Here is a 57,671-nt window from a genome sequence, read left to right on the forward strand (position 1 = left end):
TTATCTTTCCTGTGAGGATTTTCGATGAAAGCACTCATGCCTCCTTGAAAGCGTCGGGCATCTTCTTTTGAAAAAACATGAGAGCCAAAATTGTTGTAATCTCCAATATAATTAGCACTAAAATCAGGTGAATAAGAAAATAACGCAGCATGAAGCAACCCGTAGTCAGCATTTCCATACCCCGCCTGTAGGTCTCCAAAAATAAATTCTTTCTTATTTTTTCGCAATTTTATATTGATCGCAATTTCCTTATTATCAGTCACATCCTTTAAAAAACTGACTTGGTTGTAATTCTCTATAAATTGAATTTTATCTACCGCATCGGCAGGAATGTTTTTCACTCCCAAAGTGGTACTTCCGCTAAAAAAAGGCTTGTCTTCAATCAATAAAGTACTGACATTCTTCCCTTTGAACGTAATATTTCCTTGCGAATTAACCTCTACATTAGGAAGTTTTTGCAATTGCTCCTCTAATTTTCGTTCCTTGCCTGTGGTAAACGCTTCGACCAAGTAAGTGGTCGTATCTTTTTGAAAAGTTATGGGACGTTGGTAGGTAACCTCAACATCATCCAAGGTTTCGGTGGAAGGAACTAATCGGAAGTTATGAATAGTCACTCCCTTAGTAGATTCATACACAAATGTTTGTAAAGCAAATCCTAAATAAGAAACATTCACTTCGTATGTGACTTTTGGTTTTAATAACAGTCGATATCTCCCTTTTTCATCCGAAATGGAGAAAACGGGAGTGTTGTCATCATGCTGTTTCGGAAAAGCAATGACGTTGGCATTCTGCAATGGATTGTTCAAAGTATCTGTTACATACCCATTTAGCTCCTGTCCAAACACTGAAACACTAACAAAACAGAAAATAAAAAAAAAACAGTATTATTCCTTAGATTCTTCAATTAAATTTTGGTAGTTTAATTTTAGGTTTTTGTAATATTCGATGTAGTATTTGTTCATTTCTTCGGAGCTAACAACTCTCAAATTTGGTGCTTTTTTTACTTGATTTTTTTTGCTGAATCGTAGTTTTTTGAAGCGGTAAGCATAAAGAAGTTCTTCTTTAACGCCTATCTCCAAAATAAGACCAGGCAAACCAAAAAAACCTACAGGGCCATAGGAATAGGGAAATTCAGGAGCATACCAAGCTATGAGTTCTTTGTTGTAATATTTTGCGGTGGCTTTATGTACAAGATATTTACCAATTTTTTTCGTTTCGGAGTGTATTTTCCAGTCATAATTTCCCTTTCTTCTAAGGACTTTTTCTCCATTATAGTCAGTTGGAAGAAAGGACGCCTTTTCTCTATTGGAAACAAAAATATCCTTTTTCAAACCAAAAGCTGCCATGGCATTGTTATCATCGTATCCCATAATAGCTGGAAAATACGAATTTTCCTCATCAAAAAAAACCTCTATCTCCATTTTATTCAGAAGTAACGCATTTTCTTCTGTATTTAACTGAAATTGTTCGGAGTTTTTTTTCTTTTTCCCATCAGGATTTTTGGTAACCACTAATTCGTAAGTGATTTTCCCTTTTTGTTGAGCTTTTAGTCCGAATATAGGTAGAAGTATTAGTACAAAAAGAATATTTCTCATATGTTTATACATTAATTTCAACTTTAAAATAGGCTGTCCTTAAAAGTCAATTCTAAAGAAAAGTTTATATTCAACATCCTGAATATAAACACTTTATTTTCTTCAATTATCAAAACTTTACTTTTCGGACAGCCTCTTTTTGTATTACTGGTCAGCAGGGTTTGTTTCAGAATTGGGTACAAATTCAATGCTTTTATTGAGCTTTTCCAATTTGGTCTCTACCTTACTAATGTTTCGTTGTATTTTTTGCATTTTTCTTTCGCTTTTTGCCAAATTTCTATTAGCTTTTTGTGCCTTCTTCAAAGCTGTTCGTGCTCTTCGTGCTTTTTGAGCTGCATCCGAAGCGTCATCAGAATTTGAAAAAGAAGAAGTTTTCTCGTCGGCATTAGCATTTATTTTTGCTACTTCATCACGAAATCCCGCTGTTGCGATACGTTCTTTTTCTAATTCAATTTTTAAGTTATTAAGTTTGGTATTCAAAGATAAAATTTCCTCTTTGGCTTCCAAACGCTTCAATTCTGGTGATTTTGTGCTTCCACAAGCTGTTAGCATAACTAATGCTAAACCTAAAAACAAGTTTCTTTTCATAAAATGATTTTTAAATTTGTTTTACAATGATACGAAAATAATTTTATAAATTATATTTTTTACACTTATTTAACTTTTTAATTGCTCTATTTTGTATTTTATTACTAAAAATATTTGTTTTGTAGATAAGTGTTAGTATTAATGACCAATTCACCTTTTACTGATCACTGAAGGTCTGGTCTACCGTCATATGTTTGAATACAATGTGAAATCCAAGCAAAACGAAAGTAATAAAAACAAAAAATAAAATCATCAATATTTTTATTTTTCGAATTTTATTCGTATCTTTATACACGAAAAAGGAAGGATAAAAAACTAACGAGATTTATCATTCCGAATGAACTGATTATTAATGTGTAAAAACTGATGAAATGAAAAATATTCTTGTTACTACCGATTTTTCTGAGAAATCAATCGCCTCTTTGAAAGTGGCAATTGGTTTAGCGAAACGCCAAAAAGCACAAATTTTTTTGTTGCATGCTCTTGAATTACCCTTTAGATTGGTAACTCAAAGTGAGGTTTCTATTCCCGAAGCGATGTATTTTCTAAACTTATCAAAACAACGTTTCTCTGACATTAAAAAAGAAATTGGTGAGGATGTTGAAATTAAGGATATTATAGAAACACAGCCATTAACGGATGCTGTTCAAGAGGCTATTGAGAAATATAATATAGATTTGGTGTTTATGGGTTCCAACGGGGCATCTGGCTCTAAGGAGCTTTTCATTGGATCAAATGCCGAAAAGGTGATTCGTTCGGCGAGTGTTCCTGTGTTGGTAATCAAAAATCCAGAAGAAAAATTACAAATTAAGCACGTTATGTTCGCATGTGATTTTTCAAAAAAATTCTTAAAACCTTTTGAGAAAGCAGTGAAGTTTGCAAAATTATTCAATGCTAAGGTTGATTTAGTGTATGTGAACACTCCATACCAATTTTTGACTACTACGGAAATTAACGAACGTATGAAAGAATTCCTCTCATCCACGGATAAGGTGTCAGCTAAGAAATTTGAAACACATGTTTACAACGACATTCGTGTAGAAACAGGAATTTTGAACTATGTTGCAGAAAATAACGTTGATTTGGTTTGTATGTTCCCAAGTGGACGCCGTGGTATTGCTCACTTCTTCAATGGAAGCATCAGCAGTGATTTGGTAAATCATGCAACAAAACCTGTATTAACCATTAAACTATAATACAAAAAATGTAAAAATGGCGCTTTTTTTTCGAAAAAAGCGCCATTTTTTATTTAATCATCTCATTTTACTAAAAATCAATCCTTTTAAAACAGTTCTTCCGCATCAATTGGGATTATTTCTGTGGAGTGTTTTTCAAAATCTCTAACAAATATTTCCAGAATTTCTGTACAGAAGAGATGCTTACCTTTTCATCGGGTGAATGAGCTCCTCGGATAGTAGGCCCAAAGCTAATCATCTCCATTTCAGGATAGTTTTGCCCTAAAATTCCACATTCCAACCCAGCATGACAAGCTACTACGTTAGGTTTTTCACCAAAAAGGATTTCGTATTGCTCTTTGAGAACCTTTAATATCGAAGCATTGACATTTGGTTCCCAACCTGGATAACTCCCTGTAAAGGTTACTTCACATCCTGAAAGTTCGAAAGCTGAACGCAACGCATTTGCTAAATCGAATTTTGCTGACTCTACAGACGAACGTGTTAAGCATAACACCTTGATTTCTCCGTCCTTGATAATTACTCTTGCGATGTTATTGCTCGTTTCTACCAAATCCTCTATGGTTCGGCTCATGGCATATACTCCGTTATGGGCAGTGTAGATTGATCGCAAAATTCCTTCTTGTACTCCTAACTCCATTACCCTTTCAGGCGTAGCTATGTTTTCCAACGTGATAACAAGTTGCGGTTCAGTTACAGCAAGTTCGTGTTGAATAGTTTTAACAAGTTGTTGAAATTCAAACTGAAAAGCCTCATTTTGCACCTTATCTACTACTATGGTCGCAACACTCTCTCGCGGGATAGCGTTACGCAAACCTCCTCCATTAAGCTCGGCTATTCGAAGTCCAAAATTTTCAAATCCGTCGAAAAGTAAGCGATTCATAATCTTGTTAGCATTCCCGAATCCTTTATGAATATCCATTCCGCTATGCCCTCCTTGTAATCCTTTTACAGTTATCTTATAGGAGGTTACGTTATCAGGCGTTTGCTCTTCGTCATATTCGCGATAGGCAGTAACATCCACTCCTCCAGCACATCCTATGTCGATTTCATCATCTTCTTCAGTGTCTAAATTCAGAAGTATATCACCTTTGAGCAACCCTCCCTTGAGTCCAATCGCCCCAGTCATACCCGTTTCTTCATCAATAGTAAAGAGAGCTTCAATGGCAGGATGAGCAATATCAGTACTTTGCAGAATTGCCATAATGGCAGCCACACCAATTCCGTTATCAGCACCAAGTGTAGTTCCTTCTGCTTTAACCCAATCACCATCAATTCTCATTTTGATACCTTCCGTGTCAAAATCAAAAATAGTGTCGTTATTTTTTTGATGCACCATGTCCAGATGAGATTGCAACACTACAGTTTTGCGATTTTCCATCCCTTTGGTGGCTGGTTTTTTGATAATTACGTTACCAACTTCGTCTTTTAATGTTTCGAGGTTCAGTTTTTTTCCAAAATCCATCATAAAAGCAATAACTTTCTCCTCCTTTTTTGATGGACGTGGCACTGCATTAAGATCTGCAAAATTCTCCCACAAAGCCTTTGGATCTAAATTTCGTATTTCTGTACTCATATAATGTTGTTTAATAAATTATTTTTCGTATATGCGTACAAAGTTAATCATAAAAATCTGTACTTTTGCAAAAAACAAAAGAAAAGTCACTTTTTAATACACGCAAATAAACCAGTTTATAGCGTATCGTTTCTTTGGAAATTGAGGAGTAAATTTTAGTGCTTTAGAAGTTAATTTGCTACTTGGCTGCTCTCTTAATTTGCAAAAATATTTCAAATCTATATACTAAACCTTAAAATCATCAATGAAACTCAAGTATGTTTTTTACATTTTTTTTGTGAGTATCTGGATTGTTTTTCGCAACAATTCTGAATTGACCGAATCCATTTACAGTACAGGAATATATCCATACATCGCCATCATTCAACATTATACATGGGGGTGGTTACCGTTTTCATTCGGTGACATTTTTTACACAATTTCAATAGGTTACATCCTTTATTTTATCCTGAGAAAGGGCAAGAATCTGTGGAAACGCCCACTTTGGTTTTTCGATAAATTACTTTTTTTTGTAGCGTTGGTGATGTTTGCTTTTTTCTTCCTTTGGGGGTTCAATTATTTTCGAAAACCTCTGTCCGAAACTTTACAGATAGACACAAAGTACACCGAAGAAGAGCTTTATAAAGCTACACAACTATTTGTTAATGAAGCAAATAACCTGCATAAAATCTTAGCAAAAGAGGATTCTGTTAAGGTAGATTTTACGCTTTCTCACAAAGAAATATATAAACTTGCATACCAAAGTTATCCATTAGGTTACGAAAAAATCACCGATTTTGTCAGTATAAAAAGCGTTAAACCTTCCCTGTACAGCGCCTTTTTGACCTACATGGGCTACAGCGGTTACTTGAATCCATTCACAAACGAGGCTCAAGTTAATGGAAAACTCATAGGCTACTCACTTCCAGTTACAGCCTGTCACGAAATTGCTCACCAAATGGGGTATGCCGCTGAGGATGAAGCTAATTATTTGGGATATTTATCTGCACAAAAAAGTGAAAATCAATATTTTAAATACAGTGCTTCGCTGTTTGGCTTACGTTATCTGCTGAACGAAGTCTACAAAGTAAATCCTGAAAAATACGACGAATTTACATCGAAAGTTAACAAGGGAATTTTCAAAAATTATAAAGAAGTTCGGGAATTTTGGATGCAGTACGAAAACAAAGCTGAGCCAATTTTCAAAGCCAGTTACGACGCTTTTCTAAAAGCAAACAAACAACAACACGGCGTACAAAGCTATAACTTAGTGGTCGGATTACTTATAAAAAATAAAATAAATAATTGACAAACAGAGTGTTGCATAATTCAATTACCACCACATCACACGTTAACAACGTCTATTACTATCATTAAAAATATTCTGTCTGTTAATTTCGCTTACAATTTTATTTAATATGGTTATACATTGAGACAAATCACTTTTAAACACTTAAAATGTTAAAAATCAGCGGTTAATTTCATAATAAATGACAGAAAACAAAAAAATATGTGATTTTGAATAAAAAAACATGTGATTTTTCTGTGTAATTTGAATTTAAGTAGTATATTTGCTTACAAAATTCCATTTAAAATAGATGACAACAGAAGTAAAACAAGAAGGAAAATTTTCATACATTGAAAAAGGGGAAGGAACCCCAATAATCCTCTTACATGGGCTGATGGGCGGATTAAGTAATTTTGAAGGTGTAATTTCTTTTTTTTCGAAAGCTAACTATAAAGTAGTGATTCCTCAGTTACCCTTGTTTTCAATGTCTTTACTTACCACATCTGTTAAAACTTTATCGAAATTTTTACACAAATTCATAAAGCACAAAAATTTTGAGGAAGTAATCCTGTTGGGGAACTCCTTAGGCGGACACGTTGGTTTACTTTATACTAAATTACACCCAAATCGTGTGAAAGCCCTTATATTGACAGGAAGTTCAGGTCTTTATGAAAGTGCTATGGGCGATGGCTACCCTCGCCGAGGTGATTATGAGTTTATCAAAAAGAAGTGTGAAGAGGTGTTTTACGACCCTGCTATCGCTACCAAAGAGATTGTAGATGAAGCATTTAGAGACGTCAACGATCGAGGAAAACTCATCAAAACATTGGCTCTTGCTAAAAGTGCTATTCGCCATAATATGGCAAAAGATTTACCAAAGATGACAACTCCCGTTTGCCTAATTTGGGGCAGAAACGATATTGTAACGCCACCGCGTGTGGCTGAGGAGTTTCACGAATTATTACCCAATTCAGAGTTATTCTGGATTGACAAGTGTGGACATGCCCCTATGATGGAACATCCAGATAAGTTTAACGAACTGCTAAACAGTTGGCTTATTAAACAGAATATACATTAAATTAAGAAGGAAAATCACTAAATACAGTGATTTTTCGCTTTTAATCCAATAAACTTTTAGAAAAAAATGATTATTACCAAAGCAGAATTTGTTGTCAGTAATTCCGATGTAAGTAAATGCCCTAACGAACCACTTCCAGAGTATGCCTTCATTGGAAGATCAAACGTAGGGAAATCTTCGTTGATTAATATGCTCACAAACAACAAGAATCTGGCAAAAACTTCTGGCAGACCTGGAAAAACACAACTTATCAATCATTTCAAAATCAATAATAATTGGTTTTTGGTAGACTTGCCTGGATATGGATATGCACGTGTTTCAAAAAGCACCAAAAAAGTATTTCAAAAGTTTATTACACAGTACTTTGAAAAACGCCATCAGTTGGTTTGTGCTTTTGTTTTGGTAGATGTGCGTCACGAACCTCAGAAAATCGATTTAGAATTCATGCACTGGTTAGGGGAAAATAGCATTCCGTTCGCAATTATCTTTACCAAAGCCGACAAACTAAAACCCAATGCTATTGAGCGAAATGTAGAAGCATACAGACAAACTCTACTCGAAACTTGGGAGGAATTTCCACCATATTTTGTCACTTCATCGGAGAGTAGATTGGGAAAAGAAGAGCTATTACAGTATATTGAAGATATCAATAAAAGTCTGCGATAGTACTTATGAAGAGAAGAAAACGAATTAGTCAATGTCCAAATTGCAAAACGATGCTCTCGGCACAGGATAATTTTTGCCATAATTGTGGACAAGAGAACCATTATAATGATTTCTCTATCAAAGAATTAACAAGTGATTTTTTTGGGTCGTTCATCAACTTTGACAATAAAATTTGGAACACACTCAAAACAATCTTACGCCCAGGACAAATTACCAAACAATACGTAGAAGGAAAACGCATTCGTTTTGTACCTCCTTTCAAATTGTATTTATTTTTTTCCTTCATTTTCTTTGTGATTTTGAGTTTTTCTTTTCAAAAAGCTTCACATTCGGGTTTCATGCAACGTCTGTTCACAAGTATTAATAAGTCGGTAACGTCCACGCAATTGAAAATTACGGAGGCTGAATATATGCAACTAAAAGATGCAAATTCTGACCAAATTAAATCATTTATTGACAGTATTTTCAAACATAAAAACAAATGGAATAATCTAAACAGGAAAACTTTCAACAATTGGGCGGATAAAAATATATTCTCAGATTTTCGAGTAGGAGTTTTGGATAATCAATTTAGTATAGGAAGTCAAAAAATTGCTTCCAGCTATGTAGTATTTCTCAATAAAAAACCTGAGTTTGATACTATTGGGGTGGGAAGATATCAACTTACTCTCAAAGAATTAAAAACCGTTTACGAAAATAGTTCCCAAACAGATTCCTTAATTACAACAAAATGGAAAGAGCTTGACCGTTTTGAACATATCAAGCTCCGCAATTTGATCAAGCAAGTGGGCATTTTTACCTTCGGAACTGTAACCCAGATGACGGAGTTTACGGATACACAAATAGCGAAATACTTATCTATCACATCCTACACTATGCTTTTAATGATGCCTTTTGTGTCCCTATTGTTGCTTATTTTCTTTCGAAAAAAATACAAAAAAATGTACATACACCTAATTCATTCCTTGCATTTGCATACGGTAATCTATTTATTTACAAGCATTTTGATGGGAATATTTTTATGGAGTGGACTAAATACTTTTTTTTGGATATTGTATGTAATTTGCATGGCTGGACTGGTCACTTATTTTACAATTTCTAACAAAATTTTATATGAGGAACCCATTTCGAAAACTATATTTAAATCATTGATACTCACATTCTTGTACTTTGCAACATCTTTCTTTATTGGAATGTTAATCGGATACGTTTCAGTTGCGTATATGTAATAGCTCAATACGGCATTTTTTTTGTCGTACTGAGCTATATTACAAAAGTTAAAACAACTTGATACACAGAAAATTACATGTATCAAACGTGTTTTTTGTAACTAAAACATTCCATTAACTTTATAGAGCATTTTTGATAATATCTTCGATGATTTCAGGGTTCACCAAAGTAGTTGTATCGCCCAAGTTCGATACATCATTAGATGCTATTTTTCGCAAAATACGACGCATGATTTTTCCACTACGGGTACGAGGTAAACCAGTAACAAACTGTATTTTATCTAATTTAGCAATGGCTCCAATTTTATCAGCTATGAGTTGATTGATTTCACGACGCACATTGTCATGCACACGTGTTTCATCTTTAAGAATCACAAAACCGTAAAGAGCATTTCCTTTGATGTCGTGAGGAAAACCTACAATGGCCGACTCTGCAACAGCAGGATGTTCATTGATAGCATCTTCGATAGGAGCTGTTCCTAAATTATGACCAGAAACAATGATTACATCATCCACACGTCCCGTAATTCGGTAGTAACCAACCTCATCACGAAAAGCTCCGTCACCCGTAAAATATTTTCCTTCATATGCCGAAAAATAAGTGTCAATATATCGCTGATGATCTCCATAAACGGTTCGAGCCATTCCCGGCCAAGGAAATGCAATACACAAATGTCCTTCTCGAGAATTTTCAGTAACTTCTTCTTTATTTTCTTGCATCAGAACAGGGAAAATCCCAGGTAAAGGAAAAGTGGCGTAGGTTGGTTTGGTTGGTGTTGCAAACGGAATAGGAGCAATCATGATACCGCCTGTTTCGGTTTGCCACCACGTATCGGTAATTGGACAACGTTTTTTACCAATGTGATCGTTGTACCAGTGCCATGCCTCTTCATTGATAGGCTCTCCAACCGATCCTAAAATTTTTAATGATGACAAATCGTATTTCTGAGGAAACTCCAACGACTGCTTAGCTAAGGAACGGATTGCAGTTGGAGCTGTGTAGAATTGACTAACTTTATGTTTATCAACAACTTCCCAAAAACGTCCAAAATCAGGGTAAGAAGGTATACCTTCAAAAATTACAGTTGTAGCTCCATTCAAAAGTGGCCCATAAACGATGTAGCTATGTCCCGTTATCCAGCCAATGTCGGCCGTACACCAATACACGTCGCCATCCGAATATTGAAAAATATTCTTAAAGGTAAAAGCTGAATAGACCATATATCCTGCGGTTGTATGTACGATTCCTTTAGGCTTGCCCGTTGACCCTGAAGTATATAGGATAAAAAGCATATCTTCCGCCTCCATTGTTTCAGCGGGACAAAATTCAGAAGCCTCTTGAAATAAAGGTGCTAACCACATATCACGATTAGAGTGCATTGTAACTTGTTGGTGCGTATGTTCCACCACTAACACTTTTTCAACACATTGACATTCTTTAAGAGCTTCATCAACAATATTTTTTAAAGGTATTGTTTTCTCTCCTCTCAATCCACCGTCTGCCGTGATAACCATTTTACAGTCAGCATCATTGATACGTGATGCTAATGAAGACGATGAAAACCCTGCAAAGACTACCGAATGTACAGCTCCAATTCTCGCACATGCTAACACAGCAATTGCTAGTTCTGGAATCATTGGAAGATAAATGCACACGCGGTCTCCTTTTTTTATACCTTGGGATTTCAGTACGTTTGCCATTCGGTAAACATTTCTGGCTAAGTCATTGTATGTTAACTTCCTAACAGGAGCTTTAGGATCGTTTGGTTCCCAGATAATCGCAGTTTGTTCGCCTCGATGTGCTAAATGTCGATCAATACAATTCTCGGTGATGTTGAGCGTTGCTCCTGAAAACCATTTTACCTCGCTTTTCTCTTTATCCCATTCTAACACAGAGTCCCATTTCTTACGCCATTGGAAATTGTTATTGGCAATAGTTTCCCAAAATTCAATGGGGTCATTTTGAGAAAGCCGATAAATATCGATATATCTTGCCAAGGAATTAATGTTGTAGTAACGTTCGTTCAAGGCTTTGAGCGACTCGTGGATTTTCTGTGAAGAGTTCTCTAAATTTTGAAGATTTCCGGTAGATTTTTTTTCGTATTTCATAATCAGAATCAATTTGTTTGCGATAAAAGTAAGGATATTTTTTGAAAAACCAAAAAAAACGAAGCGAATCGAACAAAATCGAATAGATATATTCTTCTCTCAGCAACCCTACTATCACAAAAAACTTATAATTCAAATTAATTTCATATCTTTGCTCCCTAACTAAAAAAAAGTAAAATTATGTATCCACCAGAGTTGGTAAAACCAATGATAGAAGAGCTAACAAATGTTGGTTTTCAAGAATTAAAAACGGTTGATGCCGTTAAGGAAGCATTGAAACAATCGGGAACAACCTTAGTTGTAGTGAATTCGGTGTGTGGTTGTGCGGCACGTAACGCACGTCCAGCAGTGATTGAGAGTCTTCAAAACGCAAGAAAACCTGATCATTTAACAACCGTTTTTGCAGGAGTTGACCGTGAGGCAACGGAAGAAGCTCGTAATTTCATGTTCCCTTTCCCTCCATCATCGCCTAGCATAGCTTTATTTAAAGATGGAGAATTAGTGCATATGTTAGAGCGTCATCACATCGAAGGACGTTATGCTGAAACTATTTCGGATAATTTGAAACAGGCTTACGACGAGTTCTGTTAATCAGAAATCCACACAGGTGTTAGAAAAATCAAATTTGTATAGCACTATCATTCCGAAAGAGCGAGGAATTTTTGTAAGTCAATAATGCAAATTATTCCTCGCAAGTTTGGAATGAAACCAACCCTTTTGGGATAAACTGTTTTATTTTATATCCTATGAAAATAATATCCTACCCGCTTAGTGCTTTGCATTATCTCATTTTTGGGAGTTTACTTCTTATTTTCCATCCAATACAATGGATTGCGATTCACGCTTTTGGTAGAAAAACGCATAAAGCAGTAGTCGATTTTTTGAATTTCTTGTTAGTACACGTAATGTGGATGACAGGCAATCGTTCTTATTTAACATTTGAATCTCCTTTACCTGAAAACACACCGCTGATTTTTGTTGCCAACCACCAGAGTGTGTATGACATTCCTCCCTTGATTTGGTTTTTACGAAAATATGCGATTCGCTTCGTAGGTAAAAAAGAATTAGGCAATGGAACTCCAAGTATAACAATAAACCTACGCCATAATGGCTCAGTATTAATTGACCGAAGTAAGCCACAAAATGCTATACCTCAGCTAATAGAATTTGGTAAATCATTACAAGCAAACAATGATGCTGGGTTTATTTTTCCTGAAGGAACACGAAGGCGTGACGGAAAACCAAAACCTTTCAAAACCAAAGGATTAGAAGCCATTATGTCACAAATGCCTGATGGATATGTAGTGCCTTTGACAATTAACAACTCATGGAAAGTACTCAAATACGGTGCTTTTCCAATGGGATTGGGAAATAAAATAACCTTTTACGTGCATACACCCATAAAAATAGATCTAAACAATATCAATCAACAAATCGTGGAGGTTGAAAAATTAGTCGTTTCGAAAATAATTTAAGTGTAAAAGCAAGTTCTAAGTTGCTTATTAAAAACAACGGTATGGAATGTAGTTGCTAATAATCTTTACTTATTCCATACTCTTTAACAATAAACAGTAGTTTTCGCATAAGAAAATATGAAAAAAGTTGTAGTTGGTTTAAGTGGTGGAGTTGACAGCAGTGTAGCTGCCTATTTGCTACAACAGCAAGGATACGAGGTTATTGGACTTTTCATGAAAAATTGGCATGATGATTCAGTAACAATCTCAGATGAATGTCCATGGTTAGAGGATAGTAATGATGCACTATTAGTGGCCGAAAAGTTAGGAATTCCGTTTCAAACGGTTGATATGAGTGAACCTTACAAGCAACGTATCGTCGATTACATGTTCAGTGAGTATGAAAATGGACGTACTCCAAACCCTGATGTGCTGTGCAATCGAGAGATAAAATTCGATGTTTTCATGAATTTAGCCCTCAGTTTAGGTGCTGATTATGTGGCAACAGGGCATTATTGTCGTAAGGAGGAGGCGGATGTTGAAGGAAAAAAAATATACCGACTTTTAGCAGGAAAGGACAGTAACAAAGACCAATCCTATTTCTTGTGCCAATTATCTCAAAATCAATTAAGTAAAGCTCTTTTCCCAATTGGTGAGTTACAAAAATCTGAAGTTCGTGCCATCGCGTCCGCACAAGGGCTGATAACTGCTGAAAAGAAAGACTCGCAAGGCTTATGTTTTGTTGGAAAAATACGTCTTCCTGAGTTTTTACAACAACAATTACTCCCGAAAGAAGGAAAAATTATTGAAATTCCAAATGATTGGGAAGGATATACAAAACGGCATCAACAGTTAAATTTTGAATCGTACGAAAGTGAGTTAGAATTTCGTTCAAAGCGTTTTACGTATCAGCCTACTGATGGAAAAATAAAAGGAAAGCACCAAGGAGCTCATTTCTTTACAAAAGGGCAACGGAAAGGACTGAATGTTGGAGGTACACCTGAGCCACTTTTCGTTATAGAAACTGATGTAAATCAGAATATTATCTACGTAGGTCAAGGCAACACTCACCAAGGTCTATTCCGTTCAGCACTGTTCATAAGAGAAGAAGATGTGCATTGGGTACGACCTGATTTGGCTCTAAAAACAGGAGATAGTAAGGACTTCATGGTACGCATTCGTTATCGACAACCGCTTCAAAAAGCCACTCTCCACAAGGTAGCTAACGGGCTGTACATTGATTTCAAAGAGCCACAAAGTGCTATTACTGAAGGACAATTCGCAGCGTGGTATGAAGATGACGAGCTTATTGGAAGCGGAGTAATTAATTAAAAACCAAAAAGATACGCTTATGAAATTACTTAAAAGAAATCCTTTTGGACATATTTTATGGATAAAACGTTGGGTAATTCGGGTTTTTGGATTCATCACACACCGACGCTACAACGGAATCAATCAACTAAACATACAAGGCTCGGATATCATCCGTCAATTGCCAGAAAACAATGTCTTGTTCATCTCTAATCATCAGACTTATTTTGCCGATGTGGCTGCTATGTTGCATGTTTTCAACGCAAGTTTAAAGGGACGAAAAGACTCACTCAAAGGCTTTGGTTATCTGTGGAATCCAAAACTGAACATATATTACGTAGCGGCCTCTGAAACGATGAAATCAGGCATATTACCTAAAATTTTAGCATATGCAGGAGCCATCACCGTTGACCGAACTTGGCGAGAAAAAGGTAAAGATATCCAAAGAGAAGTGAAACAAAGCGATGTTGAAAACATAGGGATGGCACTTGATGATGGATGGGTCATTACCTTCCCTCAGGGAACAACATCTCCTTGGAAACCAATACGCAAAGGAACGGCACATATCATCAGGCAGTATAAACCCATCGTTGTGCCTATTGTCATTGATGGATTTCGCAGATCGTTTGACAAAAAAGGAATAAACTTCAAGAAAAAAGGCATTCAACAATCGATGGTAATTAAAGACCCTTTACAGATTGATTACGAAAATGAAAGTGTAGAGCAAATAGTTGAAAAAATAGAATTGGCGATTGAGCAACACGAAACATTCAAAAAAATTAACTCAACAACATAGCTTTCTGAAAACGTTTTCTTCAACGTATATAAATTTAACGTATTTCTCGTTAAGATAAATTTAAGATTTACAGATATTTTTTATTCTTATTCATAAAATTATCATAAAAAATAATTTATATGAGATTGTTTTTGCAAAAAAAATTGTCTAATTAAGGTTTTTTTTAGACTTTTGCCCAGAGATGATTTTCAATTATTTTTAAATAAACAACTATGGAAGAGAAAGAATTTTTAGAAAATGAAGAAATTTTTTCAAAAGCATTAAGAGCTGGAAGAAGAACTTATTTCTTTGATGTGAGAGCTACACGTGCAAAGGATTATTATCTGACAATCACAGAAAGTAAAAAATTCACACATGAAGACGGTTCTTTCCATTACAAAAAACATAAAATCTACTTGTACAAAGAAGATTTTGAGCCATTTAAAGATATTCTCAATGAAATGACAGGCTACGTTTTCGAGGAAAAAGGTGAAGAGGTTATTTCAGAAAGACACCAAAAAAATTTCAAAACAAGAGCATTTCAAGGCTATAGTATAGATGGTTACAACTCTACCATTAATCTCAACTTTGAAGATTTACAATAATATTTTAACAAAAGTTTGTTTTCTTTTTGAAGACAAACTTTTTTAATTTTATTTCATAACTTTTTCAACTCCTGTTCCAAATTCTTAGCAAGTCCAAAGAGATATTTGAACTGTTCCAGATAGAGTTGGGTTTCACGCTTTGAAATTGGACTTTGTTTTGAAAGTTCCTGTTTTTCAATAATATTTTGAACAGATTTATGGAAATTTTCTACGAAAATTTCATAATTCTGAACATTTACAGTGAATTCGTTTGTAAGCAATGCTAAATTCATTTCGAGCGATGTAATGAGATCATCTATCGCTTGGTTAAAAACGTCTTTTGGGAAAGTTGTTTTATGAGCTTTCAGACGAACACCCAAGGAAGCCACAGACGAAAGGAACGACTGCTGGATTACGATAATCCCGTAGGTTAGGGCTGTTTTATTTCGCTTGGATTTAGGCTCTTGCATCATCCGCTGGAAAGTAGCATTGAGATTGGAAAGTGCTAAAAATGCTTCTTTTCGAGATATTTTATACGCATTGGTAATAACTTGATCTGTATTAAAAACGGACTTCACTTGCTTCAAATAGCCAATGTTTGCGCGAATGGATTTCTGAATAGCTTCGCCATAGGTTCGGTACTCCCACGTAGGCAAAATCAGGTAGTTAGCCACGAACGCAAGTCCTACACCGATAGCCGTATCGAGTACTCGATCGTGAATCACAGCATAAACATCGGGCGAAGCTAATGCAAACATAAAAATAGCGCTAATGGTGATGAAAATAGAAGCGTACATATAATTCTCCTGCATCAATCCAAAAGCAATAGGCATACAAAGCACCCCAACATAAAGATGTAAAGTCGGATTCGGAAAGAGATATATTACCGCAAAAGCGACTACTCCACCTAAAATTGTTCCGTAAATTCGATTGAGGGATCGCTCTTTGGTAAGCCCAAACCCAGGACGCATAATGATGAACAAAGTTAACACAATCCAATACGCATTACTAATCGAAAAATAATCGCCTATTAGAAAAGCAATTAGAGCTGTTATTGAAATTCGAATGGAGTGTCTAAAGAAAGATGATTGTAACGAAATATGATCTTTCAGTCGTTTCCATGAATAGCTTTGGGAACTTACAAACTTTCGATAGCTCTCTTCATCACGTTTGCCTATATTACTTTGGTAATAATTTTCAAAAATAACTCGTATGTTTTCAATAGAATTATACTGATTTTCAATATAGATGTAAAAATTTCGAATAGTTAATACTTTTTCTTTGTCCGAGTCTCTATTGTTTTGCGTCTTAAACTCATTATTTTTTTGTTGTATGAGCAACAACTTTTCTTGTAGCGAATTATCCAACTGAACACTCTTGCGAGAACCAATATAAACCGACATTTGTTGTAATTGCCGAGAAAGTTCTTCTAAAAAATCGGAATAAAATCGTAATATATCCTTATTTTCAGCAAATTCCTTGTCAATTTTTTCATATTGCACAGGATTTGCCAGAGCTAATTCAAAAATATCCACCAATTCAATGAACATTAAAAATTGTCTCTGCAAATAATCGGTTTTACCTGATTTACTACGTGAATTGAGAATAACATCACGCAATTTTTCGTAATTTTCATTCAGAAGAGTCTGTAAATCAATCATTTTTTTAAATCCCTCATCTCTGTCCTCGGACAGCAACAAACGGGCTCGTACCGAAAAAAAATCCGCTGTAAGCGAAAAACATTTACCCAACAATTGCTCACTGTATTGACGCGGTTTTATCCATAAATAGAACATAACTAGCAAGATATACCACACCCCACCGATGAATATATACAATAGATGTAAAAAAATGCCTTCGCCTTGCTCAATGTGCGATAAAGTTGATGCAATGCTGAATAATCCTGAGAAAGCTACCATGGAAGCTCGATGCCCATAAAGGGAAATATAGGCATTGAAAAACGTTAGTAAAAATATGGTTATCAACAAGATATAAAAGTATGGAAAGGCTAAATTCACGAAAAGGCAACTCATCATTGCCAAAAGTGTTGCCACGAGTAACCCTCCGATGTGATGCTTACGATTTCCAGGAATATCACTCGGTGAAATAGCAATAATGGTTAGCCCTATTGGGAGACCTACTTCCAAAGCATTAAAGTACCAACCTATTCCAATAGGTACCATAACTGCTATAGTTTTGAGTATGCCTTTGAAGAAAGAAAAACTTTTAAAAAAAGAAATGATTCCTAAATACATTTTTTTTGAGTATATTCGCCACAAAAATACGAAAGTTTCTCGTCGAAAGATCTCACAACTGAGAAAACTTCACTAAGGTTAGTTACTCCAAAAGGAAATTTGAGTAAAGCTGTGGAGAAAAGTTACGTTTTTGGAGTTATTCTATTTATGGTAAAAGTATTCAGAATCAGACGAAAATAACAATGGAAAAAGATATCAAAAAAACGGTGGAAACGCTGACTAATGGAGGAACAATACTTTATCCAACGGATACAGTTTGGGGGATTGGTTGCGATGCCACTAATGAAGCAGCAGTAACTAAAATTTTTAGTATAAAACAACGAAACGAAAGCAAAAGTTTGATCGTTTTGGTAGATTCTGAACAAATGTTACGTGATTACACAGAAGATGTTGCTGATGTAGTGTTTGATTTTATTAAAAAGAACCCTGAACCTACAACAGTAATCTATCCAAAAGCAAAAAATTTAGCAAAAAATGTTATCGCAGTAGATAATTCGATTGGAATACGTTTAGTTCAAGATGATTTTTGCCAAAAAATCATCCGACAGTTCGGAAAACCGATAGTCTCCACTTCAGCAAACATTAGTGGCAAACCTACTCCAAAGATTTTCAAAGAAATAGAAGCCGAGATTATTCATAACTGCGATTACGTGGTGCGATATCGCCAAATGGATACAAAAGTAAAGTCACCTTCTCGATTGGTGTTTTTTGATTCGAACGGAAACATAGAATTCTTAAGATAAGATTATGAACATATTGAATACCAAACAAATACGTTACGACAAAGCCTATATGCGAATGGCTATGGAATGGGCTAAATTATCACACTGTAAGCGTAAGCAAGTGGGGGCAATCATCGTTAAAGATCGAATGATTATCTCCGATGGTTATAACGGCACTCCAACAGGATTTGATAATTGTTGTGAAGACAACAATGGAGATACGAAATGGTATGTACTTCATGCTGAAGCTAATGCAATTATGAAAGTTGCGGCTTCAACCCAATCGTCAGAAGGGGCAACACTTTACATTACCATGTCGCCTTGCAAAGAATGCAGTAAACTCATCCACCAATCGGGGATTAAACGAGTTGTCTACAAAGAACTTTACAAAGATGATGAGGGAATTGATTTCCTCAAAAAGGCAGGTGTAGAATTGGTACATCTATCGGAAACCGAAGATGTTTAACCTACAATCATCCCTGCAATGGTTGCCGACAAAAGAGACGCTAACGAACCACCTAAAACGGCTTTCAATCCAAATTCTGACAATGTTTTCCGCTGTGTAGGAGCCAACGAGCCTATACCTCCTATTTGTATGCCGATTGATGCAAAATTAGCGAATCCACAAAGCATATAGGTTGCGATGATAATGGATTTGTCGTACATTAAATGTGAAGCAGAAGCCACGTTCTTTAAATCTGCTAACTGCGTATATGCCACAAACTCAGACGATGCCAATTTAACACCTAACAATTGTCCCATTAGCATCATGTCCTCTTTAGCTACTCCAATGAGCCACATCAGAGGTGAAAATAGCACTCCAAGAATCATTTCCAATGACAGAGACTTGTAGGAAGTATTCTCACTAATGATTGTATTAAGCGAAGTAATATCGCCAATCCAACCGAAAATGTAGTTTATCATCGCAATGAAAGCTACAAAAACAAGTAGCATAGCTCCTACGTTGGCAGCTAATTTTAATCCCTCGGTAGTTCCGTTAGCGATAGCATCCAATACGTTTGAACCTACATTTTCTACCGATACTTTCGATTCATTTGAAAAATTCTCAGTTTGCGGATACAATATTTTTGAAATAACAATGGCTCCAGGAGCTGCCATTACAGATGCCGCTAGCAGATGCTTCGCAAATATCAATCGCAACTGAGGATCGTCTCCTCCTAAAAATCCGATATAAGCAGCTAAAACACCTCCTGCAACAGTTGCCATACCACCAATCATGACCAATAGCACCTCTGATTTTGTCATTTTTTGTAAATATGCTTTAATCATTAGGGGAGCTTCTGTTTGTCCTAAAAAGATATTTCCTGCTACCGATAAACTCTCAGCTCCTGAAATTCCTAAGAATTTGGATAGCACCCATGCCATTCCTCGCACAACAATCTGAATAACACCCAAATAGAAGAGAAGCGAAGTTAGTGCAGAGAAGAAAATTATGGTAGGTAGTATTTGAAATATGAAGATAAACCCGTAAGTGGACGCGTCTAATAATCCACCAAGAAGAAATTCACTTCCCACTTTAGTAAAGTCTAAAATAAGAACAAACACCCCTCCGATTTTCTCGAAAATCGCTTGGACAAAATCAACTTTCAACACCCCAACGGCCAGAGATAATTGCAAGGCGAGTCCAATTCCAACAGTTTTCCAATTGATTTTCTTTCGGTTACTACTAAACAAATAGGCTATAGCCAATAAAACCACCATTCCAAGAACTCCTCGCCATAAACTCTCAAAGGTAAATCCTTGGCTTGGAATTGTTTGTGACATAACTTCTGAACTTTGAGCCTTTCCTATCCATGGGAAAAGAAAAAGAAAAAGAATTAGTATCGTTCTCATACGTATATTTTTATTATTCTACATTAGTCAAGTTTTTCAAAATTCGCTTTAATGAGTTTTCGTAGACTTTGTAACAATCGTATTGCCCCAACATATGATTATAATCATTAAAATAGTGATAAAAACTCATTTTACGCCATTCTTATTTAATAAGTGCTTCTATTTTTGTGTTAATCATCTGTTTCTCTTCGAGTTATCTCATCACGCAACTCTGCCGCTAATTCATAATCCTCACTCTCAATACATTCCTCAAGCATTCTCTTTAACTCACTCATTGAATGTCGTTTGAAACGAGCTCTTTTCTCTTGTATTTTTTCATCATCCTCAATGTGAAGAGTCGGAGATTGAGGTTGTGGTTCATTGGGTTCAGGAATGTAAATTCCTGCCTTCTGTAATATAAAACGGTGTGTAAAAATAGGTGCATTGAATCGTAAAGCTAATGCAATGGCGTCACTGGTACGAGCATCAATAATATGCTCCTCTCCATCTCGTTCACAAACCATATTGGAGTAAAAAATACCGTTTTCTAATCGATTAATAACTACTTTAGTAATATTTACATTGAATTTTTTGGCGAAAATCTTAAATAAGTCATGCGTCAACGGGCGTGGAGGAACCACATTTCGTTCTAATTCCAATGCAATTGCCTGAGCCTCAAAAGCACCGATGACGATAGGCAATTTCAAATCGGACTCTAACTCATGTAGGATCAAAACAAAAGCCTCGTTTTGGGAATGACTATATGAAATTCTCTTGATGTAAAGTCTAACAAAATCCATACGTAAATTAAAAAAATGATTCGAGGTGTAAAAGTAATACAAAAAACACAATTTCGGAAAGTTTTTTCACAAAAAAGAGAAGGAAAATTAAATAATTTTTACTAAGTGTGGCTTTTTGATTTACTTAATCATTTGGATGTCTGCATAATCGAAATAGTAAAGTCAGTTATTGTTTCAGAAGTAAATAACCTCTGCATAAGAAACTGCATCGTACCCTTGAAGTTTTTAATAAACAAAAATCAATCGACTACTTTACTCGTAATCGATTGATTATTAAATGTTATATAAATTTACTGCAGTTCAATCACCATTGCTGTTTTTCCTGCTATTTGTAAGTCCTTTTGCAATGTAATATTTTTGCCTGAGATAATATCTTTTCCTCCATAGAACCCTTTTAGACTTTCATCAAAACGATTTAAATCAAGCATTTGCGTTTCTTTATTTTGGTTAATAATTACCATAACCGATTCAGTTTCTGTGTATCGGAAATAAACGTACACTTCATCCTGAGGCAGATATTGTTTAGTTTTTCCGTAGTGGATCACAGGTTTTGTTTTTCGCCAATTGAATAATTTGGACGTAAAATCAAAATATTGTTTCTGTTCTTCAGTTCGTTGAGCTGGGGTAAACGCATTTTGTTTATCATCAGCCCAACCTCCTGGGAAATCCTGACGTATGTAAGCATCTCCTTTACTTTTATCACCTCGCATTCCAATTTCGCTTCCATAATAGAGTTGAGGGATGCCTCGAGCTGTAGCTAAAAGAGTCATTATCAATTGGTAATCTTTTACATCTTGATAGATTTCATTAATACGTGATGTATCGTGATTTTCAGCAAAAATCAATAAATTATTAATATCCTTATACAAAAAATCGTTTACAAAGTTATCATAAATCTGTATCATTCCTTTATCCCACGAAGGAGTCGCGCGAAAAGCCTCTCCAATAGCGTCGTGCAACGTAAAATCCATAACAGATGGCAAATACGTATTATAACTTTGAATGGCACTGATAGGGCTATCTTTTTGCCAGTACGATATTTGTGCTTGATCGTGTAGCCATACTTCTCCTACAATATTAAAATTAGGATATTCATCCATAATAGCTTTCGTCCACCGAGCAATTGGTTCTTTATCGTTGTAGGAATAAGTATCCACTCGAAGTCCATCCAAATCGGCATATTCTATCCACCATATTGCATTTTGTATTAAATAATTCAACACCAATGGGTTACTCTGATTTAAATCAGGCATTGATTTTACAAACCAACCACTGACACAATATTTTTTATCAAATTCAGAAGTATTTACGTCCATTTGTGTACTCATGCGGTAGTTACTTTGAGCATAACCGGGGAACTGATGAATCCAATCATACGTAGGTAAATCATCAATCATCCAATGTTTCCAACCCCAATGATTGGTTACGTAATCTTTGATAAGTTTCATTCCGCGTTTGTGCATTTCCGAAGCAAGTCGCTTGTAGTCTTCATTAGTCCCGTAACGTGCATCTATTTGGTACACATCACTTTGTCCGTAGGTGTGATAAGAATAAGTTTCATCGTTGTCCTCGCACATTGGTGTACTCCATATGGCAGTAGCTCCCAAGGATTTAATATAATCCAAATGATTTATAATTCCCTGAATATCACCTCCGTGTCTTCCCCCTGGGAGTTTTCTATCAGCCTTTTCATTGAGTTTCGGATTAGAATCATTTTGCGGATTACCATTAGCAAATCGGTCGGGCATCAGTAAATAAATGACATCCGAACTATCGAACCCTTTTCGCAATGCGGAATCTTCGCGACGTTTTTTAAGTTCGTAATTGAATGTAGTTATTTTTCTTTTTGAATTAAGCAATGTGATTTTGTAATTACCCTCGGGTTTATTCTTAGTATCGACAGTAACAAAAATATAGTTTGGGTTCTCTGTTTTGGTAACATTCACTATCGGCAATTCACTTTCGACTGAAAATTGTCCGATGTTCTTACCGTAAAGCATTATTTGTAATTCACTATGGTGCATATCTGCCCACCAAAACGGAGGTTCAACTTTCTGAATCTGAGCAAAGATGGGTAAGCTAAATAGAAACAGTAACGCTCCGAAACGTTTTCTGATAAAAGATGCTGTGTTATTTTTCATTATCAATGTATTTTTAAAATTTGTGAGGCTAATTTACAAATTACAGAACCGAAATACAAACATCTCACGTCTGAATGGGTTTAAGAAAAGGTTGTAGTAAGAAAATAATAACAAAGTTTAAATCTTTTTAACAGGATGAATTATCTCCGATTTTTAATAATTCCGTTCAAAATAATTGAAAGAATCATCACTCCCGATGCAACGTAAAATATCGGATTCATGTTTTCCGATTCGCCAAAAATGAAATAGGCAAGAATAATTCCATACACAGGCTCTAAATTGACGGCTAAAATAAGCGTGAATGGAGAAATATGTCGCATCAACCGAATGGACTCAAACATTGGATAAGCGGTAAAAACACTGGCTAACAACAAGGTCCACCAGAAATCATTTACAGAAATATGCGAAACTCCTTCCAAATCTCCCGAGAAAAGGTAGTAGATGGTAAGCATGAAAAAACCTCCGAAAATTTCATAAGTAATGATGTTTGCTGAAGAGGTTTTCCCATGTACACGACCATTAAAAACACTGAATACAGCTCCAAAAATAGCACATAAAATACCATAGATAATCCCTTCCTTATAGCGCATTTCCGTTTTGAAAATGAGCAACATACAAGTAGTAATTACAATTCCCAAAACAATTTCAGTCCAATCAATACGCCTACGAAATACTAATGGCTCAATGAAAGCTGCAAACAAAGTAGCTGTAGAAATACATGACAGCGTAATTGACACATTCGACACTTTGATAGATTGAAAAAAAAGCAACCAGTGGATAGCCATCAGGCTTCCGATACCAATAAGTCGTACAGCCAAACTTCGTTCAATAAAAATACTTTGCTTTTGGAACATAGCAACAAATCCTATCAAAATTATCGAAGTAAAAAACATCCTGTACCAAACCAAATGGTAGGCATCCAAACCAATAAGTTTTCCTAAAACTGCGGTAAATCCCCAAAGGAAAACAATAAAATGTAAACGTAATTGTGGAGGCATTGCTTTACAGACAGAGATCTAATATGCTAACTCTTGTCGCAAAAATAGAAAATATCTTTATTTTACAACATAAAAAGCACTCTTTATACTATTGTATTTACTGAATGTTATTTGCTTTTTATCAACTAAATGAACCTTGTCATAAAAAAATTTCCTTTAATTCCGTACCAAACATCAGTGCTTTTTCTCCAAAAAGATTATGACTAAGCACTTGAAAATGAGGGATATCTTTTGTAATGAAATCCAACAAATCCTGGGGATGTTGAGTTTCGTGATGTAACGCAAAAGTTACATCCGATGGAGTGTTTAATACTTTAAAAATTCGAGTATTATTGATTTTTTTTGAAGCTTCTACTTTTGGGATATAATCGGTTTTGAGCCAATTGAACCACAACTCAAAAATTTCATTACTAACTACTACGGTTAAATTATAAACGTACATATAGAAAAACATTTTACGATACGGAAAAATCATTCACATGAACAAAAAACACGTAACTTACTAAATATGAAAACATAAAATACAAGAAAATTCGTAACTTTCACTTTCTAACTAAAATCCTAACACTATCTTTGCAATTGAAAAATAGATTAGAATTCCTAAAACATCGTTACTAGTGGTGATAAAAGGTCCTGTAGCCACTGCAGGGTCGATACCTCGTTTATGTAGAAAAATCGGGATAAAAGTACCGATAATAGCTGCATTCACAATCACGGTAACTAACGCAACGGCAACAGTAGTGCTTACCATATAATCAGCTTCGAAAAGAAAATGGCTCACCAAAATCACAATAGCCGCAATAGCCAGTCCGTTGATGAGTCCCAACATGAATTCTTTTAACAATCGTCCCCAGAGTTGACTATCAATGGAGTTATTGGCCAACCCTTGCACGATAATAGCAGAGGATTGCACCCCCACATTTCCAGCTGTAGCTTGTATTAAAGGGATGAAAATCAATAATATAGGAAAATTATTCATCGCATCCTGAAATCCGTTAATGATACTAGCAGCCCCCAATCCGCCAAACATTCCAATCAATAGCCATGGTAGACGGGCTTTGGTAAGTTTCCAAATACTGTCATCGGCTTCAACATCGTGGGTAATCCCTGCAGCTAATTGGTAATCTTTTTCGGCTTCCTCTTTGATAACATCGACCACATCATCAATGGTGATACGCCCGACCAAACGTTTCATCTCATCCACTACAGGAATCGCCTCTAAGTCATACTTCGACATAATGTGAGCCACGTCCTCAGCACTGTCTGTAACATAGACGTAATCCACCTTTGGTATATAGATATCCTTCACATTGGAACGTGTGGAAGTTGTGAGCAAATCTTTGAGTGATAAACGTCCTTTCAAAACATCATTATCATCTACCACATAAATTGAATGTACTCGTTTGACAAACTCAGCCTGTTCACGCATCTCTTTTACACATTTGAGTACATTCCAATTTTCGTTTACTTTCACTAACTCCTTTGCCATCAACCCCCCTGCGGTATCTTCGTCGTATCGTAATAAATCAACGATATCTTTGGCGTGTTCCACATCTTCGATGTAAGAAATAATCTCAGTTTTTCGCTCTTCGGGAAGGTCTGAAATGATATCGGCAGCATCGTCGGTATCCAACTCAATCAACTCATCGGCAATTTCCTTGGCGGATAATTTTTCGAAAATTTTGTCACGGAACTCCTCATCTAATTCGGTGATGATGTCAGCAGTTTTATCCTTACCTATCAAACGAATGATATAAATCGCTTGATCAACATCGAGTTCATTAATAATTTCAGCAATGTCCGCATAGTGCATCTCTTCGAACAAAGAAATTAACTCTCGATTGCGTTTTTCTTCAATGAACATTTCAATTTGTTCAATGATTTCATCAGTAAGTTTAAATGTTGCCATAGTTTTCTGCTTTTATAAGGATTTTTTAATGCCCAATATGTTTAAAAAAATTAGAAATTAGTCATTTTACGCTAAAATCAATCTTTAAAAAACTAACTTTCAAAATTTCGACCTTTAGTGGACAGTAAAAACGCATAAAAAAATATATTGTAAAGAATACAATAAGATAAAAACAATCTTCAGAGAACAAAGTTGTAGTCGTATAACATACCAAATAATGATAGAATTACATCCTCTTGATTGTCAAAGCACAAAGATAGTAAAAAACAGAAAAAATCCTACGCAAAGCATAATTATCTTTATGAAGAATATGAACATCTATCGTTATACACTCACAACGAACTTACACATCATCTGTTTATCAACCATTTAATAAAATATTCAAAACTCTTATAATCAAAAAAATATATTTTGAATAACTTTATGAGTGCAATCCAACTCCGTACATTTTCTTCATTTTTGGGTTTAACATTAGCTTTTTGTTTTTTTCTTCCGTACTTTTGCGATGAAACCAAAATTAATCTCTTATGAATAAAATATCTTCTTTCCTGATGATGATGTTATTGTCTTTAGTGGCGGTAGCACAAAACCAAAAACCCTTTGTAATCCCCGAACTTCGAGAATGGACGCAATCCGATGGTGCGTTTACTTTATCAGAAAAAACAACCCTTTCGGGGGATGAAAAATCAAGTGAAATCGTCAAAATTTTTGCTGATGATTTCGAAACAATGTTTGGCAAACAACTGAAAATAAAAAGTAACGACGCTAATATTCATTTCGAAATAAATCCATCCATATTGACTGATAAAGGCGAGGAAGCCTACAAAATAGAAATCGGACAAATAGTAAGAGTAAGTGCTAACTCTCCACAAGGACTTTTTTGGGCAACACGAACGCTATTGCAACTTACCGAGCAATCTGCTCAATTACCTTGCGGAACAATTGTTGATTATCCAGACTACCCGATGCGTGGATTTATGCTCGATGTAGGACGTAAGTTCTTCACCTTGGATTACCTAAAATCGGTAGTAAAAACAATGGCTTACTACAAGATGAACGTATTTCAAGTGCATTTGAACGATAACGGATTTAAGCAATTTTTCAATGATGATTGGAACAAAACCTATTCAGCTTTCCGATTGGAAAGCACCACTTTCCCTGGACTTGCCGCTAAAGATGGATATTACACCAAGGAGGAGTTTCGTCAATTCCAAATAGACGCTCTAAAACAAGGGGTTACTGTAATCCCTGAGATTGATGCTCCTGCTCATACCTTGGCATTTACGCACTATTTACCTGAAATAGGAAGCGATGAATACGGTAAAGACCACGTAGATCTGTTTCACCCCAAAACCTATGAATTCTTCGACAAATTGTTCAAAGAATATTTAGAAGGAGAAAAACCTGTATTTGTAAATCCTTTGGTGCATATTGGTACGGATGAATACAGTAATAAAGACCAAAAAGTAGTTGAAAAATTCCGTTATTTCACAGATTATTATATCAAATACGTAGAAAGTTTCGGCAAAAAAGTAGCTCTTTGGGGAGCTTTGACTCACGCAAAAGGAGAAACCCCTGTGAAAGTAGATGATGTTTTGATGCTTTGCTGGTACAACGGATACGCCGAACCACGTGATATGATAGCTTTGGGATACGACGTGCTTAGCGTTCCTGATGGATGGCTGTACATTGTTCCTGCAGCAGGATATTACTATGATTATTTGAATATCAAAAACTTATATGAAAAATGGACTCCTGCCATGATTGGAAAAGAAGTATTTGAAGAAAAACATCCACGCATAAAAGGAGGTATGTTTGCCGTATGGAATGACCATGTGGGTAATGGTATCAGCCAACAAGATGTTTACCACCGTCTGTTCCCTGCTATGCAAACACTTTCAGTAAAAATGTGGGATGGCAAAAACACGACGGTTTCCTTTGAGGAATTCGACCAAAAACGTCACTTACTGAGCGAAGCTCCTGCTACAAATTTACTTGCACGACCTGCAAAATCCAAAAAAGGAGTAGTTTTCGAGGTGAAAAAACCAAAGCAGAACAAAAATCTAAACCAATCCCTAACGGATATAGGCTATGACTATCGTGTGAGTTTCGATATCTTAGTAAAAGAAAATCCAAAAAACACTCCTCTGTTCACGTCTGATCATGCTACTTTCTATTTGAGAGACAAAGACGGAAAAATAGGATTTAGCCGTGATGGATACGACTATCAGTTTAACTACATCCTGCCAACGAACAGTTTACAAAAAATAAGCATCGAAGGAACCAACAAAAGCACTTCACTTTTTGTGAACGGAAAATTAGTGCAAACTCTTGGAATCATCCCGCATAAGGACGATGCTCATCTAAAAGAAAAAGCACGAAAATGGATACAAACCTTAGTCTTTCCTCTCAAAAAACTTAACAAATTCAATGGAAAAATTCAGAATTTGAAGGTAGAATACTTGTAGAAATAATTAAAAGTGATACGGGATTCAACAAATTAGTAACAAAACCACAGTACAAACTTAGATATTTACACTGTGGTTTTATCACTAAATTTTCCGACAACTGAATATACAAAAAGCACTTCATCGAAGTTCTTAATACTTTGATAAAGTGCTTTTTATGTAGTTTACTTGGATAAATTACCGTTTAATTTGTATATAACATTTACGAATATGAGCCTTTACTCTGAAAAACTTTTCTCAAATGTTTTTAGATCAGTAACCACAATTATCGGATTTTCTTCGTTATCTACATTCAATTTTTCTTGCTCACCTTCCGAAACTACAAAGTAGAACATATCATTTTCAAAATATCGAATCCAGCCTCTTACTTCCTCTCCGTTCACAGAGATTGGAACTCCAGGCAATTCATCAGGAGATGATATAGTGTTACGATATAAAAGCTTTTGATTTTTCACATTCCATATATCGTCATATTTTTTATTATCGTAATAATAGGAGAGAAATAAATAATCCCCTGCCAACGTAACAAAATCATTCCAAATGTATCGTTGTTTTTCATTTTTTCTACTGAGATCATAGTGAATTTCATCAGGAATCTGTAAATTTCCTTTTTCTAAAAATATTTTAGGAAACATCCCCCCATTTTTACTTTGATAAATAATCGGGGCGTTGTAAAAAAAGATGTTGTTTTTGCTTATTTGGAAACTTTTAATTACGTTAAAATCTTTTATATTAAATTTATCTTTCCTTTCAATTATAGAATCCTTAACATTCCAATTTTTATCATAAATGGTAAATTCAAAGTTCGAAAGCATATCGTTGTAAGCAATAAATCTATCCGAACTTAATTCAGTAAATGACCATAAATGAACGTTTTTCTTCTCTTCTATAAAATTCCCTGAAAAATCATATCTTTTAACAGATTTTCTGTGCAAATCATACACATGAGCTTCTTTTTTATCAAAATCGATCCAACTATACGTATTCTCAATATACTCCTCTGGGCCATTTCCCATACGTGAAATCTTTGATAAAAATTTCCCCTGCGTATCAAAAAAAATCAAACTATTTCCATTTCTAACAACAATATATTCATCGGTAACACCCTCAATATATGCACTTCGCAAAACTGATCTTTTCGTAAACTCCAGTGGAATCATTTGAGTAGCCTCCAAAGGCTTTATAGACAATTTTTCAACCCCCATTGATTCCTTCAAATCAAGTATTGCCTCATATTCTGCTTGTTTCTCCGTATGACTTTCACAAGACACGAATATCACAAGAAAAAAATAACACAAATTAATTAAAAATCTCGTTCCCATCTTTGCTGTATTCTATAGATTCTATTTTTCCGTTTTTCAAAACAATCCTGTACGGATATATCTTCATTTCTTTAGCTGTTATCTTTATAAAATCATTATTTGTGTCAACATAAGAATTATCCAATGACAACTTAATTTTGTTTCTTAAATATTTCTCTGCCAGAATCACAACCAACGAGTAAACAGAAAAACAAATAAAAAATTATTTTTGTATATTGCATAATTCATAGTTTTTGAAAATCAACACATCTTCGGAAGATTGAACAGGAATTTTAAGACCTTCCTGATCAACATAAATGGCATATCTATAATTACTTAGACATTTGCCTACAAAGGTCTCCCCTATAATTTTAAATGTCTTATCAAGAACAATTACAGATATTTCCTTAGACCACCCAACCATTCCTTCGTAAACGGTACCCTGCTCAGCTATACGATAGTACACCTCCCGAAATGGATCAAAAATAAGCCTTGAATAACTCGGCGTTTCTGCAAAATGTCTCACTTTTGTTTCTGTATCAATCGGAAACATCTTGGGCGATTTCAGATATTTAATGAATTCGATAAACCTACTCCCTGCGTAAAACGACACCCCTTTTTCAAGATTATCTATGTCATATACGTATAGTGAATGCGAGGCTGGAAAACTGATGATGATTCTTCTTTCCTTAGAATTATAGTCGGCATATACCCAACGGAACAATCCTCCTCCGAAATTATGTTCATACTCTTTCGGATAAGCAACAAAGCAAGACAACTTCTGCGTTTCCAAGTCATATACTCCCATAACTCTTCTGTTTTCTTCATTTTCATCCGAATATTCTCCGCTGATGTTACCAAAGAAGTATACTTTGTTTTTATCTTCTATAATTGGGCTTGTTTTTGTTATGGGAAGAGGGAAATATTTTATAGTTTCCTTTATTTTTAAATCTTTCACAATTCCTCCCAACGAATCGACTTTAAAAAGCCTATTGCCGTTATAATCAACAGCCCATAAAAAACCTTCTTTACTTGAAAATGAATTTATATGACGTTTGCGTACAGGAATCTTGTCATACAAAACGTCTTTTTTGTAACGATAGACCGTATCGGAAGCATAAAAGGAAAAGATTTGTTTCTCTAAATTATAGTCAAACGCCGTCATGATATGCGAAACTGATGAACCAAGAGGGTACACAACACTGTCCGTTGCTCTTAATTCAACAGTTTCGGTTATTTCACCCGATTTTATGTTTTTAATTTCCCCGTATTCACTTGTACAAGCGGTCATTACGAGTAAAACAAACACAAAACTAAAAAACGTAAAATGCCTATTGCAATACTTCTCCTTCTTCCTCATATTCTATATTTTCTTTGCACAACCGGAGAACACCGAAGAATTCTCACAGAATAACTTGTCTCATCAGTTGTACAATCCCCCTTATATGTTACAAAGGTAAGCAAAAAAAAAAAAAAAACGAAATTTTAACACATTATTTCTTAAGAATACATTCACATTTTAGTCTATACACGTAAAAGGAATATCGAATTTTGTAACATTTTCCTCCATAAAATTATCTTTATGAATTGAGCACACCTTTTCCTTTAAAGGCGTTTCATAGAACGATTCTTCTGTGTACCGCTATTTCAGGATAAGAGAAAAAACAAAAGACTGCCCCGGAAAACGTTAGGACAGCCCTTTTTTGTTAATCTACTGCATATTCTTCGCTTCGATACTCAGCGTTGCATGTGGAACAGCAAGTAAGCGACGTTTGTCTATAAGTTTACCAGTTACACGACAAACCCCATAGGTTTTATTTTCAATACGAATCAAAGCGTTTTTAAGGTCACGAATAAACTTCTCTTGACGAATAGCTAATGCTGTATTTTCCTCCTTGCTGGTTACTTTGGATCCTTCTTCAAACGCTTTAAACGTAGGTGCCGTGTCCTCGGTGCCGTTGGTCGCACTGTTCATATAGGCACTCTTCAAAAGCTCTAAATCATGTTGAGCCTTTTTGATTTTTTCTTCGATAAGAGCTCTAAACTCTTCCAATTCCTTGTCGGAATATCGAACTCTAATATTTTCTTCCATAATATAATTATTTTATTTTTTATCGTATTTAACATGTTTCCTTATCTTCGGAATAATAAAAGCCCAAATCAAGGCGGTGATGACTATCATCACAGGAATTAAATCATGATCTTTATCAAAAAGGAAGGTACTCCATACCATTCCTGTTAAAAAAAAACCAAGTATTACTCCCAAATAGGCTTTTTTTCCTATCAACAAACTTCCTATTTTTAATTCTTTCATAACTTTTTTACGTCAAAAACGCACATTCATTGAGTTAATCACAAAGTTTCCAACCTTCATTGGTTTTTCTAAAACTCATTGTTCTTTTTATAGGCTCATCACTTTTAAGATCGTCTGAAAGTAATATATGAAAAGGTGTTTTATTTTCTTTTCTAAAAACGAGCTTAACTTCCGCTGTATTTGTTGATGGATTTTCGTGAATTTCTTCAACTTCAGAAAGTTTAAGTGATAAACATCTCACCCAAGTTTTATTTTTTTCGGTTCTCGTAACATACTGTTTTCCTTTTTCTGTTAGAGAAATATTGTATTTAGATTGCCCAAAAAGCATTTGGTTTGTTTTTTCAAAGTCAATCAATTTTTCATCCGATAGTTGTAAATAATTCTTTTCATTGTCACTTTTCCTAAGCATTGTAGCCAATAATTGTCCCTCTCCTAATGTTATCTCAGTATCAACAACATCCTTTTGAGGCTCTTTTTCTATACAGGCCTGAACCAAATCCTTTACTTTTGCTTCTGTTAATTTATCTGTTCCACAAGAATATAAAGCGAAAATCAATACCAAAAATAAAATCACCTTTTTCATCTAAAATCGTTTTATTATTCTTTGAAATATACTACACTTTCTCCACGGAAATTTTCGTTACAATATCATCAAACTCAATAGGTTCACCTGAAACATTTTCAGCAAACGTAAGTTCACTAGTAAGGGTTTCGCTTTTGATGTACTCCAAATTATCGGAAACGGCTTCTTCTACGGCTTTTTGTTTTTGAATACAGATATTGATTTTATCCGTAACATCAAAACCGCTATCTTTTCGGATATTTTGAATGCGATTTACCAACTCACGAGCGATACCTTCTTTTCTTAACTCGTCAGTGATATGAATATCCAAGGCTACCAACAAATTCCCTGAACTTGCCACAAGCCACCCCTCGATGTCTTGCGTGGTGATTTCCACATCTTCAACGCTTAAAGTTACATCTTTTTCGGCTAATTTCACAATTATTTGACCTTCTTTTTCGATAGATTGGATATCTTCTTGCGTAAACTGCTGAACAGCAGCAACTACCAATTTCATATCTTTCCCGAAACGAGGTCCCAAAGTCTTGAAATTCGGTTTAATTTGCTTCACTAAAATACCCGAAGCATCTTCCAAAAGTTCAATTTCTTTAACGTTTACTTCCGATTTTATCAAATCGGCAACTGCTTCAATTTCCCTTTTTTCAGCTTCATTTGATACAGGAATCATAATTTTTTGTAGCGGCTGACGCACCTTTATCATTTCCTTTTTACGAAGTGAAAGCACCAAAGATGAAATGTTTTGAGCTTTTTCCATTTTGCTCTCCAACGACCTATCAATAAACGATTTATCTGTTGTAGGGAAAATGGTTAAATGCACACTTTCTGCCGTTTCCTTTTGGGTTCCTGACACCAAATCTCTGTATAATACCTCTGCGTAGAACGGAGCTACCGGAGCCATTAGTTTTGCCACGTTCAGAAGACAAGTGTACAAAGTCTGATAAGCCGAAATCTTATCTTCCTCATATTCACCTTTCCAGAAACGTCTGCGGCACAAACGCACATACCAATTACTTAAATTCTCCTGAACAAAATCCGAAATTAAGCGAGTGGCACGAGTAGGCTCATAGTCGGCAAAAGCTTCATCTACTTTTTGGATAAGGGTATGAAGTTCCGACAAAATCCAACGGTCGATTTCAGGACGTTTTTCTAACGGAATTTCCTCTTCTTTGTATGTAAATCCGTCAATATTAGCATATAAAGCAAAGAATGAATACGTGTTGTAAAGCGTTCCGAAAAACTTACGACGCACTTCGGCAACGCCCTCCAAATCAAACTTTAAGTTATCCCACGGATTGGCATTGGAAATCATATACCAACGTGTGGCATCGGCTCCGTATTCTTCCAAAGTGGTGAACGGATCGATGGCATTGCCCAAACGTTTGGACATTTTTTGTCCGTTTTTATCCAAAACTAATCCGTTGGAAACTACATTTTTGTATGAAATCCCATCAAAAACTAATCCTGCAATTGCGTGAAGTGTGTAAAACCAACCGCGTGTTTGGTCAACTCCTTCGGCAATGAAATCGGCTGTTATCCAAGTATTTTCAACCATTTCTTTGTTTTCAAACGGATAGTGCCATTGTGCATAAGGCATCGCTCCCGAATCAAACCAAACGTCAATCAAATCGCTTTCGCGTTTCATCGGTTTGCCCGATGCTGAAACCAAAATGATTTTATCTACCACATTTTTATGTAAGTCGATTTTTTCGTAATTCTCGTCAGACATATTTCCTACCTGAAAATCAGCAAAAATATCTTCTTTCATCAATCCTGCAGCGATAGACTTCTGAATTTCAGCCTTTAACTCTTCAACAGAACCAATGATAATTTCTTCTTTTTTGTCTTCGGTTCGCCAAATCGGAAGTGGAATTCCCCAATAACGCGAACGCGACAAATTCCAATCGTTGGCGTTTTGTAACCAATTTCCGAAACGTCCTTCACCGGTGGCTTTGGGTTTCCAATTGATTTCTTTATTTAGGTCGAAAAGGCGGTCTTTCACGTCCGTAATTTTGATAAACCACGAATCGAGCGGATAGTACAAAACAGGCTTATCCGTACGCCAACAATGTGGATAACTATGGACGTATTTTTCAACCTTAAAGGCTTTATTTTCAGTTTTTAAGAGAATTGCCAACTCTACGTCCCACGATTTTTCTGGTATCCTCTCCCCGTCCCTCTCCGAAAGAGAGGGAGACTCATCGTAATATTCGTTTTTGATGTATTTTCCGCTAAAAATTTCAGGAACATTTTTGCCTTTTACAAATCTGCCCTGCAAATCTACCAATGGCACAAGGTTATCATTTTCATCTTTGATGAGCATTGGCGGGATTCCGTTTTCTTTTGCCACACGAGCGTCATCAGCACCAAAAGTAGGAGCGATATGTACAATTCCGGTTCCGTCTTCCGTAGTTACGAAATCGCCCGTAATTACTCGGAAGGCTTGGTCGGCATTTTCCGCAGGACTAAACCACGGAATGAGTTGCTCATAAGTAGTTCCCTCTAAATCAGCACCTTTGAATTCAGCAAGAACTTGGTAAGGAATATTCCCCCCTGCCCCCGAAGGGGGAGTTTTAAAATCCTCTTCTTTTGAGGTCTCAAAAAATTTCTTTCCGAATTGTTTTGAAACCAACACTTTTGCCAAAACAATATTGATTGGCTCAAACGTATATTGATTAAAAGTTTTAATCAGCACATAATCAATATCTTTACCAACAGCCAAAGCGGTATTTGATGGAAGCGTCCAAGGTGTGGTCGTCCAAGCAAGGATAGAAATCGGAAGTTTACTATAATCTGCCTCATCATAATCCGCCCAATGCAAAGCACCACCGCAAGAAGCTCCTGCAATATCACAACTATCAAAAGGATTGGATAATTTTTCTTTGAATTTGTTACTTAAATTTTTCACACGGAATTGAGCCACAATCGTAGTATCGGAAACGTCACGATACGTACCCGGTTGATTCAGTTCGTGAGAAGAAAGTCCTGTTCCTGCCTTTGGCGAATACGGCTGAATGGTGTAGCCCTTATATAGCAATCCTTTGTTGTAAATTTGCTTCAAAAGCCACCAAACCGACTCCATATATTTGGATTTGTAGGTAATGTATGGATTTTCCATATCCACCCAATAACCCATTTTTTCGGTAAGGTCGTTCCAAATGTTAGTGTAACGCATCACGGCTTCTTTACAAGCCTTGTTGTAGTCTTCCACGGAAATTTTCTTTCCGATGTCTTCTTTGGTAATACCCAATTCTTTTTCCACGCCAAGCTCCACAGGAAGTCCGTGCGTATCCCAACCTGCTTTTCGTTTTACTTGAAATCCTTTTTGAGTTTTATAACGGCAGAAAATATCCTTAATCGTACGTGCCATTACGTGATGAATACCCGGAAGCCCATTTGCCGAAGGCGGACCTTCAAAAAATACAAACGGCTCTTTGCCCTCACGCGTTTCAATACTTTTTTCAAAAATATTATTTTCTTGCCAATATGTAAGTATCTCTTTGGCAATGACTGATAAATCTAAGTTTTTGTGCTCTGTGAATTTCATTTCTACTTCTAATTCGTTGTAATTGAGTAATCCTTCATTCTCAATAAAATGAGGATTATTTTAAAGTGCGAATTTACTAAAAATTCCGAAAAATGATATGTTTTTTGAAGTTTTTTTGTTGAGAGTGAATTCAACAGCCTTTTGTGGTGATAAATAGTATCAAAACCGCACCATCGTTCCAAAATAGAAAATCCGTTTTTCAAGGAAGAGATGATGATTACTTTTAAGTCAATTTAATGCTTGTTCGTATTTTACGATTTAGAAATTTTTTATTTCATTGTAAATCTATTATTGATTTACCCATTTCATGAAATCGTCAAAAACGGTCATAAATTCCCGACTCCACTCTTCATTTTCATTTTGAGGAGGTCTTGCAAAAGAATGATTATAATCGGGATATATTTTAAAGGTTAAGTTATCTTTACTATGTCTGATAAATTCTATTGGAATTAAAAGGCTGCTTTCGATAGGGACAGATTCATCTTTTCCTGCAACAGCCACGAACAGAGGTTTATTGATTTTTAATAAATTATGTATTGGAGGTTCAGCGAACTGAGCCCATCTGCGATACGAATTTTCCAACCATTGTTTTTTAGTGTTATTTGGATTCTTTTCTATATTTCTAATGGTTGTAAATAAATTATTCAAAGAGTCATTTGCTTGATTTTGTGTTAATTTACCTTTTTGAACTTCTCTTTGAATGAATAAAGTAAAATCATAATATTGGGTATTTGCACCACCAGCCCAATATCCAATGTGTGTTACTTTTTTGTTTTTATGTCCTAATTTAGCTACTACATCAGAACCTTCCGAATGTCCAATTATTACGATTTTATCAGGATTTTTTATCCATTTTTTAGTAAGTTCATTAATTACATTCTCTCCTTGCCAAACTCTGTAATCTAAAGATTCGTTTTCATAAAAGATATTATTAGGCTTGTAAGATTCTTTGTCGGCAAAAAACGGAACACCTTTTTTTGAGATTGTTACAAAAATATATTCATCAGGAATCTTGTCCAAATCAAAAGGAACAGAAGAGTACAGATAGGTAAATCTCTGAATTTTATTATTTATAGCACCATTTTCATTAATTTTGATTGTATCCTGTTTTACGGATTGCATAAATAGAGGATTAGCTCCAGAGCCGTGAAAAAAAATAATTATGTTTCTTTTCTTCTCTATTTCACCTTTTGAATAAATATGATAATGGATTGTATCGGATTTTGTAAGAATTCTTTTGTGCTGATAACCATTGACTTTTGGGTCGTACTGACCAAAAATCCGCAAAGGCATCAAAGCTAAAATGACTAACAGAAATCTCATTTTTGATATGTTTTCAATGGTTAAAATTCTGTACAAAAATATGAAAAACTTCAAAACCTTACCATCGCTCCAAAGTAAAAAATTCACTTTAAGAAGAGGTTTGTGTTATTTTAAAATGATTTGATCTCAAAAATAATTATCTCCTGCGTAATTTTCTGTAAAAAGAATCCCAAGATTCAAGTTTAATAGGTAAATTAAAAGTTGATTCAAAAGAATGTCTTTTATAGCTTTCTTCTAAATCATCTTTGGTTCTTCCTCCTATTACAACACTATGAATATTAATATCTTTGTTTTTATCTACTAAAATATCTTGACAAGGTCCCATCAAAGAGTTAAACAGACGCTCTGCGTTAGAAACTCTTTCTCTATACTCGTGAACAGATTCTCGGAATGATGAGATATTTCGGTAAATATAATCAAGTCTATCACGAATTTGGTTTATAGCAATATCTAATTTATGGTTGAATTTTTTATAACCTTGAGTTAATAAATTAAAATCAGCCCCTTTAATTTCTATTAAAAAGACATCCATTCTTGATCTGCCAGTAAAAAGTACAAAATCAACAGTCCCTTCTCCCACAGGAAACTCTGAAAAACAAATATAACTATCATTCGGAGAAGCATAAATTTCTGCAAAAAAAGACAAGTCTTTTTTTAGGAGTTCTAAAAATTTCGATTCTATTGAATGATTATCAATAAGTTCTCTCAATTCATTTTTTGAAATCATATTGTTTTCAATTTCAAATTGCCGTAAGATATATTCTGGCTGTACTTGATAGGGAAGCCCTAAATGAGGAGATATTATTGTTCTAAGTTGTTCTATTTCCGCTAATAGTTGAGGATTTTTAAGTGTTAGATTATTGATTTCATTTTCATCAGATTCTATTAGTTTTAAAACTTGTGGTAGTGTTATTGATTTCCATTCTGTATTGTTTTTTGCGTTTATACTAATGATATCAAAAGTATGACCTGATAAAGTTGAAGCTTCATAGTGTTCTATAAAAATACTCGTTTTAGATATATTATATTTTTCTATTAATGTTTGGTAAATTATTTCTATTGAGTTAGTTACTGATGCAGAAGTATTTTTAGTATCCAAATCTGTAATTAAGATAATTACATTTAAATTTGAATTAACAAAAGTTCTTATTCTACAAATCCCATCTCTAATAAGACTATTAGATGAATATCTAAGTATATAATCATTAACTTTCATCTATTCTGTTATTTTTGGTAAAATCAAGTATAATATGTTTTAGTACTCCTATTTCGGTATGTTCGGATTCGTAGTAGAAATTAGCAAAAGAATTTAAGACTGGTCTTAATATTTCTTCTTTTTTGTTGTCTTTTATGATGAGTTTATTGATTCCAACAATAGTTAGGTCTAAATTTCCTTCTATTAAATATCCTAACATACATCGCTCTTCTATTGGATATTTTTTTGAAATATATCTCTGCATTCCTTCGCTGATATAGGCTCTTTTTAATTTAGAATCTTTTTCTTTGAGTATTTTAGCTTCCATAAAATACTGGTATCTCTTATCTTTTGATACTTTAAAGAAAACTAAATCAACTCTTGGTAGCTTATCTGAAAAGCCTTTTGTAAGATTTTCGGTACAGGAAAGGAGTTTCTGTTCTGTTTTGCAGGTAATTCCTACGGATAGAGAGTATGGATTTTCATTGATGTAACATTCTAATGTTTGTGAAAAATCATTTTCTTGCCAATCCGTTTGGTATTTTTTATTGACATAGACAACTTGATACGCATCAACAAGCAATTTGAAACAATGCTTTTCAAAGGCATTTTTATAGAGATTACTAATCATTGCCATCGTGTACTCCGTTTAAGATTTCAAGAATTAATTCGGAAGCATCTTCATAAGCCATTGATTTAGACCAAAAACGGCGTTGATTAGGGCGAATAATAAAAATATCATTACCTATCGTATAATTGAGTTTCTTTCTGAAATAAATATTTTTAGATTTCTTTTCCCATAGATATTGGTCTATTTTTTTTAATTCCTTTCCGATAAGTTCATTAGAAACAGAAATTTCCTTTTTCTGTTCATTATGAGTGAGTTTTATCATCATTAACGGCGATGATTTTAAGTCATTTGTATATATCATTGCATTTGCAAATAAGCCCTCTTCATCAAGAAATTTATTAAGCTCTGATGTTAAGATTTGAGCATATTCTTTGGGTTGGTCTTTCAAAACAGGCCTCAAAGCTGCCGATTTTACTTGATTATAAAATAAATCAACGGAAAATTTTATGCAGTCATCAATTAGTGTTTTGTCCTTCTCTGATAGCTCTAAAATATCGTTAAGGATAATATCATCTATTTCCTTCTCAATATTTTTTGAGTGAATATAATTGAAATCACTTTGAATGACACTAATTAATTCATTAAATCTGCCATCTAAATTTAATTTTGCTTTTTCATTAATATCCACAGGCATTGGTAGTGTCAATGTTTCATTCGATTGCACTCTTTCCCTTTCTATTCCCCAAGAAGCAGATGTTAAGGATAAATAATATTTTGCAAATGTAGAATTGATTAAGCAGCACCATAGTTTCAAATTAAAATCTTCTTTATCAAATGACGAAATACTTAATGCTGCTGTATGATACGATTGATAATCTATATAACTTGCACAAAGATTTCTATTCTTTTCACCTTCCTTAACTAATAAGTAAGGAGGTTTAAAAATATTTTGGTTAATATTTCTAAATACTTTATTTGATAACTTAAGTGCATAAGTTAAGGTATAATAGCGTTGTACTTCCGAAATATTTATAATCTCTTTTGGAGAAAAAGTCTGTTTTTTTTTCAATTGGTCAGTAGATGGAGCGTGTAATCCTGAACCAAAGCTATAATTATCTTTATGTTTTTCTAAAAACTCTTTTATTGATTGTGTGTATTTCTTAGAAATATTCTTTATGAGCGTCCAATCACTCATTCCACCCCACATTGTTATTTTCCAAATTTTGGTATCCGATTTTTGACACTCTTCCCTTGGTAAAAACTTCACATCTGTAAAATCAATATTTAAACCCTCAACCAAATTGGTTTTTACATAAGTTTTTGGAGCATAATAAACAATGGTATCAGAAATAATTTCAGGTTTTTCTTTCTGATAAAAAACTATAGAAACAGGTCCTACGGCATCTCCAAACAATTGTCCTCCAAAAGTTTTAGGAACTTTTCTTAAGATTGAAAAATTATAAACTTTTTCTACATAACACTCTTGAAATAACCATTTTCTAAATTTTTTATAAGGATTTTTTGTATTGGTTAAAACTTTTGTATTAAAAATCAATGCTATTTCTCCTTTTGGAGCAAAAAGAGTTGCTTTGTGCAAAAATGGTAGTACCTTTTCTTTAGCAAAACCTTTTTCATCACAATATGTTCTGATACTATTTTGTAAGCTTTTTGTGCCAAATGGAGGATTGCCAACAATTAAATCAAAGTTTTGTAGCTCTTCTATGTGAGATAAATCAGAAATGGTATCTCTACAAAAGAGATTTTTACCTCTTTTTTGTTCATCAGACTCTTCAGGGTCATTTATTAAATATGGAAGTTTGTAATTTGCATTTTGCCATAGATTTTTAGGGTCTAATTTATCTACCAAAGCTAGATACAAACTAAATGCAGCAACCTTTATTGCTTGTGGGTGAATTTCAATACCAAAAATATTTTCCTTTAATATTTGAACTAAAATATTGAAATCCGAAAGATTTTTGAGATTATGAGCCTTTTCATATCGTTTTACTAATCGTTTGAAACTTTCAACCAAAAAAATGCCCGAACCACAACTTGGGTCTAATATTTTTACATTGTATTGTGTTTCATTATTATTGACAGGAAGTTTTTCATTCAAAATAAATTCAACCAAAGAAGGTGGAGTGTAATAAGTTCCTGAATTTTCTTTTAAGGTAGGATCAGTTTCAGCCAAGAAATTTTCGTAAATCTCACTTAATAATTCTATTTGAATAATATCAAAATTAAATAATCTCCAATCTTCAAAAAGTTTTGTTTTAGGTGTATTATCATTTCCACTAACAAAACATTTTTTTATAATTTGAAGCTGTTCTATTGATATTTTTTCAATTATTTGATGATTAGAATCTCTTTCCAAAGTGAAAATATTACCATTGAAATGATTTTCAAGCCTTTCGAATAATTTATAAGTAGTTGCAACATCATCTAAAATATCAAAATAAGATTCAGCCCCTTTTTTGATTTGACTATAAAAATCTTTTTTGGCAGCCCCTCTATCTTCGAGATATAACAGAAATAAAGAACGAAGAACTATCTTATGGATAAATTCAACTTTTAATCCGTTGTTTTCCAGTTGTTTTGAAGTATTAACCAAGCTGCTTACTAAGTATTTATCAACTCGTTTTTGCAGATTGATTTTATCTTTTATTTCTTTTGCTTCTTCCGAAGTCCAAATAATTCCTGTATCAATAGAAATTCTGGAAAACAGCTTATTAAGTTCATCTAATTGCTGTGTATCAGAGTATTTATAGGCTTTAATTTCAATTTTCTGTAATTCATTTTGATAATCAAAATCTTCTGTGGTTACGATAAGAGGTATTTCGGCACAATTATAAATTCGTATTTCGATTTCGGAGTACACATAAAGAAATAGAATTTTTTTATAATTCCATATTTTTCGTTGTATTTCAGTTATGTTCTTTAGAGTTTCTATATCATTAAAGTTTGAAACTTTTTTTAGAAAAACGGCTGGAAAACTACTATTAGTTTCTTCATCTGTATTAAAATAAACTAAATCAACATCAATTTTTTTCTCCTTTATTTCATTTAAGACAGCAAACTCACTTTCTGATATTTTTTCATTATCAGAATAAACAAATTTTGCTCTATGCAAATCAAGAAAACTAATTATATCCCCCATCAAATCGCTCAAAAAAAGTATAGAGTGTGCCAACGGCAAAATTACAAAATAATTATTGATTTAATAATTTCATTGTATTTTATTTTATATTTTTTCAAAACCGCACCATCGCTCCGAAATAAAAAATCCGTTTTTGGAGGTGGTTGTAATGCAAATTCGTGTAATCCGAATTGTAATACACCGAAGCATAATTATTGAAATTCAATAGATTATTAACCGAAACAAAGGTAATAATCGCCATTTTTTCTACAAAAAAGAGTTTGTTTGCTGAAAAATCCAAGCGTTTATAATGAGGCATTTCAGCGGAATACCAATCGCCGAAAATAGGTTGAAAATCATTGGCTTGTGGATTAAAAACTGCCGACTGCACAGGAGTAAAACGATTTCCCGGACGCGTGGCAAAAACCAACGAAGCCGTAAACCATTTCGGATTTTTGTAAATTAGTTGCGACTTGATAAAATATTTTAAGTTTAAAGGGGTGTTATATTTTTGATTTCCAATAGCATACTTCTGATTTAGAAAAGTATTCGATATTGAAAAAGAAAATTGATGATTCAATTTAAAATCCACAGAAGCCTCACTTCCAAAGATTTGTGTTTTATCAAATTGCTCGTAATGATTGGTTACAATATCGCCTTTATCTGCTTTGAAATATACTGATGTAGAAATGTTAAATTTCTCATTTTCAAAAGAATAATCCAAAGCAATTTGATGACTGCTCAGCGTATTGAAATTGCGAATAATATAATTTGGTGTAGTATAGCTGTGGTATTTTCCTGCACTGAAAATCAACCGATGCTCGTTATTTGGCGTGTAATTAGCTGAAAATTGGTAACTTGTAAAACTTTCGGTGTTTTTGTGAAGAAAAATATTTTTCCGCAAAGCCGATGAAAAATTCCATTGATTATTAGGCGAATAATTGGCATACACATAAGGTTCTATGTAGAAAAAATCAGTTGTTTTTTGATTGGTAAAAGTCGGACTTTCAGGCTTTAAACTGAAATAAAATTGCGGTAAAACTTCATTGTAATGATAGCGAAATACCGAAGCATCTACACCGTATTGCATACTAAATGCTCTCGAAAACTGAGTTTTAAAGCTCAAACCATTGAAAAACTGAATATTTTTCACTTTGGAATCAATGTTTCCAAATTTGAATTCCGAATCGGAAAAATCTACCATCGAAGCCCAACGAATTTTCGTTTTCTGCGTAAAATAATCCAAATTATTCACCGAAAAAAAGCGTTTTTTGGAGGCTTCAACATCACCTGAAAAATTCAAAGAACGATTCAAAACCGAATATTTTTCATCAATAAAATAATTAAATGTGTTGAAAGACAGGTTTTTATTGATTTTTAGATGTGTGTTTGCTCCCAAATCGAAAGTGGAAAAATGTTGCAGTTGGTCTAAACTTTTTCTGTTCAACCCGATAATAGCATCGCTAAACTGATAATTGGCGTAAATTTGCGTAAAATTGTTTTTACCGAGTTTCTGATTTCGCATCAGTCCAATATTGGAAAGAGCCAAAGAAAGTTGCGTAAACTCGCTGATTTTCTGCGTGTTGGTTTCTATTTCCACCAATCCTGCACTTGAATTACCGAAATTCAAAGGTGGATTACTCAAATAAACATATTGTTTATCAATAAGTTCAGTATTGAAAAGTGAAAAATTTCCCAAGCCATCATTCCGACTGAAACGCACGGGATTTAACACAGGCGAACCATTGAGATAAACCCTTGACCTGTCGGGACTTCCGCCTCTAAGCGAAGGGTTAGCACTCTCATCTGTATTAGTGGAAGCAGGAAGTGTGGTTATGGCTTTGAGTGGGTCGGCGTTGGCAGCAGGATTGAAATAAATATCCAACGAATTGAGTTTTTTTACCGCAAATTTTTCGGAAATCGGGTCTTTTTTCACGATGATAACCTCTTCCAATTGATTGATTTGGAGGCTGTCTTGTTGTGCTTGTACAAAACTGAAAATAAGTAAATTAAATATAAAGAGTAGTGTTTTCATAAAGTTATAAATAATATCTGTTTAAGTTTTATTTTTCAGGAAATTCTGATTGGAATTTTTTCTGCAACTCGTCAGCTTTTTCTTTCTGATTTTCAGAAGAGTACCATTTCAAAAGACTTTGATAGGCTTCTCTTTTTCCCCAAGTAGGTAAATGTCCAGAATTTTGGTTCGGTTCAGGGAGTGAAATAGCTTTTAAAAGTGAAGTTTCTACCTTTTTACCTCCGCCGTATTGCTTGGGAATATTGGCGTCATAATTGCCTTCCACATAGTACAAACGCGGATTTTCTTTTTCTAAACGAAAGCCTTTTTGCAGATTTTCACGAATTTTGGCATCAATCTGCATCGCTTCCATCTGATTTTTCATAAAAACAAACGATAAACTCAAATTATTGGCTAATAGGGTATATTCTTCGGCGTTTTTATTTTTCTTATCTTGCAGAATATCAATGCTTTTTTGATTGTATTTACTCGCTTTTTCTTTGTTATCTGTTTTCAAATAGAAAATGGTTTGATAAAAATTCAAATAAGATTTCCAATACAAATTCCATTGGCTATTTTCCTTATTTTCAGAAAGCTGTTTTTCTAAATTTTCTAACGGAAGTCCATTTTTGGTCGTAAAAGCCTCGCCTAAAGCGGTTTCTATTTGTTGTTGAATGCCATTGAGCGAAGACTGATTTTCTATTGTCTGAATTTCAGATTGTTGTGTACTTTGAGCTTGTGTATTGATTGCAAGAAATGAGCAAACCACAGCAAAAACGATGTTTTTAAAATTTCTGTTCATTGTATTTATTATTTATAAATTAGTTTATTTTGTAAAGTAAAATTGTAAAAAAATATTATTTTTCCTCTTTCTCCATCAACTCTTTGATTTTGCGTTCTTCCCAATTTTTTCCAAAGAAAATATTAGGGGCAAATACTTTAAAAGCGTGCGAAACCAGCCCAATACCCCAGCCGAAAATCACCCACAAACACCATAAATGATTGGGATTTTGATAGAGATTCAGTCCGACAAGGAAGGTATTGACTACAACATAAGTCGCCAAATGATGGTAGAATTTCTTGAGTTTCTTTACTCGTTTTTCAGCTTTTCTGTAAGCGTTTTGTTCTGTTGTGTTCATCATATTCAATTTTAAAATTATTTTAAATAACCTTTTAACGCCTCTACATATTCTTCAAAGGCTTGTAATCCCTTGGCAGTAAGAGCGAGTTCAGTGTTGGGATAATTATCTTTAAATGATTTAGTTACGGTAATGTATCCCGCTTTTTCGAGTTTACCAATTTGCACACTGATGTTGCCCGAAGTAGCTTGGGTAACTTCTTTCACTCGGTTGAAATCCGCCTTTTCTTCCGAAACCAAAAGCGACATTATTGCCAACCGCAACTGCGAATGTAAAAGAGGATCTAAATCTTTAAACATTTTTTCTTTTTTTATAATCGGAATATAACTGAATGCCAGGAATTAAAAATAAAAGTGCTGCTAAAACCACGGTCATCAATATAGAGTGATACCCGTAATTAATAAACAAAGTACTGTACACCAGTGCAAAAGAAATCAGCGAGGTGCTTACCCAAAGTCGATTTTTGAGTTGTAATGCCGTTGCCAGAGAAGCCATTGCAAAAGGTAGGTATATCAGTACAATAATCCACTTGGAAGATTGTGTAAATCCGCCCACCATTGCACCTATTCCCGCTACGAGCCAAAGCCAGCCCATCCAGTCGGTGCTTTTGCCTTGTTTTTCGGCTTTTATGCCTTCTCGCATTTTGGCAACAAAGGTAAAAACAAATCCCAAAGGCATCAAAATAAGCCACACGAGTCCCGATTTACTGAAATGAAAATCAAATTGATACATCAGGAAATGTATAGTTCCTGCTAACATAATGAGTATGCCCCAAAAGATGAAGAAAAATCCATTTTGTTCGTATTTTTGTTTTCGCTGATTGATAATCTCTTGAATGATTTTTAAGCTGTCATTGGGCTGTAAATGTTCCATTTTTATTTCTTTTTAGATTTATGATTCTACTTTTAAATTTAGTTTATTCTGTAAACAAAATTATCAAAAAAATAGTTACTTGACTTTTATGATGCAAATATAAATAAGTTTATTTTATAAACAAAATATTTTTCAGAAAAATAGTTCCTTTATGCTATACCCAAGACTTGACTAAAAAAAGAGAGATTACCCGTTTAGGATAATCTCTCTTTCACTTATTCTGTCAGTGGTTACTTCTTAATATACAACCAACTTCCTTTCGTATGTTTCTTGTTGTTGTTATCCGTGTATTCAATGATATAGTAATACGTACCTTGTGGCAATTTCTCAGCAGCTTCAATCGTTACTCGTCCGTTTGAAATCGCTCGGAATACTCTATTAACATTATCATAGCCTTTCGTCTCAAATACCTTAACTCCCCAACGATTGTAAATACGAACCGTATTATTAGGATATCTCTCTATACCTTGAATATGGAAGTAATCATTCAATCCATCTCCATTCACAGAAATAGCATTATAAGGTATAACTTCATCCAACACCGTTATCGTTACCTTAGCTATAGAACAGTTACCCATCGTATCGCAAAGCCCATACTCGAAACTGTCTACTCCTGCATAACCTCGGTTAGGTGTGTAAACAACCTCATCATCTGACGGATCATTAGTCGTTCCATTGTTATTGATAACAACCGTTCCGTTTTTAGGTTGCGTAACAATAGTCAAAGTTCCTTGCGTAGGCACATGCTCATCATTAGATACTACTTTAACCGCAACAGGTGTATCAACTACCGTCTGTTCAACATCATCTTTCGCTACTACAGGTGTCGTTGGAGTTGTTACCTCTGTAACTACTATCGTTACTGTAGCAGTATCACAAGTAATCGTTCCTGATTTCGTACAGATTTCATAACCTATAACATACGTTCCCGTTGGCGTACCTGATGGTACCGTAACATTTCCTGTCGATGGGTCTAAGTTCGGTACGATTGTTCCTGTTGGGGTTGACGTTACAGTTATCGTTACATCAGATGTTGTTGGTGTTTTTGCACCAAGCTTGTCGTTATCCAATACGTTTCCTACTGTTTGCGTGTTGGTCGAAGTCGTGGCTGTAAACGTATCTGTATTCGCTGTAGGCGTAGCTACAACTCCTTTAACCGTAATGTAAACCGTAGCTTCATCACATGCCTGTGGAGTTCCACTATCACAAACTCTATACGTAAAGGAGTCTGTCCCTACAAAGTTCGTAGTCGGTGTATACGTAAACGTACCATCTGTACTCAAACTCAACGTTCCATTAGAAGGAGTTGTTACCACTGTAGTAGTTACTGTATCGCCCTCTGGGTCGGTGTCATTATTCAACACATTTCCTACTACTGCTACATTAACATCCGTATTGTAAGCATCGTCATTAGCAACTGTAATATTAGTTGTTGTAGATACCACAGACACATGTACTCTCGCTGTTGCACAAGTAGACGTTACATTACCATCACAAATGATGTAAGTGAACTCATCTTCTCCTACAAAGTCTGTTGTTGGTGTATATGTGAATGTTCCGTCAGCATTCAAAACAACTGTTCCATGAGATGGATTCGTATGTTTCGTTACACTGAAAGTATCTCCTTCTGGATCAAAGTCATTCGACAACACGCTTATCAAAACACCTGTATTTACTTTAGTAACAGCTGTGTCATCATTCGCAACCAAACTATTGATTCCTTTCGGTAATACTTGGATACTTATCGTAGCTGTTGCACATGCCTGCGGTGTTCCGTTATCACATACTTCATACGTATAAGATACCGTTCCTACAAAACCTGTAGAAGGAGTAAACGTATATGTTCCGTCTGAGTTCAACACAAAGCTATGTCCTCCTACTGTATTTGTTTGTGTTGTCCATACTTGCGTATCTCCCTGAGGATCTAAATCGTTCGTTCCTACACTTCCTGAAACTTGAGTATTTACATAAGTATTATTAATATCATCTTTCGCTACAGTCGTATTTGTTGGTGTTACTACCTCCGTAACTGTTATTACTACAGTAGCCGTAGCACAAGTAATCGTTCCTGATTTTGTACAAATCTCATAACCAATTGTATATGTTCCCGTTGGAGTACCTGATGGTACCGTAACATCTCCTGTTACAGGGTCTAAGTTCGGTACAACTGTTCCTGTTGGGGTTGACGTTACAGTTATCGTTACATCAGATGTTGTCGGCGTTTTTGTACCAATTTTATCATTATCCAATACGTTAACTACAGTTCCACTTTGAGTGGTCGTTACAGTTACTGGGTCGTCAGTAGCCGTGATTACCGTAGGGGTTGTTACCGCAGTAACTATTACAGTTACCGTAGCTGTGTCGCAGGTAATCGTTCCTACTTTTGTACAGATTTCATAACCTATAACATACGTTCCCGTTGGTGTACCTGATGGTACCGTAACATCTCCTGTTACAGGGTCTAAGTTCGGTACGATTGTTCCCGTAGGGGTTGACGTTACCGTTATCGTTACATCAGATGTTGTTGGCGTTTTTGTACCAAGCTTGTCGTTATCCAACACGTTTCCTACTGTTTGCGTGTTGGTCGAAGTGGTAACTGTAAACGTATCTGTATTCGCTGTAGGCGTAGCTACTTGCTTCACTGAGATGTAAACCGTCGCCGTAGCACATGCTTGAGGTGTTCCATTATCACATACTTCATATGTATAAGATACTGTTCCTACAAAACCTGTAGAAGGAGTAAACGTATATGTTCCGTCTGCGTTCAACACAAAGCTATGTCCTCCTAATGTATTTGTTTGTGTTGTCCATACTTGCGTATCTCCCTCAGGATCTAAATCGTTCGCTGCTACACTTCCTGAAACTTGAGTATTTACATAAGTAGTTCTAAAGTCATCTTTCGCTACAGTCGTATTTGTTGGTGTTACTACCTCCGTAACTGTTATTACTACAGTAGCCGTAGCACAAGTAGTCGTTCCTGATTTTGTACAGATTTCATAGCCTATAACATACGTTCCCGTTGGCGTACCTGATGGTACCGTAACATTTCCTGTCGATGGGTCTAAGTTCGGTACGATTGTTCCAGTTGGAGTTGAAGTTACCGTTATCGTTACATCAGATGTTGTCGGTGTGTTCGTGCCAATTTTATCATTATCCAATACGTTAACTACTGTTCCACTCTGAGTGGTCGTTACAGTTACTGGGTCGTCAGTAGCCGTGATTACCGTAGGGGTTGTTACAGCTGTAACTACTATCGTTACCGTAGTGCTTGTACAGTTGCTCGTATTCACTCTATCACAAATCGTATAAGTACCTGTGTACGTACCTGATGGCGTGTTCGGTGAAATCGTTATGTTTCCGTCCGTACCCATTGTGATATTAGGATGTGTAAACGCACCCGGAGTTAAGGTCACCGTTGAAGTGCTTACGGAAGCTCCGCCTAAACTATCATTATCCAATACATTACCTACCGTTTGGGTCGTGGTCGTTGTCGTTACCGTATAGGCATTTGGCAATGCCACTATCTCAGGTGCGGATACTGTCACTGTCACCGTCGCTGTTTTGCAAGATGCTGAACCCGTAACAATACCCTTAGGACACAATTCATACACTATCGTATAAACTCCTGCAGGGGTATTGGTAGGTACTTCTACATCTCCCGTAATGGTTGATAAAGTAGGGGGCACTCCCGCTCCAATAGGGGTCGCCGGTTGTTTAACTCCTATATTCACAAACGAAGGCAATACAGGGGTATGACCATTAATCTCGTCATTGCTCAACACATTACCCACTACCCTAGGAGTAGCAATTGTCGTAGCCGTATAGGTATCGTTAGCAACTGTTAACGTAGGCGTTCCTACAACAACTTGTACTTCCGCAGTATCACAATCCGTAGTGCCTCCTGACAAGCATATTTCATACGTTATCGTATAAATGTTTGGTAAAGTTCCTTGTGGAATCGTGATGTTTCCGTTCGTGCCCAAAACAGGTACGTTCGTGCCCGTAGGATTTTGGATATTGTCGATAGTTACCAAAGTGGTCGTAGCCGTTTGCGTTCCTACCTTGTCATTATCCAATACGTTACCTACCGTTTGGGTTGCCGTTGTGTTCGTTACCAAATAAGAATCATCAGTAGCTGTCACTTTCTTAATCGTAATCGTAGCTGTAGCTGTATCGCAAATACCTGTATTTGCCTTATCACAAATAGTATAAGTAAACGTATGTGTACCCGATGAAGCTGTATTTCCTATCGTTAACGTACCATCCGAATTAAGTGTTACTCCAATTGGTAAATTCGCAGATGTCACACTTACCGTCGCACTCGTTGGTGATACTCCATTCAACTTGTCGTTTTCAAACACTGTCTTCGTGGTCGTTCCTACAGTTTGAACTCCAAAATCATCATCAACAGCGTCGATATTTTTAACAGTGAAAATAACTTTTGCTGTATCACAGTTCGCTGGTGTGACGCCTTTTTCACAAAGAGTGTAAGTAAACGAATGTAATCCCGTAGGGGTATCACTACCAATGGTTACTTTTCCGTTAACATCAATAGTTACTCCAACAGGCAATGACGTATGTGTGGTTATGGTGACAGTTTGTGAACTCACTCCTTTTCCGTCTAACCTATCATTAGCAAAAATATCTATCGTACTGTTAGGTACTAAATTATAACCGTTTACAGAATCTCCATTGTCGTCATCATTGGCTTCTATCCTATTTTTTACTGTTATAGTTACAGTCGCCGAATCACAAACGTCCGTAAATACTTTCGAACAAAGCTGATACGTAAAGGTATATATTCCACTTTTAGCGTTACTTACAAGAATATCTCCCGTTGGACTTACCGTTATGCCTTCTGGAAGTGCTGATGTTGTCAGATCTACCTCTACAGGTATGCTTGGAATCGTTCCGTTATACTTATCATTATCCAATATATTTCCACTTCCTGAAAGAGATCCGTTTTCATACGTAAATTCATCATCTCCTGTATTGATGTTTATTACTTTTACCGTTACCGTCGCCGTATCACAAGGCATATCATTTACTCTTTCACAGATACGATAAGTAATCGTATATATTCCTGTAGGAACAGAATCACTGTTCACTTGTACTTTACCCGTTGCCGTGTCAATTGTTACACGCGGGTCGGTAGTGGCTATTTGTGTAATAGTTACATTGGTAGACGTTGCCGATGCAGTTCCTAAAGTATCATTCGACAATATCGTCGTTGTAGACGTACGCAAAGGACTAAGTGCATCAACCTCTATAAGCAAATCATCAACAGCGTCAATAGTTACTAATCTAACAAACGCCGTTTTAGTCGATGTATTACCAAAAGTATCTGTTGCTGTGATGGTTACCGTTATCGTATTACCTGTTACATTACACAAATCCATAGGCTTAACTGCAGAGTAATTATTTGTGATAGTAGCCACCACTCCACAAGCATCAGTCACATTAACACTTGATAGCCAACCACTTACCTGAGTATCTATATTCGGTGCTTCACAACTAATCGTCAAATCTGCTAAATTATCAATTACAGGAGCTTGAGTATCATCAATAGTGATGGTTACTGCAACTCTACCACTCTCACACCCCTCTGCATTTACTTGGCTTACGTATTTAGTGGTAACTGTATTAGCCGTTACATTGCGTGAAACTGTAGGTGTGGCGGCCAGTTGAGTAGGCGATGTAGCCGTATCATACCAACGTAACGTATGTCCTGCCATTGGAGTTGCCACAAAGGTTACTGTATCCGTAGAAGCACAAAATACTTGATTGGTAACCACAGGAGGTATCGGAACAGCAAGTGCTACCTTAGCTTGGAAAGGTGTAGAGGCTACTGTACAAGTTCCATTTCTAACTTCTAACGTATAACTTGTTCCGAGTACCATACCTGTAATGGTATTCCCACTTAGGGTAGCATCGTTCGGGGTTAAAGTATAAGTAAAATTGCTATCGTAGTTAGTGATTGTAGCTGTCGTACCATTTATTCCACATTGAGCATTAGCCACTTGTACTACAGGAACACTCGGTGTGGCATAGACATTTACCAACACATTAGCTTTCACACTTTCGCATTGACCCGCCTGTATTTGTGTTGCCTGATAGGTAGTTGCGTGTGTTAATGGCGTAGCGTCGTTCAGTAGCATATTTCCGCTATAAACCTTAATAGTATTGAAAGCAGTAGCGTTAATACGTTTTTTCAAATCCAAAACAGTGGCTGCATCACAGAAATTTTGTGGCGTAGCTACCGTAAAGGCAGGAGAAGGCTTAACTGTTACCGTTACGGTTTGTGTAGCCTCACAGCCGTTGGTTCGTCTTACAGTTAGAGTATAAGTTACGGTAAGCGGTGCCGAAAGACTTGATCCTGAATAGGTGAAAATTGGATTCTTCACAACAGCACTTGATAAATAAGCCAAAGCTCCCGGTGTTACTGCTTCCCACTTATAATCCTCATAATCAGGAGCCTCTACGTTATAAACAATTTGTTGTCCTACTCCTTCGCAAACCTGGAAATCAGACACCAAACCTGTTATTTTCGTAGGTGCTTCGATGATTTTTTCCAAATCCTCATTACATAAACAAGGATTCGACGAACTTCTAATTGCTAAATGCAAACGGCATAGTTTATCCTGTGGTAATAAAATTTGAAGCGTTTGCTGTACAGAAGTTGTGTTAGCGGGAACACTCAAATTAGTAAGCGTAAAATCCTGTACCTTTTCAGCATCAGTGACATTTCCGTTATTATCAACATCATCAAACAAGGTTACCACTAAATTTCCTGTATAAGCAACGCTAGATGTATTCTCTATCTTGTAAGTTATGTTTACTCTTTCTTTATTGCTTTCTACGGACGAAATAAACTGAATATCCTTAATTCTAAGTTCCGCTCGATCCATTGGAATAACCACTTCGCCACGCTGACGGGAAGTTTCAACAGTTATTGAAGGGCAATTCATTGTTCCACATGGTATTCCACTTACTTTATCAACTGTATAATACTTTAACTTTTGAGTTACTGCACAATTTTCAATGACAAAATTCGCTTTTTGACGTACTTCAATAGTATAGGTAAAGAAATTTGTGTCTTGCATACCCGCAGGAATCGCAATATGTAACTCGGTTTCTCCATCTCCAACAGAGGTAATAGGAGTAGTTGCTAAAACAGGATCAGAAAAAGTAGCTCCAACATTTTTTCCTGTTGCTACAAACGTATCCGGTACGTATTCAAACCCTTTCGGGATACGTACGATCACTTCTCCACCTGATTGGGTTGCTACAAAAGATGTGGCTCCTGGCTCTCTTGTAATAACATGTTTTCCTTCAAATTTAGCAAATGAAGGAGGTGAAAGAGCCAAACCAACGCAGTAGTTAGCATTACCGCTAAGTTTTTTCAAAACATTATCTACCTTGTATTGATTGGAAACTACACCAGTTATACCTGCCGTAATCACTGTATTTTTGTCTCCCTCCACTTCATTACCACAAATATTGAATCCAGTCATGTCTACATCAAAAGACGAACCTGAAACAAAATCGCAATCGGGTTGAACATTAAAGGCTACTCCCACACGTCGGTTATTTTCAGTACCTTCAGCAATACTTCCTGGTAATATATTTCCTGCTGCTACAACTCCTGAAAGGTCATAGGTTATCAGATTACCACTTACGGAAGGTGTCAACGTATAATTATTGGAAGAACCATACGGATAGGTTACCACAAAATCCGAAATTAATAGCCCTGCTTCTTTAACAATAACCACTTTAGGTTTTTCAATGTTTCCTTCCCCCGCACTATTAATGATATATTTATAAGGTGTTTTTGAACACATTGCAATCGTATTCGAATTACCTCCCACACCTGGATTAGTGTTTTCGGGAGTAATTTGTATCACACTTTGTACCACATTGAGTGTATAAGTTACCTTGTTTTCATTACAAGTATGCTGATACCCTCTTATAGGATACTCGGAACAATTCCAACCTGCATATACATCAAAAGACGTATCGGCACAATTGGTCATTTCAAATCTGATTTTATACTTCTTCTTAGCCCCTTTAGCCAAACCAGCTTGACTCAAAAAGAACATAGACTCACCAGAAATACCCGTTTGACGGAGAACTGGTATATTAGTATTGGAATCAATTAATTCTAACACTTTAACTCCCTGTATATCCGGAATTGACAACCAAGTATAAGGAGCATCCGTCAAACTGGAATTGTTTAACTCTACCTCTACTTCTTGTTGCTTGGTGTTTACACGAAGTGTAAGGGGAGTTACAGAAGTTAATGCAACACCTGGTTTTTCAGAATAACGCAAGATTCCTTCCAATTTTTTATTTTCAACTTTTTCTCCTCCATTTGCTGCATAATGGTAATAATAATCGTAGTAATTAATCTCAGCTTTTGCTTTTTCAGTATTATCAGTTTTTGAACCACACGAAGCTTGAAGCGTAACTTTTAAAGTAGCATTATAATCATTCTCAACGGAAATTTCACCTGCGTGAAGATGTTGAGGATTATTTCTGTCAGTAGGGTTGGTAAAAGTATACACCTTATTAGTTCCATTGTCGGTTGATGAAAAATAACTTGTAATATCCTTGTAACCAGAAACTACGTGAGCGTCTTTTTGTCTAAACTCGTATTCGATTTTAACGATTTTATAAGAGCTGGGATAAGTCAGCTTAATATCTTTTATCAAACGACCAGGGCGAAACTCTTGAGAAAAATAAGTTCCTGCTGTATTTGACCTACGTGCCATATACACTTGGTTGGAACCAATGGCAGTTTCGACACAACCTTTTATTTCATAGGAATTTGTTCCCAACAACTCATAAGTCCCTGCTACATAAAATGTTGGTATTTGTTTCACACCACAGTATTCTTTATTGGTAGCGTGCGTATAAAAGTAAGATTCGTTAGATGATTGAACATCATAAGCTGTATTTTTAGAACCTGCACCACTGGTAAGTTGATATGTAGCTACAACTTTAAATTGGTCGCCATTTCTCATCTTATCAGATGGTAAGTAAGGCGTTAGATTCCATAAAAATCCGGTATTTTCGCCACTCCAATTTTCTGTCGACTTAATTGGGAATGTACTGTTCGCCTGTAAGGTTTGATTTACTATTTCAACACCTCCACGCATGATGGTAAACTTCAAACTTTTTGGCACCAAACGAGTTCCTTTTTTCACTTCCCAATGGTAGTAAAGATCATTAAAATTCCCTTGAGCTTCACCTTCGGCAGTAACTTCAATATCATCTAAATACAAGGCTCGTGATAACTCCAACTCATTGGTGTAATCGCTACGCTGCATTCGTTCATTCATTGTCCAATCTTTCCACCCATAGGAATTCTCAGCTCGTTCAGTTTTCGTGCTTACCATACGAGGTGCATTATTACAGCCAGTATCAGGACAATCATAGGCTATCTGTTTTTTACTACAAACAAACTCCATAGCGTACTGATGTGATTTTCCATAACTATCTATATGATATATAGTATATTCAATCTCTCCAGAATTAACACCAGTACAACTTACTAATTCCAAATCAAAAGCAATATATCCTTTTTCCCACGTAGTAGAAGTAAACGTATGAGAAAACGTTGTTCCAGCCGCCACATCTGGTAAATCAACCTTTATAGCAGGATCTGTACTATTTGTATCATCGTAAGAGTAATGCGGTTTTTTAACCAAACGCACATTTTTCATTGACAAATTGGGGGGTAATTTAACTTGATACGTGTATCCTACAGGCGTATATCCCCAACTTTTCCCTTGCTCACGCTCAGCACTACTATAAGAGTGATTTCCAAAAATTAAATACGCTGAACGTGGTTGATTCAAAGAAAGAACATCTGGCAATTTTGAAGAATCTAAAATTCCAAACATAGTCCTACTCATTGCAGCAGTCATTGTTATTTCAGGAGAGGATATGCTTTGTGCACAAGCATCCTTATAATCAAATAGCGCTATTGGGTTTATAGAAAACTGACCTGATTCATGTTTTAACAAACAATTAACAGGAGCTACTTTTTTAAGTTTAAATCGAAGCGTAACCTTTGCATTTTTTGGCCAATCATCTGCATAACCATCCCCGTCAATATCCGAAAGTCCAATATTTTTTCCTGCCAAAAAAGCTACATTCAATTCTGATATATCACGAAAAGGAATTTCACGTGTACGAAAAGCAGGATTATTAGCTTCATTTTTTTCAGGTAAAGGAGTAGTGGGAATAGGGATTCCAATCTCTGTTCCATCAGTAGCGACAATTCGTAAATCCGAAATTTGATGCTTGTCAAATGCTATCCACGAATACTCTCGATATTTAAATAATACATCATAAGCTGTGGCATTTCCAGAACCATTATTTAAAAATGTCACATTATATTGTCCTACTTCATTTCCTCCAAGTCCATCTATCCATGTAAAATAAGTCTCATTTCCGTTATTCATTATCGTGATATTCGGTGTTCCCGATTCGACGTTAATGGTACGTGAGTTGGAAATCGTTTGATAAAAATCGTTTTGATTTTGAGAACTACCCCACATAGCAAAATACTTATTTTGACGGTTAGCATCACAACCCGTTACTGTATAATTTTCTGTAACAAGAATACTGCCATTACGAGCCACACCAGTAGGTACATTTACCTTATACAGTTGTAAAGAAATAGACGTACCCGCAGGAGTAAAAGTTGCTACTGGAGATAAATCCATTCCTTCGTAAGAAATTGAATTACCCGTAATTCCAGCAGGATATTGCACAGCGAAATAAATATCTTTCACAATACCATCTCCCGTATTTTTAATTCTAAATTTCTGAGAACTTGTCCCAGATGCATTTTCATGTGTAGGAAGGGCTGTAGTACTTTCCCCTTCTATTGCTAACACAGGATATTTCAATATGTAAGGATCGGTATGTGCAGGTGCAACTGCATTCCCGTCCACGCTCATTGTTATTTCATCCTTTAATCCTGAGTTAAGAGACTGCATAATTTGTGGTGTTACTTTTTTGGCAATAGAAAAAGTTGCCTCTGAAGCTCCTGTGATACCTGTGATTTTAAATACAGGTCTCCGTGTATCGGAAATATTGTACTCCTGTACAGGC

At 35.5% G+C, this 57,671-nt stretch carries 41 protein-coding genes (2 of these 41 only partly in view); 13 read left to right on the forward strand and 28 right to left on the reverse strand.

Annotated elements, in window-relative coordinates; genetic code table 11:
- The 3 genes from ACF3OB_RS03330 to ACF3OB_RS03340 all read right to left on the reverse strand — a co-directional run.
- Positions 1–845, reverse strand: the 5' portion of a protein-coding gene (locus ACF3OB_RS03330; RefSeq protein WP_392448331.1) for a carboxypeptidase regulatory-like domain-containing protein. It extends 1,756 nt beyond the left edge of the window; 845 of the gene's 2,601 nt are visible here — the first part of the coding sequence; it begins with the start codon at positions 843–845; its stop codon lies beyond the left edge, outside the window.
- Between the two features lie 39 nt (positions 846–884).
- Positions 885–1,595, reverse strand: a complete 711-nt coding sequence (locus ACF3OB_RS03335) for a GLPGLI family protein (protein ID WP_157909029.1) — start codon at positions 1,593–1,595, stop codon at positions 885–887.
- 144 nt (positions 1,596–1,739) lie between these two features.
- Positions 1,740–2,183 (reverse strand): SlyB protein, encoded by a 444-nt coding sequence (locus ACF3OB_RS03340; protein WP_095894151.1) that lies wholly within the window; start codon positions 2,181–2,183, stop codon positions 1,740–1,742.
- Between the two features lie 371 nt (positions 2,184–2,554).
- Between ACF3OB_RS03340 and ACF3OB_RS03345 the strand changes: the two genes are divergently transcribed.
- Complete coding sequence (locus ACF3OB_RS03345; RefSeq protein WP_042007519.1) at positions 2,555–3,379, forward strand: universal stress protein; 825 nt, start codon at positions 2,555–2,557, stop codon at positions 3,377–3,379.
- Between the two features lie 115 nt (positions 3,380–3,494).
- On the opposite strand, the gene ACF3OB_RS03350 is transcribed toward ACF3OB_RS03345, so the two are convergent.
- On the reverse strand, positions 3,495–4,955 hold the full coding sequence (locus tag ACF3OB_RS03350) for an aminoacyl-histidine dipeptidase (protein ID WP_042007521.1): 1,461 nt from the start codon (positions 4,953–4,955) through the stop codon (positions 3,495–3,497).
- A gap of 244 nt (positions 4,956–5,199) precedes the next feature.
- Between ACF3OB_RS03350 and ACF3OB_RS03355 the strand changes: the two genes are divergently transcribed.
- From ACF3OB_RS03355 to ACF3OB_RS03370, 4 genes are all read left to right on the forward strand, one after another.
- Complete coding sequence (locus ACF3OB_RS03355) at positions 5,200–6,243, forward strand: DUF3810 domain-containing protein (protein WP_095912421.1); 1,044 nt, start codon at positions 5,200–5,202, stop codon at positions 6,241–6,243.
- A 289-nt stretch (positions 6,244–6,532) separates the two neighbouring features.
- Positions 6,533–7,300, forward strand: coding sequence for an alpha/beta fold hydrolase (locus ACF3OB_RS03360; protein ID WP_042347800.1), 768 nt, complete (start codon positions 6,533–6,535; stop codon positions 7,298–7,300).
- A gap of 69 nt (positions 7,301–7,369) precedes the next feature.
- Positions 7,370–7,966 (forward strand): ribosome biogenesis GTP-binding protein YihA/YsxC, encoded by a 597-nt coding sequence (gene yihA / locus ACF3OB_RS03365; protein ID WP_042343532.1) that lies wholly within the window; start codon positions 7,370–7,372, stop codon positions 7,964–7,966.
- Between the two features lie 5 nt (positions 7,967–7,971).
- On the forward strand, positions 7,972–9,195 hold the full coding sequence (locus ACF3OB_RS03370) for a DUF3667 domain-containing protein (RefSeq protein WP_392448334.1): 1,224 nt from the start codon (positions 7,972–7,974) through the stop codon (positions 9,193–9,195).
- Between the two features lie 120 nt (positions 9,196–9,315).
- Here ACF3OB_RS03370 and acs read toward each other — a convergent pair whose 3' ends face one another.
- Positions 9,316–11,304 (reverse strand): acetate--CoA ligase, encoded by a 1,989-nt coding sequence (gene acs, locus ACF3OB_RS03375; RefSeq protein ID WP_392448336.1) that lies wholly within the window; start codon positions 11,302–11,304, stop codon positions 9,316–9,318.
- A 180-nt stretch (positions 11,305–11,484) separates the two neighbouring features.
- Between acs and ACF3OB_RS03380 the strand changes: the two genes are divergently transcribed.
- The 5 genes from ACF3OB_RS03380 (at position 11,485) to ACF3OB_RS03400 (ending at position 15,449) form a co-directional block, all read left to right on the forward strand.
- On the forward strand, positions 11,485–11,895 hold the full coding sequence (locus ACF3OB_RS03380; RefSeq protein WP_392448338.1) for a BrxA/BrxB family bacilliredoxin: 411 nt from the start codon (positions 11,485–11,487) through the stop codon (positions 11,893–11,895).
- A 155-nt stretch (positions 11,896–12,050) separates the two neighbouring features.
- A complete protein-coding gene (locus tag ACF3OB_RS03385) occupies positions 12,051–12,779 on the forward strand; it encodes a 1-acyl-sn-glycerol-3-phosphate acyltransferase (RefSeq protein WP_042343514.1) in 729 nt (242 codons plus the stop codon).
- A 117-nt stretch (positions 12,780–12,896) separates the two neighbouring features.
- Positions 12,897–14,090 carry a tRNA 2-thiouridine(34) synthase MnmA gene (gene mnmA, locus ACF3OB_RS03390; protein ID WP_172917125.1) on the forward strand — a complete coding sequence of 398 codons (1,194 nt, stop codon included), beginning with the start codon at positions 12,897–12,899 and terminating at the stop codon, positions 14,088–14,090.
- A 19-nt stretch (positions 14,091–14,109) separates the two neighbouring features.
- A complete protein-coding gene (locus ACF3OB_RS03395; protein WP_392448340.1) occupies positions 14,110–14,865 on the forward strand; it encodes a lysophospholipid acyltransferase family protein in 756 nt (251 codons plus the stop codon).
- 212 nt (positions 14,866–15,077) lie between these two features.
- Complete coding sequence (locus ACF3OB_RS03400) at positions 15,078–15,449, forward strand: PUR family DNA/RNA-binding protein (protein ID WP_042343512.1); 372 nt, start codon at positions 15,078–15,080, stop codon at positions 15,447–15,449.
- Positions 15,450–15,502: 53 nt separating this feature from the next.
- Here ACF3OB_RS03400 and ACF3OB_RS03405 read toward each other — a convergent pair whose 3' ends face one another.
- On the reverse strand, positions 15,503–17,683 hold the full coding sequence (locus tag ACF3OB_RS03405) for an FUSC family membrane protein (protein WP_392448342.1): 2,181 nt from the start codon (positions 17,681–17,683) through the stop codon (positions 15,503–15,505).
- A gap of 182 nt (positions 17,684–17,865) precedes the next feature.
- Here ACF3OB_RS03405 and ACF3OB_RS03410 point away from each other — a divergent pair, with 182 nt between their 5' ends.
- On the forward strand, positions 17,866–18,426 hold the full coding sequence (locus ACF3OB_RS03410; RefSeq protein WP_042007539.1) for an L-threonylcarbamoyladenylate synthase: 561 nt from the start codon (positions 17,866–17,868) through the stop codon (positions 18,424–18,426).
- 4 nt (positions 18,427–18,430) lie between these two features.
- Positions 18,431–18,871: a dCMP deaminase family protein gene (locus tag ACF3OB_RS03415; protein WP_042007540.1), complete on the forward strand. Its 441-nt coding sequence runs from the start codon at positions 18,431–18,433 to the stop codon at positions 18,869–18,871.
- On the opposite strand, the gene ACF3OB_RS03420 is transcribed toward ACF3OB_RS03415, so the two are convergent.
- The 6 genes from ACF3OB_RS03420 to mgtE form a co-directional block, all read right to left on the reverse strand.
- Positions 18,868–20,259 (reverse strand): NupC/NupG family nucleoside CNT transporter, encoded by a 1,392-nt coding sequence (locus ACF3OB_RS03420; protein WP_095912416.1) that lies wholly within the window; start codon positions 20,257–20,259, stop codon positions 18,868–18,870. The two genes, ACF3OB_RS03415 and ACF3OB_RS03420, sit on opposite strands and share 4 nt — an antisense overlap.
- Before the next feature lie 170 nt (positions 20,260–20,429).
- Positions 20,430–21,038, reverse strand: coding sequence for a bifunctional nuclease family protein (locus ACF3OB_RS03425; protein ID WP_042345154.1), 609 nt, complete (start codon positions 21,036–21,038; stop codon positions 20,430–20,432).
- Between the two features lie 290 nt (positions 21,039–21,328).
- The gene (locus ACF3OB_RS03430) at positions 21,329–23,179 is read right to left on the reverse strand and encodes a glycoside hydrolase family 13 protein (RefSeq protein ID WP_119651987.1); all 1,851 of its coding nucleotides are present in this window, start codon (positions 23,177–23,179) and stop codon (positions 21,329–21,331) included.
- A 140-nt stretch (positions 23,180–23,319) separates the two neighbouring features.
- A complete protein-coding gene (locus ACF3OB_RS03435) occupies positions 23,320–24,177 on the reverse strand; it encodes a DMT family transporter (RefSeq protein ID WP_119651988.1) in 858 nt (285 codons plus the stop codon).
- A 139-nt stretch (positions 24,178–24,316) separates the two neighbouring features.
- A complete protein-coding gene (locus tag ACF3OB_RS03440) occupies positions 24,317–24,619 on the reverse strand; it encodes a DUF4286 family protein (RefSeq protein ID WP_042005845.1) in 303 nt (100 codons plus the stop codon).
- A gap of 111 nt (positions 24,620–24,730) precedes the next feature.
- Entirely contained in the window at positions 24,731–26,086 is a 1,356-nt protein-coding gene (mgtE, locus tag ACF3OB_RS03445; RefSeq protein ID WP_042005838.1) for a magnesium transporter, read from the reverse strand.
- Between the two features lie 527 nt (positions 26,087–26,613).
- On the opposite strand from mgtE, the gene ACF3OB_RS03450 reads away from it, so the two are divergent.
- Positions 26,614–28,554 (forward strand): family 20 glycosylhydrolase, encoded by a 1,941-nt coding sequence (locus ACF3OB_RS03450; RefSeq protein WP_255318352.1) that lies wholly within the window; start codon positions 26,614–26,616, stop codon positions 28,552–28,554.
- Between the two features lie 218 nt (positions 28,555–28,772).
- Here ACF3OB_RS03450 and ACF3OB_RS03455 read toward each other — a convergent pair whose 3' ends face one another.
- From ACF3OB_RS03455 to ACF3OB_RS03530, 16 genes are all read right to left on the reverse strand, one after another.
- A complete protein-coding gene (locus tag ACF3OB_RS03455; protein ID WP_392448345.1) occupies positions 28,773–29,876 on the reverse strand; it encodes a 6-bladed beta-propeller in 1,104 nt (367 codons plus the stop codon).
- Between the two features lie 202 nt (positions 29,877–30,078).
- Positions 30,079–31,215: a DUF4221 family protein gene (locus ACF3OB_RS03460; protein WP_392448347.1), complete on the reverse strand. Its 1,137-nt coding sequence runs from the start codon at positions 31,213–31,215 to the stop codon at positions 30,079–30,081.
- Between the two features lie 351 nt (positions 31,216–31,566).
- Positions 31,567–31,947, reverse strand: coding sequence for a TraR/DksA C4-type zinc finger protein (locus ACF3OB_RS03465; RefSeq protein WP_042009978.1), 381 nt, complete (start codon positions 31,945–31,947; stop codon positions 31,567–31,569).
- Positions 31,948–31,959: 12 nt separating this feature from the next.
- Positions 31,960–32,169 carry a hypothetical protein gene (locus tag ACF3OB_RS03470; protein WP_042345562.1) on the reverse strand — a complete coding sequence of 70 codons (210 nt, stop codon included), beginning with the start codon at positions 32,167–32,169 and terminating at the stop codon, positions 31,960–31,962.
- Between the two features lie 34 nt (positions 32,170–32,203).
- Entirely contained in the window at positions 32,204–32,752 is a 549-nt protein-coding gene (locus ACF3OB_RS03475) for a hypothetical protein (RefSeq protein ID WP_172914964.1), read from the reverse strand.
- Between the two features lie 31 nt (positions 32,753–32,783).
- Positions 32,784–36,296: an isoleucine--tRNA ligase gene (gene ileS / locus ACF3OB_RS03480; protein ID WP_392448349.1), complete on the reverse strand. Its 3,513-nt coding sequence runs from the start codon at positions 36,294–36,296 to the stop codon at positions 32,784–32,786.
- A gap of 288 nt (positions 36,297–36,584) precedes the next feature.
- Positions 36,585–37,619, reverse strand: coding sequence for a dienelactone hydrolase family protein (locus ACF3OB_RS03485; RefSeq protein ID WP_259343290.1), 1,035 nt, complete (start codon positions 37,617–37,619; stop codon positions 36,585–36,587).
- A 136-nt stretch (positions 37,620–37,755) separates the two neighbouring features.
- Positions 37,756–38,835, reverse strand: coding sequence for a Shedu immune nuclease family protein (locus ACF3OB_RS03490; protein ID WP_392448351.1), 1,080 nt, complete (start codon positions 38,833–38,835; stop codon positions 37,756–37,758).
- Positions 38,825–39,451, reverse strand: coding sequence for a hypothetical protein (locus tag ACF3OB_RS03495; protein WP_392448354.1), 627 nt, complete (start codon positions 39,449–39,451; stop codon positions 38,825–38,827). The genes ACF3OB_RS03490 and ACF3OB_RS03495 overlap by 11 nt, the downstream gene beginning before the upstream one ends.
- Positions 39,438–42,554, reverse strand: a complete 3,117-nt coding sequence (locus ACF3OB_RS03500) for a class I SAM-dependent DNA methyltransferase (RefSeq protein ID WP_095912404.1) — start codon at positions 42,552–42,554, stop codon at positions 39,438–39,440. The genes ACF3OB_RS03495 and ACF3OB_RS03500 overlap by 14 nt, the downstream gene beginning before the upstream one ends.
- An 82-nt stretch (positions 42,555–42,636) precedes the next feature.
- Entirely contained in the window at positions 42,637–44,556 is a 1,920-nt protein-coding gene (locus tag ACF3OB_RS03505; RefSeq protein ID WP_392448356.1) for a TonB-dependent receptor plug domain-containing protein, read from the reverse strand.
- Between the two features lie 28 nt (positions 44,557–44,584).
- Positions 44,585–45,337, reverse strand: a complete 753-nt coding sequence (locus tag ACF3OB_RS03510; RefSeq protein ID WP_392448358.1) for a hypothetical protein — start codon at positions 45,335–45,337, stop codon at positions 44,585–44,587.
- Positions 45,338–45,392: 55 nt separating this feature from the next.
- Positions 45,393–45,674, reverse strand: a complete 282-nt coding sequence (locus tag ACF3OB_RS03515) for a 2TM domain-containing protein (protein ID WP_392448360.1) — start codon at positions 45,672–45,674, stop codon at positions 45,393–45,395.
- Positions 45,675–45,691: 17 nt separating this feature from the next.
- Positions 45,692–45,973, reverse strand: coding sequence for a winged helix-turn-helix domain-containing protein (locus tag ACF3OB_RS03520; RefSeq protein WP_095894127.1), 282 nt, complete (start codon positions 45,971–45,973; stop codon positions 45,692–45,694).
- Positions 45,966–46,547: a hypothetical protein gene (locus ACF3OB_RS03525; RefSeq protein WP_042345549.1), complete on the reverse strand. Its 582-nt coding sequence runs from the start codon at positions 46,545–46,547 to the stop codon at positions 45,966–45,968. Before ACF3OB_RS03525 ends, ACF3OB_RS03520 begins: the two co-directional genes overlap by 8 nt.
- A gap of 230 nt (positions 46,548–46,777) precedes the next feature.
- Positions 46,778–57,671, reverse strand: the 3' portion of a protein-coding gene (locus ACF3OB_RS03530; protein WP_392448362.1) for an Ig-like domain-containing protein. Its footprint extends 239 nt past the window's final position; the window shows 10,894 of its 11,133 coding nt (coding positions 240–11,133); its start codon lies beyond the right edge, outside the window; its stop codon occupies positions 46,778–46,780.

Origin of the sequence: Capnocytophaga canis, from assembly GCF_043187445.1 — a bacterium.
GTDB classification, from domain to species: domain Bacteria; phylum Bacteroidota; class Bacteroidia; order Flavobacteriales; family Flavobacteriaceae; genus Capnocytophaga; species Capnocytophaga canis.

Bases quoted from the DNA above. Each gene is read 5' to 3' on its own strand.
- ACF3OB_RS03415 (WP_042007540.1), top strand. From the start codon at position 18,431: ATGAACATATTGAATACCAAACAAATACGTTACGACAAAGCCTATATG.
- ACF3OB_RS03440 (WP_042005845.1), bottom strand. From the start codon at position 24,619: ATGTACGTTTATAATTTAACCGTAGTAGTTAGTAATGAAATTTTTGAG.
- ACF3OB_RS03380 (WP_392448338.1), top strand. From the start codon at position 11,485: ATGTATCCACCAGAGTTGGTAAAACCAATGATAGAAGAGCTAACAAAT.
- ACF3OB_RS03495 (WP_392448354.1), bottom strand. From the start codon at position 39,451: ATGGCAATGATTAGTAATCTCTATAAAAATGCCTTTGAAAAGCATTGT.
- mgtE (WP_042005838.1), bottom strand. From the start codon at position 26,086: ATGGCAACATTTAAACTTACTGATGAAATCATTGAACAAATTGAAATG.
- ACF3OB_RS03335 (WP_157909029.1), bottom strand. From the start codon at position 1,595: ATGAGAAATATTCTTTTTGTACTAATACTTCTACCTATATTCGGACTA.
- ACF3OB_RS03520 (WP_095894127.1), bottom strand. From the start codon at position 45,973: ATGTTTAAAGATTTAGATCCTCTTTTACATTCGCAGTTGCGGTTGGCA.
- ACF3OB_RS03510 (WP_392448358.1), bottom strand. From the start codon at position 45,337: ATGAACAGAAATTTTAAAAACATCGTTTTTGCTGTGGTTTGCTCATTT.
- ACF3OB_RS03345 (WP_042007519.1), top strand. From the start codon at position 2,555: ATGAAAAATATTCTTGTTACTACCGATTTTTCTGAGAAATCAATCGCC.
- ACF3OB_RS03370 (WP_392448334.1), top strand. From the start codon at position 7,972: ATGAAGAGAAGAAAACGAATTAGTCAATGTCCAAATTGCAAAACGATG.
- ileS (WP_392448349.1), bottom strand. From the start codon at position 36,296: ATGAAATTCACAGAGCACAAAAACTTAGATTTATCAGTCATTGCCAAA.
- ACF3OB_RS03420 (WP_095912416.1), bottom strand. From the start codon at position 20,259: ATGAGAACGATACTAATTCTTTTTCTTTTTCTTTTCCCATGGATAGGA.
- ACF3OB_RS03430 (WP_119651987.1), bottom strand. From the start codon at position 23,179: ATGAAAAATAACACAGCATCTTTTATCAGAAAACGTTTCGGAGCGTTA.
- ACF3OB_RS03425 (WP_042345154.1), bottom strand. From the start codon at position 21,038: ATGGATTTTGTTAGACTTTACATCAAGAGAATTTCATATAGTCATTCC.
- ACF3OB_RS03515 (WP_392448360.1), bottom strand. From the start codon at position 45,674: ATGAACACAACAGAACAAAACGCTTACAGAAAAGCTGAAAAACGAGTA.
- ACF3OB_RS03385 (WP_042343514.1), top strand. From the start codon at position 12,051: ATGAAAATAATATCCTACCCGCTTAGTGCTTTGCATTATCTCATTTTT.
- ACF3OB_RS03525 (WP_042345549.1), bottom strand. From the start codon at position 46,547: ATGGAACATTTACAGCCCAATGACAGCTTAAAAATCATTCAAGAGATT.
- ACF3OB_RS03505 (WP_392448356.1), bottom strand. From the start codon at position 44,556: ATGAAAACACTACTCTTTATATTTAATTTACTTATTTTCAGTTTTGTA.
- ACF3OB_RS03350 (WP_042007521.1), bottom strand. From the start codon at position 4,955: ATGAGTACAGAAATACGAAATTTAGATCCAAAGGCTTTGTGGGAGAAT.
- ACF3OB_RS03395 (WP_392448340.1), top strand. From the start codon at position 14,110: ATGAAATTACTTAAAAGAAATCCTTTTGGACATATTTTATGGATAAAA.
- ACF3OB_RS03485 (WP_259343290.1), bottom strand. From the start codon at position 37,619: ATGAGATTTCTGTTAGTCATTTTAGCTTTGATGCCTTTGCGGATTTTT.
- ACF3OB_RS03435 (WP_119651988.1), bottom strand. From the start codon at position 24,177: ATGCCTCCACAATTACGTTTACATTTTATTGTTTTCCTTTGGGGATTT.
- ACF3OB_RS03405 (WP_392448342.1), bottom strand. From the start codon at position 17,683: ATGTATTTAGGAATCATTTCTTTTTTTAAAAGTTTTTCTTTCTTCAAA.
- ACF3OB_RS03490 (WP_392448351.1), bottom strand. From the start codon at position 38,835: ATGAAAGTTAATGATTATATACTTAGATATTCATCTAATAGTCTTATT.
- ACF3OB_RS03470 (WP_042345562.1), bottom strand. From the start codon at position 32,169: ATGAAAGAATTAAAAATAGGAAGTTTGTTGATAGGAAAAAAAGCCTAT.
- ACF3OB_RS03450 (WP_255318352.1), top strand. From the start codon at position 26,614: ATGAATAAAATATCTTCTTTCCTGATGATGATGTTATTGTCTTTAGTG.
- ACF3OB_RS03400 (WP_042343512.1), top strand. From the start codon at position 15,078: ATGGAAGAGAAAGAATTTTTAGAAAATGAAGAAATTTTTTCAAAAGCA.
- ACF3OB_RS03460 (WP_392448347.1), bottom strand. From the start codon at position 31,215: ATGAGGAAGAAGGAGAAGTATTGCAATAGGCATTTTACGTTTTTTAGT.
- ACF3OB_RS03360 (WP_042347800.1), top strand. From the start codon at position 6,533: ATGACAACAGAAGTAAAACAAGAAGGAAAATTTTCATACATTGAAAAA.
- ACF3OB_RS03465 (WP_042009978.1), bottom strand. From the start codon at position 31,947: ATGGAAGAAAATATTAGAGTTCGATATTCCGACAAGGAATTGGAAGAG.
- ACF3OB_RS03340 (WP_095894151.1), bottom strand. From the start codon at position 2,183: ATGAAAAGAAACTTGTTTTTAGGTTTAGCATTAGTTATGCTAACAGCT.
- ACF3OB_RS03475 (WP_172914964.1), bottom strand. From the start codon at position 32,752: ATGAAAAAGGTGATTTTATTTTTGGTATTGATTTTCGCTTTATATTCT.
- ACF3OB_RS03355 (WP_095912421.1), top strand. From the start codon at position 5,200: ATGAAACTCAAGTATGTTTTTTACATTTTTTTTGTGAGTATCTGGATT.
- ACF3OB_RS03455 (WP_392448345.1), bottom strand. From the start codon at position 29,876: ATGGGAACGAGATTTTTAATTAATTTGTGTTATTTTTTTCTTGTGATA.
- mnmA (WP_172917125.1), top strand. From the start codon at position 12,897: ATGAAAAAAGTTGTAGTTGGTTTAAGTGGTGGAGTTGACAGCAGTGTA.
- ACF3OB_RS03410 (WP_042007539.1), top strand. From the start codon at position 17,866: ATGGAAAAAGATATCAAAAAAACGGTGGAAACGCTGACTAATGGAGGA.
- acs (WP_392448336.1), bottom strand. From the start codon at position 11,304: ATGAAATACGAAAAAAAATCTACCGGAAATCTTCAAAATTTAGAGAAC.